We start from the raw sequence: 57,671 nt of genomic DNA on the forward strand, positions 1-57,671 counted from the left end.
TTCCCATTTTCTTTAACCGAAGCTGTGGTAGTTCTTTTGCTACCTGCCTTGATAGCTTTTATCATAGTAGCAGTAATCAGGTTGAAAAAAAACAAACAGAACAGGCGGCAAAGAATAGTAAGTGTAATGGCTAAAATTGCCTGGACTGCAGCTGTTATGCTGTTTGTGTTTATGCTTATGCATGGCTTTAACTATGCTAGAATGCCTGTTGCAGATAGTTTTGATCTGCCGGTAAAAGAGCGGCCGGCAGAAGATCTTACTGAGATGGCAATATGGCTGGCACAAGAAGCCTCTGCTATCAGAGAAAACAGTATGGAAGATGAAAACGGTGTTTTTGTTTTAAGCAAATCACTAGCGGAAACAATGAAAGATGTAAACACTGCTTATGATAATGCTCAGAAGGACTGGCCTGCTCTCAAGGGACATTCCATAAGACCCAAAGGTGTTTTGCTTTCGCATTACTGGTCTTATACAGGCATAACAGGGGTATACAATCCCTGGTTTGTTGAAGCAAATGTTAATATTGATCAATCAGAATATTCTATACCGGATACTGTAGCACATGAAGTCGCTCATACAAGGGGGTTTGCCCGTGAAGATGAAGCAAATTTTATTGCTTTTCTCACAGGTCTTTACTCAGATAATGATGATTACAGATACTCTGTTATGATTAATACCTGGGTAAGAATCAGCAACCGTCTTTATTCACTGGATCAGGAAGCTTATCAGAAAGCTTTGGAGCCTTTAAGTGAAGCTATGCGCAGAGATCTGAATGCTAACAGACTTTACTGGCAGCAGTTTGAAGGTCCTGTCAAAGAAGTTTCCAATCAGGCGAATAATCTTTATCTTCAGGCTAATATGCAAACTGATGGTGTTCGCAGCTATGGACGCATGATTGATCTTGCCCTTGCCTGGTATGAATTGGAACGGAATTGATTAAGGAGAAACAATGCCCACAGTAATTATGATGAATCATCAGGAAAAGGAATCTTTGGCTGAGATTTTACGTCTTTTTTTTGGTGATTGTGAATTGGTTGCAGATAATAAACTTGTCGCAGGTGATGCTTCAACTCCAATTATTATCAGTAAAGTATCACATAATGATAATAGAATTTTAAATCAAGACGATATTTCTACCGCTCAGGATAATTTTGTTTCGGTAATTACGAGTTGTGATGGTCTTTCAGATATCAGCAGCAATCCTGCACCTGATAAAATCAGACGAGAAATAAAAAGACAGCTTTATTGTCAACTGGAAAAACTGACAAGTGTCAGTTTTCCTTGGGGATCTCTGACAGGTGTGCGTCCAACCATGATTATTTCAGAGGTTTGGCAAAATACTGACTATAATAGAAAAGCAACTCTTGAAATATTGACTGATTTCTGGAGATTAAGCCCTGAAAAAGCTAAACTTGGTCTGGAGACAGCTTTAGCAGAAAATTCTTTGCTGACAAAAGCTGATCAAAACGATCTTTTTGTTTATATAGGAATACCTTTTTGCCCTACAAGGTGCTCGTATTGTAGTTTTATTTCGAGAGATGCAAAAAGACAGGAAGCTTTTTTGGCCCCTTATGTTGATGCTGTTATTGAAGAGACTAAACAGGTTTTCGCCAATATAAACCGACCGGTAAAAGCAATATATATTGGTGGAGGTACTCCTACAAGCTTACCTGAATCAGATTTTTACCGTCTTTTGGAAGGCATTGCCAGATATATTCCCCTTAAAGACTGTGAGGAATGGACAGTTGAAGCCGGCAGACCAGATACTGTAACAGATAATAAGCTAAAAATGATACGGCAGGCGGGAGCAGATAGAATCTGTATAAATCCACAGACTATGCATGATTTTACTTTGGAAAAAATTGGACGTTGTCATACAACCAGACAAACCATTGACGCATTCTCTTTAGCCAGAAAAAATGGTTTCAAACATATAAACATGGATTTGATAGCAGGTTTGCCAGGAGAAAAACCTGATGATCTGCTTGATTCTGTAAGACAGATCATTGATCTGTCACCTGAAAGTATAACCTTGCATTCATTGGCAATAAAAAGAAGTGCCTGGCTGCAGCAAAATCCTGAACAGTTAGTTACAGCTTTGAATTTGCCTGATCATAAGCTTATAGATGCCGTGGAAGATACTTTTACTGTTTTTCAATTATATAATTATTTGCCATATTATTTATATAGGCAGAAGGATGTAGTTTCAGGACTTGAAAATACCGGATTTGCCCGTCCAGGCAAGGCATGTCTTTATAATGTCGCAATGATGAGCGATAAATTCGATGTAATTGGTATTGGCAGTGGAGCAATCAGCAAAAAAGTTATTGGTTCCAGAGTAAAAAGATCCCCTAACAGCAAAGATCTTCTGAATTATCAGCAAAGAGTGACCGAACTTGCTGACCGTAAGTTAAAACTTTTTTCTCAGGGATAATTTAACTTTGTAAATAAAGATGATTCAGTTTCTAAACAAAATGTTAGTTGCTGTTAAGACTTATTGTAACTATTTCAGGTGGATTGAAAAATCTGGCATGAATCAGTACCGTGCCTAATCCGCCCGTTACAACTATTTTGCTTTGAGGATTATCTGAAATCAGATATAGACCTCTTGTATAATGCTCTCCCTGATGTACCTTCATCAATGGTATACCAAACAAGGTAATCTGACCATTATGTGAATGCCCTGATAAAATAAGATCAAGATTTTTTACCCGGTCTGAAGTTTCATATTCCGGCAAATAATCGGGTTGGTGCATCAGCATGATTCTAAAAAGATCATCTTCATTGACATTGCTGTAATTGTTCTCGTTTTCTAAAGGCTGATCCATCGTAAAATCGAGATCAGGACTACCAAAATAACTCTCATCAAGTCCGCCTATCCAGACTTCGTCAACAACAACAGCCTGATTGATCAGGACTTTGAATCCTGCAGCTTCAAGCCATTCAATAGATGTCTGTAGTTCGTGATTCAATCTGTTATCATGATTACCAATGACCGCAAATTTACCCAGGGGTGCATCAAGTCTTGAAAGTTGTTCAATAATTTCTCTGGCAAAATCAATATCATCAAGAGGTGTAGAGCTGTCGACAAGATCTCCGCCATAGAAAATGATATCTGGATTTTCTGCCATTAGTTTATCAACAGCCTTTGCCAGTTGCTGACCATTATATCCAGGCCCGGCATGCACATCGGAAAAGAAACCGATAGTTTTCCCCTGCCATTGAGCCGGCAGCTGGTCAGAATTCAAGGAATAATTCCTATGAACAACAAGACGTGTTTCGATCTGGAAAGCCCATAATAGAGCTGCAGCAGCTGCAAAAACTATAATTACAAGTGTTATTGGTATCCATTTATAATTTCTTTTTTTTCTTGATTTTCTATTTAACATAGTAATAATATTCCGTAAAATAATAGAAACTGTCAAGTAAAAAAAACATTTCAAGAGCAGAACGACGCAAAGAAGTGAATACTTGACAAATTGTCTGTAGCAAACATATAATTTACTCTGTTTATATATGCATGTATTTATCTGCAAAGAATTAATATATGTTATCATAAGCGATAAGGCAATGACTGGAACAGTAGACTGCTGTCGTAGTCTCAGCGAATGTGGGATGGTGTAAGCCACATGACTGCAGGCAGATTGAAAATCATCCACGAGCTGTCCGGGCGAAAATTGAGACAGATACAACTGCTTCTGATTAATAAGAGACAGAAGTCATAACGGGATTAACTTAAAGAAACCGTCTGACTGTATCTTCCTTGTATGAGTAGTTCGTACCGGCATAACTGGACAAATAGAGCGTTCAGTTCCCCGTTATAGGAGGCGAGATAATTGGAATGTGACATGTCTGTCCACATGTAAGCCATAAACCGGCAATATATGGATGGTATAAGTATTACATGTCTCTGTTTCAATTGTGTACGGGTGGTACCGCGCTTATTGGCGCCCCGTTACGGGGGCGTCTTTTTTGTATTTTAAGGAGGCTGATTATGTATAAGAAAGTAACTTCGGACATGAGTTTTGTGCAAAGAGAAAAAGAAATACTCTCTTTCTGGAAACAGGAAAATATTTTCCAGAAGTCCATGGATCAGAGAACAGATGGTGAGACTTTTACATTTTACGATGGGCCGCCTACTGCTAATGGCAAGCCTCATATCGGACATATATTGACAAGGGTTATTAAGGATATTATTCCCAGATACAAGACCATGAAAGGTTATCATGTTCTTAGAAAAGCAGGCTGGGATACACATGGTCTGCCTGTTGAACTGGAAGTAGAAAAACTTCTGGGAATAGATGGTAAAAATGAAATTGAAGCTTATGGAGTTGAACCATTTATTCGCCAGTGTAAAGAGAGTGTCTGGAAATATAAGCAGGAATGGGAATTGATGTCCGACCGTGTTGGTTTCTGGGCAGACATGGAAGATCCTTATGTCACGTATGAGAATAATTATATTGAATCTGAATGGTGGGCTTTGAAACAGATTTGGGATAAAGGCCTTTTGTATAAAGGTCATAAAATAGTTCCTTATTGTCCTCGTTGCGGTACTGCTTTGTCCTCGCATGAAGTGGCACAGGGTTATCAGGATGTAAAAGAAAACTCTGTTTACGTTAGATTTAAGGTTTCCGATGAGGCTGATACATATTTTGCTGTTTGGACAACTACTCCCTGGACTCTTCCTTCCAACGTAGCCTTATGCGTAAATGCCGATGAAGATTATGTTCTTGTTTCCGTTCATCAGGATGTTGATGGCACAGAAAGAGAAGTACGTTATTATTTGGCAGAAAGCCTTGTTCCTTCGGTTTTAGGCGAGCATTTCCATATTATTAAACGTATGCCTGGAAGTGAGCTTGTAGGTAAAAGCTATGAGCCTTTACTGCCTTATGCAGACAGGCAGGTTCAAGCCTCTGGTAAAAAAGCCTTCTTTGTAACTGCAGATGATTATGTAACCTTAAGTGATGGTACAGGCATTGTTCATATTGCACCTGCTTTTGGTGAAGATGATGCCAGAGTAGGACGTGCAAATGATTTGCCTTTTGTTCAGCTGGTAAAAGAAGACGGTACAATGCCTGAAGATGTAACTGATTTTGCCGGTGTTTTCTGTAAAGAAGCAGATGCAGGCATAACAAAGAAGCTAAAGCAAATGTTAAGGCTTATCAAAAAAGTCCCTTATGAGCACAGCTATCCATTTTGCTGGCGCTGTGATACTGCTCTTATTTATTATGCGCGGAATTCATGGTTTATCAGCATGACAAAAATGCGTGAAAACCTGATGAAAAATAATGCCACGGTAAACTGGATACCTGAATCAATCGGCACAGGACGTTTTGGCAATTTCCTTGATAATGTTGTGGATTGGGGTATTTCCCGCGAACGTTACTGGGGAACACCTCTGCCTATATGGGAATGCGGATGTGGACACAGACATATGATCGGAAGTATTGCTGAGCTAAAAGAGTTATCGGATGACTGTCCAGAGGAAATTGAACTACATAAACCATATATAGATGAAGTTCATATTCGTTGCAGTGAATGCGGCGGGCAGATGAAGCGAGTAAGTGAAGTTATAGACTGCTGGTTTGATTCCGGTTCTATGCCTTTTGCCCAATGGCATTATCCGTTTGAAAATAAAGAAATATTCGAACAGAATTTCCCTGCAAACTTTATTTCTGAAGCTCTTGATCAGACTCGTGGTTGGTTTTATACTCTTATGGCTATCGGTACTTTGATTTTTGACAAATCACCGTACGAAAATGTTATTGTGCTCGGTCTTGTTCAAGACAAAAATGGTCAGAAAATGTCAAAGCATAAAGGCAATGTTGTAGATCCATGGGAAGTTCTCGAGAAACAAGGTGCAGATGCTGTGCGCTGGTATTTCTATACCAACAGCTCACCCTGGTTGCCTTCAAGATTCTATGAAGATGCAGTTAGTGAAGCTCAGAGAAAGTTTATGGGTACTCTTTGGAATACTTATGCATTCTATATTTTATATGCCAATATAGATAAATTTGATCCGACAGCATACAAACTCAAAACAGATAATCTTTGTGTTATGGATAAATGGGTTCTGAGTCGCCTTAATTCACTTGTGGCATCTGTTGACTCACAGCTTGAACGTTATGATATCACTACTTCGGCAAGAGCCATACAGCAATTCACCGACGATTTATCTAACTGGTATGTTCGTCGAGGCCGCGAAAGATACTGGCAGTCAGATATGAATCAGGACAAGATAGATGCTTATATGACTCTTTATACTGTTCTTGAGACATTAACAAGACTGAGTGCAGTTTACATTCCGTTTATGGCAGAAGAAATCTATCGCAACCTGGTTCTAAGCCACAAGCCAGAAGCTCCGCAAAGTGTGCATCTTTGTGATTTCCCGACTGCAGACGAGAGTCTGGTCGATCCTGAACTGGAAAAAAACATGGCTGAAGTTCTCAAGCTTGTAGTTATGGGAAGAGCAGCCAGAAATATGGCAGCTATTAAAAACCGTCAGCCACTGGCAAAAATGCTGGTAGTCTCGCCTTATCAACTGCCACTTGAATTCCGTAGTCTTGTTACGGAAGAACTTAATATAAGAGAAATTGTTTATACCGATGATCAGAGCTCTCTTCAGGATTACAGATTCAAACCACAGCTTAAAACACTTGGTAAACGTCTCGGGAAGCTTATTCCAAAGGTTAGTGCTGCTTTGGCTGAGATGCCAGGTCAAAAAACAATGTCAATACTTAAAGCTAATGGTAAAATCAATCTCTTTGTTGAAAATCAGGAAATTGAACTTGCGGAAGATGATCTGCTTATAGAGACTATACAGGCAGAGGGTCTGGCAACAGAAAGTGACCGTGATATAACGATTGCCCTTGACACAAAACTTACACCAGACTTAATCGAAGATGGTTATGTCAGAGAGATAATTAGTAAAGTACAGACCATGCGAAAAGAAAGCGGTTTTGAAGTTATGGATCGCATAATGCTTTCACTTGGTCAGCAAGAAACTCTCACTCCTGTAGTAGAAAGAAATTCCGAATTCATTTGCGAGGAAGTTCTTGCAGACTCAATTTCAAAACTTGCCGACGACGAAGGCAAAGAGTGGGATATTAATGGTGAAAAACTTAGAATAGCGGTCAAAAAAGTTTGATAGGCAAAGATAATATCTGATTATTTTACCGCTAAAAGGAGCGTGGAAATGTTCAAAAAATTTAACTGGAGACAGCTGGCATTTATGAGTATGCCGGTAACCAGTATGAGTCTTTTATATGGTATGAGGAATGGCTTTGATATAGTAACTCTTTTGATTACTATATTGGTTCTTGCTATTTCATTGTCTTTTCATGAAATGGCTCATGCCTGGTCTGCCAATCGGCTCGGAGATGATACCGCTGCTTTGCAGGGGCGTTTGACAATGAATCCGATAGCTCATTTAGATCCTATAGGCTCTCTGGTTTTTCTTCTTGCTGGTATTGGCTGGGCAAAACCTGTGCCTATTAATCCATCAAGATTTTCTAAAAGTAAAACCATCAAGCAAGGAATAATGCTTACCAGCCTTGCAGGTCCGATGTCAAATCTTTTTTTAGCAGCCGTAAGTCTTATTATATTAAATATTATTTTGACTTTCTTCTTACTTTTTGGTGCTGTAGATAACGCTATGACAGATGTTTTGATACAGCTAAGATTTTTCATGTTTTCAGCAAATGTAACGCTTGCTGTTTTTAACCTTTTACCTGTGCCGCCTTTAGATGGCTATAAGATATTTGGTTCAATGCTGCCAGATAGGATATACTACAAAATAATGGGATATGAACGTTACATCGGTATGGTTTTTCTGCTTTTGATACTATTCGGCAGAGGAGTATTAGGAACCATATTAAGCATCATTAGATTGCCTTTTGAAATTGTAATCCTGCAGCCTATTATGTGGGTTTTTAATCAGATATGGTCATTGATTATATAAAAGGCGGTTTTAGAACATTTTATAAAATTTTTAACAGAAATAGCGGGGGATATATAAATGAGCAAAAAAACAGTTTTAAGTGGTGCCAGACCGACAGGCGCTATCCATCTTGGTAATTATTTTGGCGCACTTCATAACTGGGTGGGATTACAGGATAAATATGACTGTCACTTTTTTATTGCCGACTGGCATGCTTTAACCACCGGATACGCAGAAACGGATGAGTTAAAGCAAAACTGTATCAGTCTGATGGCTGATTTTATTGCCTGTGGTCTTGATCCGGAAAAAGCCACAATATTCATGCAGTCGCTGGTGCCCGAGCATGCCGAATTATTTTTGCTCTTTTCCATGAATACACCTTTGTCGTGGCTGGAACGCTGCCCCACATACAAAGATCAGCTTAATCAGCTTAAAGAAAAAGATATAACTACATATGGTTTTCTAGGCTATCCATGTCTTCAGGCAGCAGATATTTTGATGTATATGGCTGATTATGTGCCTGTTGGAGAAGATCAGCTGCCACATCTTGAATTAACCAGAGAGATAGCACGTAGATTTAATCATTTATACGGCAAAACATTCCCGGAACCTCAGCCTCTTTTGACTGCTGCCAAAGTTTTGCCAGGAACAGATGGGCGCAAAATGTCAAAAAGCTACGGCAATACAATAGCATTTGCCGATACTCCTGAAGAAGTTAGAAAAAAAGTTATGGGCATGATAACTGATCCATCCAGAATCAGAAAAACTGATCCTGGACATCCTGAAGTGTGTTCAGTATTTTCTTTCCATAAAGTATTTAGTGAAATTGAGTTGGATTCGATTGAATCACAATGCCGGGCTGGTGAAATAGGTTGTGTCCAGTGTAAAAAGAATCTGGCAGAAAAATTAGCTGCTTTCCATACTCCAATTCACGAAAAAAGAACAGAATTGATGAAAAATCCAGAAGTTTTGCAGAATTATATTGAAAAAGGATCTGCAAAAGCAAGAGTAAAAGCTAGTGAAACTATGGCTAAAGTCAGAACTATGGTAAAAATAGGTATTTAGTAAGATATTGTGATTACACATGCAGCAGCAGGAAGAAAGAGGCATTGAGAAGGTTTAAATGAGTAGTATTCAAGAAAACCCAATCAGAAGCAATCAAGGCGCACCTTTGCTTACACTAGAACCGTTTGAAGGTCCGCTGGATTTGTTATGCCATCTTATAGAAAAAAACAAAATTGATATTTATGATATACCGATTGACCGTATTACAGATCAATATCTTGCTTATCTTGAAAAAATGAAATCTATTGACATGGAAATAGCAAGTGAGTTTCTCTTAATGGCGGCAACGTTATTGCACATCAAGTCGAGATTGTTATTACCACAGAAAAAGGCAATGCTTAATGAGGATATTGATGATCCAAGGGAAGAACTTGTTTTGAAACTTCTTGCCTACAGGCGATGCAAGACAATAGCAGTAGATCTTAAAGAAAGACATGATATATATGTTGACTGTCAGTATAAGCCGCCTGAATCGCCTGTGAGTCTGGGCATTGATTCTGTTGTAGGCAAGGATCCTGTTCATCGTGACTTGTTCTGGGAGGCCTGCAAACGTCTGGCGAAACAAAATCAAATCAGGTTTCAGGATATAAGTGGTAAAATCAGTCATATTCTTCGGAGGGAAAAGATATCCTTAAAGCAGAAAATGCTTGATGTATTGGAATGTGTACTGAAACAGACAAGAATTTTCTTTCATGAGATTTTCCCGCAGGCTTCTGCTAGTAAAGCTGAGAGAGTTACAGGGTTTTTAGCTGTTTTAGAACTGCTAAAGCAAAATCGTATAATTGTGAAACAGGAAGTCCCTTTTGACGTTATGCTGCTGGAGCCAGATCCCCGCTGGCAGAATGCAGGTGATTTGCTAACCGATCTGGAAGATCCGGAAGATCCGGAAGATATTGAGGAAGCTGAAAAATCTGAATCTGCTGAAAATAAGAAAATTTCTCCAGATTTAGAAGAGTTTACAAATTATAGTAAAGAAAATGATTAACGTGATCTTGAACTTTATGGAAATCTGTTCTGACATTCTGATCTTGGGAGGACATGTGCTTTAATGATAGATGACGCTGACAAACTTGATATAGAACAGACAAAAATTATTGATGAGGCTGAACTGAAACAGGAATCTGTGGCAGACTTTTATTTTGCTGAGGACAAACCACCGGAAATTGCCAAGGAGGATTTGCAGGCTGCAATTGAAGCTATTTTGTTTGCTGCCGGTGATCCTGTTTCTTTTGATAAAATACGTCAGATAACAGGTATAGATCGATCGAAATTAGAAACTGCCTTATATGAAATGGGTGAAAGATTTACAAGAGATCGCAATAGGGGAGTTATGCTTCGTGTCGCAGATGGTAAATATACCTTGAGTACAAAACCTGGTTTTCATGATGTTATTACAAGGTTATACCAGCCAAGACATAGACCACCTTTGTCTCAGGCTGCATATGAAACTCTGGCGATTATTGCTTATAATCAGCCTGTTACCAGAGCGCAAGTAGAGGCTGTCAGAGGCGTTAATAGTGATAGCATCATAAGCAGGCTTTTAGAGAGAAATCTGATTTGCGAAGCAGGTACTCTTGATGCTCCGGGCAGACCCTCACTATTTAAAACTACAGAGCAGTTTTTATTTGATGTAGGTTTAAGTTCGGTGGCGGATCTTCCACCAATGGAAATGTTAATGTATGGTACATTAAGAGATATGGAATCTTCTTTGGCAGATGCTTCCGGTGCAAATCAGGATAATCAGATTACAATAGACCAGATTGTGGGCAGTATTAATCCTGATATTGAAAACCAGGATGAGGATATTGCTGACCAAGGTATACTAAATATAGAAGATAAGATCGAAAAAAACAGTCATGAAATTAACAATTTCGACGATAAGGAAGCCACTGCGAACAATGGTAACAATCATGACGTTTGAGGAAAAGTAAAAATTATTTATTATGCAAGGTTGATCTATTGTCTTGCATAAATTATAATTGTAATCGGCGGGATATGGATCTGACCATTCTCGCTTATGTATAAGCCAAAGGAGTCACTCCTTTAGATGATGAGGTGAAAAGAATGGGATCTCGAGAGAAAATGACCGAGTACGTGGAAAAAAGAGCCTCTCTGGATACCGTAGAGGCTGCTGACAAAGCTTGCCGCAAACGGATTCAGATGCTTTTAGATGAAGCTAGTTTTGTGGAGCTGGATTCATTGGCAGAATCCCGCGGCCTGGCCTTCGGTTTTGAACGGCCCAAAGTCGCCGGAGACGGTGTAGTTACAGGATATGGTACTATAGATGGCCGTTTGGTATATGTAGCCGCACAAGATCCATCTGTTTACGGTGGCTCCATAGGTCAGATGCATGCGCTAAAGATCAGTAAGGCTATTCAGATGGCTGCAGCCGCAAATGTTCCTTTTATAGGGCTGTATGAAACAGGCGGTTCCAGAATAGAAGAAGGAATTGTCGGACTTGAAGCATTAGGTGCTTTGATTGCCGATATGACAGATGTTTCTGGTGAAATACCAATGATAGCAGCTGTTTTTGGTCCTTGCGCCGGTGGCGCAGCTCTTCTGGCTGGTGCTAGTGATTTTGTGTTTATGACAGAGGACAAAGCCGGTATATCAATGAATGGACCGCTGGTTATCTCCGCTGTTGAGAATAAAGGTGCAGATAATGCTGCAAAAGTAGGTAATGCTTCTGTACATGCTGAATCTACAGGCCTTGCTTCTTTTACAGCTGAAGATGAGCAAGCTTTGATAGCACAGCTTAAAGATTTATTTGCATATCTGCCTGATTGTGCAGACGGTTTCAGTATGCCTCTGGAAACAGTGGATGATCCAAATCGCACAGATGATACACTTGATAATCTGGCAACAGGTCTTGACCAGGGCTACGAAGTAAATGATGTTCTGGCAAGTGTTCTTGATGAAGGCAGCATGCTTGAAACATATAAAGCTTTTGCTCCCGGCATGATTACTGCTTTTGGACGTCTTGACGGCAGTGTAGTTGGTGTTGTTGCCAATTCTGCAGCTCGCCTTGATTCAGACATGGCAGCCAAGGCTATCCGTATGGTTGAGTTCTGTGACGCTTTTGCGATACCTCTTATAACAGTAACAGACTCGGAAGGTTTTGTAATAAGTCAGCAGGCAGAAGAAGATGGTCTTGTAATTGCCGCTTCTAACTTGATGCGCTCATTCCAGCAGGCAACAATGCCTCGTATTGGTTTGATAATAGGTAAAGCATATGGAACTGCTTATCTTACTATGAACAGTAAAAGCAGTGGGGCTGATGTTGTTTATGCTTGGCCGACCGCAGAAATTGCTGCTTTGTCTTCTGATACTGCAGCCCATATTATTTACCGTAAAGAGATTGCCGCATCTTCTGATCCGGCAACAGCACGTCAGACCTTCGTTGATAAGTACGCAACTGAAATTGCCAGCCCTTATGTAGCTGCTTCGCTTGCACATGTTGACGAAGTTATTCAACCTGCCACTACACGCCCGCGATTGATCAGCGCTTTGAACATGCTGACCTCAGCTTATTAATCTGGATGGAGGATTCTAATCATGAAGAAATTTTCGATAAAAGTAAATGGTGTCGCTTACGACGTTGAAGTAGAAGAGAATGGATCAGTAGCTGCTGCTGCTCCGGCTGCTGTGGCTGCAACTACCGCAGCGCCTGCTGCCCCTGCTGCCGCTCCTGCTCCTGCTGCAGCCGCTCCTGCCGGTGCTACTGGCTCAGAAACTGTTAAGGCACCAATGCCTGGTACCGTTTTGAAAGTAAATGTTGCTGTAGGAGATAGTGTTAAGAAGGGCGACGTTCTGATGATTCTAGAGGCAATGAAGATGGAGAATGATATTGTATCTCCGATCGATGGTACTATTGCAAGTATCAATGCAGCCAAAGGCAGTTCTGTGAATGCCGGTGATCTTCTGGTAAGTCTTAACTGAAAACTGCCGGATTAAATGATCTAAAACCGTAGATTCACACCTGCAAGGAGGATTTCCGCTATGGGAAAAGTTAAAATTACTGAAACAATTTTACGTGATGCGCATCAGTCTCTTGCTGCCACACGTATGACTACAGATGATATGATACCTGTCCTTCATCTTCTTGATAAGGCAGGATATCATGCTTTGGAATGCTGGGGCGGTGCAACCTTTGATTCAACAATCCGCTTCCTGAATGAGGATCCTTGGGAAAGATTGCGTAAAATACGTGCTGCCTGTCCAAACAGCAAGCTGCAGATGCTGCTCAGAGGACAGAATCTTCTCGGATATAAGCATTATGCAGATGATGTTGTTGATTATTTTGTGCAAAAATCAGTTGCAAATGGTATAGACATAATTCGTATTTTTGATGCTTTGAATGACTTCCGCAATATAGAAAGAGCCATGAAAGCCACTGTAAAAGAAGGCGGACATGCTCAGGGTTGTATTGCTTATACAACAAGTCCTTTCCACTCAAGTGAGCAGTTTGCTAAAGATGCTAAAAGACTTGAAGAAATGGGAGCTAATTCAGTTTGTATTAAGGATATGGCAGGATTATTGCTGCCTTATCAGGCTTATGAATTGGTAAAAGCACTCAAAGAGACTTTATCTATTCCTGTTGAACTTCATACCCATTATACTAGTGGCGTAGGTTCAATGACTTATCTTAAAGCGATTGAAGCAGGTTGTGATATTGTTGATACTGCTCTCAGTCCGCTCGCCATGGGTACATCTCAGCCACCAACAGAACCTTTAATAGCTACTTTGGCTGGTACAGAGTATGATACCGGTATGGATCTTGATAAGCTAACAGAAATATCTGATCACTTTACAGGCATTAGAGAACGCTGGATTGCAAGTGGACTGATTAACCCCAAAATGCTTGGTGTTGACGTTAACGCTCTCAAATATCAGGTTCCGGGAGGCATGCTTTCCAATCTGGTTTCACAGCTTAAGCAAGCCGGTAAGGAAGATAAATTCCTTGAGGTTCTGCAAGAGGTTCCTCGTGTACGTAAAGACTTTGGATATCCGCCACTCGTTACACCATCTTCACAGATTGTCGGAACACAGGCTGTTATGAATGTTGTTACCGGAGAACGTTATAAGATGGTTCCTAAGGAATCCAGAGACGTAGTAATGGGTAAATATGGTACAACTCCTGCACCTATGGACGAAGATGTAAAAGAAAAAATTCTTAAAGGCGAAGAGCAGATTACCTGTCGTCCGGCAGATCTGCTTGAACCAGAGCTTGAGAAAATTCGTGCTGAAGCAGCCGAGTGGGTTGAACAGGAAGAAGATGTTCTCACATATGGAATGTTCCCGCAAGTTGCAGAGAAGTATTTCCGCTGGCGCCGTGCACAGCGTCATCTTGTAGATGAAGCTGCCGGAAGTGCGGATGATGGTTATCAGCCGGTTTAATCAGGTAGATATTTTAGTAAGCTCTGATTGAATAATTTAACAAAATGTTCTAAAATATGACCAGCCTTAACAAAGAGGCTGGTCATTCAATAAATAGAAATATTGATGGAGAATAATCCTGTTTAATTTGCAAAAGCAAGGAAATGGAGAAGGTAGTATCCATGGAAACAAATAGCACCAGTTTAATGGCTCGTATAAATCAGCAGATTCCGGGTATGAGTAAAGGGCAAAAGGCGATTGCAGCCTTTATTCTTAATCATTATGAACAAGCGGCTTATCTTACTGCAGCACGTATAGGTGAAGAGGCAGGTGTGAGTGAATCAACTGTCGTCAGATTCGCGATGGAACTTGGCTTTGATGGGTACCCTCATTTTCAAAAAGAATTGCAGGAAGAACTTAAAGTCAGACTGACTTCAGCACAGCGTTTAAAAGCATCGTTTAAACTTGCAGGAAGAGAAGATATTTTAGGTGCTGTTTTGCAGTCAGATATGGAGAAATTAAAAAGAACGGCTGAACGTATAGACCGTGATAGTTTTAATGCTGCTGTCGATGGCATATTGAAAGCGAGCAAAATTTATATTTTGGGCGTGCGCAGTGCTGCACCGCTCGCTTCTTTTCTGGGATTCTATTTTAATCTTATTTTTGATAATATCAGACTGGTTCATACAACAAGTGTCAGTGAAATGTTTGAACAGATTTTGCCGGTAGGTGAAAATGATGTGGTAATTGCTATCAGTTTTCCCCGGTATTCCAAGCGTACAATAAAGGCAATGTCATATGCCAGATCTACAGGTGCTTCGGTTATTGCAATAACCGATAAATCAGAGTCGCCTGTAGCAGATAATGCAGATATTAGCTTGCTTGCTCCAAGTGATATGATGTCATTTGTAGATAGTCTTGTTGCACCATTAAGTGTTATTAATGCTCTTATTGCTGCGATAGGTTTTAAAAGACAGGAACATGTGGTCGAAACATTAGAAAAACTAGAGCATCTCTGGGATGAATATGATGTTTACGATAAGGGGGATTTTAAGAATGAGTGATCATTCACCTTCAGGCAGCAAAAAAGCTGCTTCTGCAGCTATTCAGATGGCTCTTACAAATGATCGTGAACAGGAATATAAATTAGGTGCAGCTCTGGCCGAACAAAATGTAAGGGCTGCAGCTGTTGATTTTGGCGGAGAATTTATTTCTTCTGTTTCTCGTATGATAGAACGCGCAGTGGTAGCTGCCAAACGTGAAGGTCTTATTGAATCGACACATGCTGCAGAAGGTGCTGTAGCCGGTGCTGCAAGAGAAGCTTTATCGCAAATAATGAATAAGGCTATAGGACTCAATGTAGGTGGCAAGATAGGTCTGGCACGCTTTGAGGATCATATAGGAGTTTGTTTTTACTTCGGTATAGGGTTGTTACACTTGAATGAAATTGCCATTGGCCTTGGACATCGTGTAATTTAACTGTTTTTTGTTGTCTTGGATCGTCTTTATTTTCTTATAAACCTGTTTGAAAAAGAAAGGATATATTAATGTTTGCAGTAGCTTTAGATGGACCGGCCGGTGCAGGCAAAAGTACAATTGCCCGCAAAGTTGCCCAGCACTATAACATTCTCTACCTCGATACGGGAGCGATGTACAGAGCTGTTGGCTGGAAGGCTGTTAGTCTGGGAATTGCGGTAAAAGATGAACCAGCTGTTTCCCAGATGCTCTCTGAAACAATTATGGACATACGTTTCCAAAAAGGTGAGCAGCATGTTTATATAGACAATCAGGATGTAAGCGGTTTAATCAGAACGCCTGAAATGTCAAAAGCTGCTTCCGATATAAGTACCTTGACATGTGTTAGGAAGTATCTTGTAGATATGCAGCGGCAGCTTGCGGGTAGACAGCCTCTTGTTATAGACGGACGGGATATAGGCACATATGTTTTGCCTGATGCACCGTGGAAATTTTTTCTTACAGCCAGTGTCGATGAAAGAGCTAGAAGGAGAATGCTTCAATTAAAAGAAAAAGGTGACTCAAAAGTTAGTCTGGAAGAGGTACGTGAAGAAATCGCAGCCAGAGACAAACAAGATACTACCAGAGCTGTTGCACCTTTGGCTCAGGCAAAAGACGCTATTTTACTTGATACGACTGATTTAAGTATACAGCAGGTTGTTGATGCCATCATAGGCAGAATAGGTGTTTTTGCTCAGGATAATCAAACATCAGATTCTTATTCTGAAAGTATCAGAGGTAATGTCTGATGGCGCATCAAAAATTAACTCTCGAGGAGCAGGCAAAAAAACACAAATTTATAAGAGGTTTCTTAAAAGGTTTAACAGGCGGCATTTGCAGAATAATATTTCGGATAAAATATGAAGGAATAGAAAATATTCCTCAGACCGGTTCTTTTATACTTGTATCAAACCATACAAGCATGATTGACATTGTTGTGATTCACTGTAAATTAAAACGTTGGCTGCATTGGGTTGCCAAAAAAGAATTATTTCAAGCTCCTGTAATGAGTTTTATTATGCCGCGCATGGGTGCTATACCTGTAGACAGAGATAAGGTCGATCTGACAGCAGCAAGAGGAATTTTTTCAGTACTGCAATCAGGAGAACCGGTAGCCATGTTTCCTCAGGGAACCAGGGTAAAGCCAGAAAAAATAAATAAAACTTTGCCCAAAAGCGGCATTGCCCACTTTGCTATCAAAACTGATGCAGTCTTGATACCGGTAGCCATAGAAGGAAAATTCAGATTATTTAATAAAGTAAGGTGTGTTTTTGGAAAACCTTTCAAACTGGATACACAGGCACGCAAAAAATATACTCATCAAGAACTGCTGGACATTAGTGTAGATGTAATGAGGCATGTTTACAAGCTTATAGACATAGATTATTTGCCAGAGTCAGAAAACAATCCAACAGATGTTACTGAATAATAAAATGAATATATTATAATATCGGTGCAGACATTTTGTCCGTGCCGATTTTTTTATCCAGGAGTGTATTATATGAAAATAATAAAGGCAGGATCTTCAGGTTTTTGTTTTGGTGTAAGACATGCTGTAAATACAGCTTATGAAATGTTAAACAGTCAAAACCAATCTAAAGATGATACGCAAAAGATCTTTATGCTTGGTGAACTTATCCATAATAAGACGGTTATTGATGAGCTTGGCACAGGTGGCATGCAAAAAGCAGATGATGTGCAAGACATACCGGAAAAGAGCAAAGTAATAGTCAGGGCACATGGAGAACCACCACAGACTTTTGAAAAACTTAAAGCAAGATCTTGTGATATCGTTGACTGCACATGTCCTTTTGTCTCTAAAATTCACAAGATTGCCCGCAAGGCTTCGGCAGAAGGCAGCAGAATTATAATAATAGGATCGCCAAAACATCCTGAAGTAATTGGCATTTTTGGTGAAGCTCCTGACAAAACTATAATTATTGAATCTGTTGAACAAGCCCAAAAAATCAATTTTGAAGAGGAGAAATGGGTTATTTTCTCACAAACTACATTTTCTGTGGCTAAATTCAAAGAAATTTGTGCTGTTTTAAAAAATAAAATTGCAAACTTTGAAATTTTTGATACAATATGTATTACGACTGAAAATAGACAAAAAGAAGCTGAAAGAATTGCAGCGGCTTCTGATCTGATGTTTGTCATCGGAAGCAGGGGTAGCTCAAATACGATGAAGTTGCTGGATGTCTGTAAAAGTCAATGTGGTGAGACGTATTTGATCGAGCAGCCGGGTGACGTCCTGAAGATATTGAGTAATCGACAGCTACAGGATTTGACCGTCGGGGTGACGGCAGGTGCATCTACACCAGAACGCATAATCAGGGAGGTTATCCAAGCAATGACTGAAAACGAGGTTTTACAAAACCAGCAGGAACAAGTTGATGTAAGCTTTACAGACTTTATCGACAATATTCCACACCTTAAAAGAGGCGCCACCGTAAAGGGCGTAATAGTCCGTTATGACAGTGACAATGTTTATGTGGATGTTCGCGATAAATCTGAGGGAAGGATTCCTCGCCATGAATTTGACGGTGACCCGGATTTTGATCTGGATCAGGCCATTCAGGATCATACTGAAATAGATGTATATGTTCGTAATATACGTAATTCAGATATGGGTAAAGAGATTTTGCTGTCTAAAGCCAGAGTTGATTTTGGCAAGTATAAGGCACTGATTGAAGAAGCATTCCAGAATAAGGAACCTGTAACCGTCAAGGTAATCAATACTGTAAAAGATGGTGTGATTGCAACTTATGGCGGAGTAGATATTTACATTCACCGTACCCAGCTGGAAATGAGCATGGTTAATGATCTGGAGCCATACAAGGGTCAATCCCTTGAAATTCTGGTCACTCAGTTTGATCCGGACAAGAAGAGACTTCGAGTTTCCGGTTCTCGCAGAGCTTTGCTTGCCGCAGAGCGCCGCCAGAAAGCTGAGACTGTATGGGCAGACATTGAAGTCAATAAGGATTATAACGGTGTTGTCCGCAGCCTTACCGACTTTGGTGCATTTGTTGATATTGGTGGAGTAGACGGTCTTGTACATGTCAGTGAACTGTCATGGAACCGTATCCGTCATCCATCAGAGGTAGTAAATGTAGGCGATGAGATCAAAGTTTATGTAAAAGATTTTGATTCTGAGAAAAAACGCATTTCTCTTGGTTATAAGAGAGTGGAAGATGATCCTTATCATGATGTTGAAAACAGATTCCCTGTTGGTTCAATAGTACGTGGTATAGTTGTGCGTATGTTCCCGTTTGGTGCTTTCATAGAGATAGCTCCAGGTGTGGATGCACTATGTCATATTTCACAGATTTCCGATGTGCGCCTCGTAAAACCAAACGATGTTTTGGCCGAGGGTATGGAAGTTGATGCCAGAGTACTGGAAGTAAGCAATGAGAATCGTCGTATAAGCATCAGTATCAAGGAAGTAGAGCCTATTAATCCTGTAGGTGATATGACCGATGATCAGCAGGCTTCTGCAGAGGAAGAGACAACTGCCTATTCTTCTGAGCAAGATGAATTTAACTCTCCTTCAGGTGAGTTTGATATTTCATCAACTGAAGATCAGACAGAGTCAGTCGATCAGGAAGCTGAGAAAACAGAATAATACTGAACGTATTTATCTGTAAGCCTTTTATTATCTGATATGTATTACAGGGAGGTTGCCGATAGGCAATTCTCCCTTTTGCATGCTTGATATAAAAAAATCAAATATTTTTGATGGTTTTATAAACGATGTTTAATGGAGTTAAAATGAAAGAAAAAAATATTTTATTAGTAAGTGATATGGATGGAACCCTTCTCAATCCAGATCATCTGATAGATAAAAAAAATATTGATTGTATCAATGAATTTATCAGCAGAGGAGGATGCTTTACTTTAGCTACAGGCAGAGAATGGAATGCCCTTGGTATGTATGTAGATCAACTGCCGCTTTATTTACCTTTGATACTTGTCAATGGAGCTCAAATATATGATCCTGTTGCCAGAAGAGTAATTGAGCAAAAGATTTTGCCGGGAAAAAGCAGTCAGTTATTTGATGAGATAGCCAAGAAACATCCTAAGCTGGGAATTATAGCGGTGTCAGATAAGGGTGCAAAAGTATTAAAGCAGCCAGAGAATAGAGCTGTTATGCCTGATTTTTATGCTATCTACAATACATATTCTTTGCAGGAGATGCCTGACAATATTTATAAAATGCTGCTTGTGGGCAGTGCAGATCAGTTACAGATACCGCAAGAATATATCAATAGACATTTTAATGGTCAATTAGCAACTACCTGTTCTTATCCAACCCTGCTTGATATTATGGCGGCAGGTGTTTCCAAAGGTGCTGCTCTGGAGCTTTTAAAAACAAAGCTTCCTTCTGACTGTCTTAAAAACAGAATCATTATTGCAGTTGGAGATCAGGAAAATGATATTGAGCTCTTTAGAGCTGCTGACTACTCTTTTGCCATGGGACAGGCATCTGAACATGTAAAAAGATTTGCCAATGAAATACTTCCTTCAAATGATAGTGCGTATATGCCATATTTGCTGGAAAGAATTGCTGAATTGAAACTATCGTAATCGGAACTTACTCCAGCCAGCGAAAGTCTTTTGCCAGCAGCGCCTTTAAAATCAGGTCGCTGCTGCCGTGCTCCGTAACAATAGCCTGTCTTTGTATTCCTTCCTGCTTGAAGCCCATAATATCAAGCAGTTTTGAGCTTCTTGAATTTCCTGGAACATGACGGGCATGAACCCTGTTAATGTTCAGATGACTGAAAATCCAGCCAAGCACAAGGTTTAGAGATTCAAGCATAAGTCCGTTTCCTGTTAATCTGTGATCAAGAGAAAAACCAAGCTCACAGCAATTGTATGGAGCCTTTAGTATATCTCTTAAATCGAGACAGCCTATAAGCCTTTCTGGCCTGTCCTTGAGAAAAATTCCAAAATTTATTGATTGGCCTGTTTCCCAGGAGAGTCTGGATTTAAGAAGATGATGGCGCCAGTATTTTTCTGAAAGCAGGTTTTCCGGTAATCCCGGATTAAAAGCTTCGATATGATCTTTATTATGTGAAAAGAATTCAATCAGGCAGGTAATATCATCAAAAACAAGTGATCTTAACATAACATTATCGCCTTTAAGAACAGGCATATCTTCATCTGTATGATAGGCACCATCTGAAAGTTTGATAAAATGCAAATGATCTTCCCATTTGCCATTTATTTCCAGATATCGGTTTTCATAGCCAGCTAATTCAAATCCAAGATTCTGAGCCAGTTGTATAGATTTGGAATTATGAGGCAAAATATTTGCCTCGATTCTATGTAGTTTATAATCGCGAAAAGCGGCATTTATTGCTGTTTTTCCTGCTTCAAATGCATAACCTTGATTAGTGTGAGTATGATCAAGATGCCAACTGGCAATTGCTGACTTAAAACAACCATGAATTATGTTTGTTAAAGCAAATCTGCCAATAATATATTTAGGATCTGCAGGTAATGATAGCCAAAAAGGAAGTGCTCTGCCTGCCAGAAAATCCTGTAATTCTGCATGCAGATTTTTTTTCTGCTGCTCTACAGTAAAAATTTCATCATTTCTGGCGGCAAACCAAGGTTGGTGAAAATTTCTGTTACGGCTGTAATAATCAAGAACATGTTCAGCAGAATCAGCTGATAATATATTTAAGCACAGCCTTTCGGTCATAAGTATAGGTAAATCTGTCATTATTTCCTCCAGATCGAGCTCATTATAATCAAATGTCAATACTTAATGATTTAAGCGCTTCTTTATAAATAGCACTTGCAGCCAGCAGTCTGTCTGTTTCTATACTTTCGTCTGCCTGATGGCATACGTCCGGATCCCCTGGAAAACATGGTCCAAAAGCAACTATATTTGGTATTGATCTGGCATAAGTACCTCCGCCTATTGCAACAGGTTCAACCGTAGTATCTGTCATAATCTGATAAACATTATTTAGAGTTTTTACAAGGTGTGAATCTTTATCCACAAATAAAGGCTCCATATGTTTTTCAACTTTAAATTCAAAATTATATTTTTCAGCAAGTTTGTTTAATGTTAGTATTACTGTTTTCAAATCGGAAGTTACCGGATACCTGATATCCAAGGTTAGATTTGCCTCATTATTTTCTATCTTAAGCATACCCGCATTTAATGTCAGAACTCCATATTTATCTTTTAGATTTAATCCCGCACTGCTGCCATCTGTTTCTTCTCCAAATATCTCAGTATACATATTGATAAAAGGATTGCTGGAATTATTTTCTGAAAGTGTATTTTTGGCCTCAAGAATAGCAAGAGAAATTGCATTTGTACCTGATTCCGGCCTACTGGCGTGAGCCTGCCTGCCTTCTGCTACTATTTTGTCAGTTTTATCGAAAGTTATAGTACAGCTTCCCGGTACCATGTTTGCAACGGAACCACCTTCTGCCTTCATGATACGTATAGAATCAGAATTATCCTGCTCACAATTCATCTTTATATTAATCCAAACAATGCCTTTTTCAGCATGGATGACAGGGAAAGAAGCGTCTGCTGTAAAGCCGGCAATTGGAAGCTCCTGAGACTGTTTGTACCAATCCATACATTCACTGCCATTTTCCTCATCAAGGCCGACGATTAGTCTGATTCTTTTTGCCGGCTGATAATCATCATCTTTCAAGGATTTAAGTGCATACAGTACAGCGATTGCAGGTCCCTTATCGTCTACCGTACCGCGTCCCACAATTCGGTTTTCTATTTCCTGCGTATTAAAGGCCTCATTTGTCCATCCGCTGCCGGCAGGAACAACATCAAGGTGACATAAGGCGGCAATCATTTCGTCTGCTTGTCCCCATTCAACATAGCCGGCTCTGTTGTCAAGATTGACTGTTTTAAATCCCATGGCAGCGGCTATGTCCAGATAGCATTTCAGTGCTTCGACTGTTTTTTGTCCGAAGGGTGCCTCATTGTCAGAATCCTGTTTAACACTTTCGATATTGCATATTTTAATAACATCCGAAATCAAATCAGATTTATAAGACTTCATAGTATTTGCCAGTTCTTTTAATTTTTCTTCATCTGGCTGCATAGAAAAATCAACTTTGTCATATTCACCATCTTCTTTGGTAAAATCATAGCCTTCCTTGTTCTGACATTCGGGATGCAAATAACAAAATAAACCGACATACAAGCCTTTCTTTTCAGCCTTTTGCCCACAGATCGCACAAGATTGATCTGGCAAAGAAAGTTCATCAAGTCTGCCGGTTAGTTTGATCAAAAAAGATTCCATCTGACTGACTGATCTGGCAATTAAGCCTTCATGCAATCTGACACAAAGAAAATTATCAGATAATTCAAAATCACGAATATTTATGGTTTGTTTGTTATTTGACAGCCATTCTCTAAGATTATTAAGTGCCTGTAGCGATATTCCGGAAACAGGGGTAAAAAATGCGTTAAACCCTTTACCGGTGATTGCCGTAAAGAGAAATCCGTTAAAATCACCAAATACGGTTATATCTCCGTCTTCCTCTGTATGCTTATGCCAATTATATTTTTCCGCCAGTTTGAGTAATTGTCTTGAAATCATAATTAAATCTCCAATCTTTATTCTGCTGCCGATCGGTTGTCTTGAATGTACCTTAAACTAAATTACACATCACCAGTCAATTATATACAACTAGTGTACAACCTGACAATAAATCAGCCAATCAGAAGTTAAGAATAATTGATTTTTAAATCATCTTGCCAACTTTGCCGTGACATGTTAAAATACCAGACGGTTCAATTACACACATGGGATCTTGTGCCTGTTGCCGGTATGTTAGATCTGCGGCTGCATTGCCCATGGAGGAAAAAACAGGAGGAATAGAAAAATGGCAGTTATTAGCATGAAACAGCTACTGGAAGCAGGTGTTCATTTCGGACATCAGACCCGTCGCTGGAACCCCAAAATGGCAGAATACATTTACACAGAACGCAATGGTATTTATATCATTGATCTGCAAAAGACAGTACGCAAGGCTGATGAAGCATATATGTTTGCTCGTCAGATCGCTATGGAAGGCGGTACAATGCTTTTTGTAGGTACAAAGAAGCAGGCTCAGGATTCAATTCGTGAAGAAGCTGAACGTTGCGGAATGTATTTTATTAACAATCGCTGGTTGGGTGGAACTCTTACAAATTACAGTACAATTAAAAAGAGAATTAAACGTTTGGAAGAGTTAACCGAAATGCAGGAAAATGGTACTTTCGACGTTTTACCAAAGAAAGAAGTTGCAAAGCTTAAACTCGAAATGGAAAAACTGGAGAAAAATCTTGGCGGAATTAAAGATATGCCGGGAATTCCTTCATGTATGTTTGTTGTAGATCCACGTAAAGAGCATATTGCTGTTTTGGAAGCACGCCGTCTTGGTATACCCATTATCGGTATTGTTGATACAAACTGTGATCCCGAAGAAGTTGATTATGTAATCCCTGGAAACGACGATGCTATTCGTGCTGTTAAACTTATTGCAGGTAAAATGGCTGATGCCATGATCGAAGGACGTCAGGGTGAGCAGCTCGACGTTGAAGCAACTGAGGAAGTTCAGGCTGAAGAAGAAGCAAAAGTAGAGGAAACAGAAGAAGCATAAGCATTGTTTTTCCCAAAGACTATTGATTCAGGAGGATTTGTAACATGGCTGTAACAGTTGATATGATTAAAGAACTTAGAGAAAAAACAGGATCAGGTATGATGGACTGTAAGAAAGCTCTTACAGAGGCTAGTGGTGATATGGAGAAGGCAATTAAATGGCTTCGTGAAAAAGGTATTGCATCAGCTGAGAAAAAATCAAGCCGTATTGCTGCTGAAGGTATTGTTGATTCATATATACATGCCGGTGGACGTGTTGGTGTTTTGATTGAAGTAAATATTGAAACTGATTTTGCTGCAAAGAATGAAGATTTCCGTCGTTTTGTCAGAGAATTAGGTATGCAGGTTGCTGCTATGAATCCATTATGGGTTTCAAAAGAAGAAGTTCCTGCTGAAGCTTTGGATAAAGAACGTGATATCGTTCGTAATCAGGCTTTGAATGAAGGTAAACCAGAAAAAATTATCGATAAAATTGTTGAAGGTCGTTTGGCAAAATTCTATGAAGAGAATTGCTTGCTGGAGCAGAGCTATATGAAAGATGATTCCAAGAAAATTGGTGATCTTGTAAAAGAAATGATAGCGACTGTTGGTGAGAATATTACCGTTAGACGTTTTGTTCGTTATGAAATGGGAGCCGGTCTGCAAAAACGTGAAGAGAATTTTGCAGATGAGGTTATGAAGCAGATAAAATAAGTTCCTAACTGATTTTTTCAGGGACATGCCTTGCATGTCCCTTTTTTTGCAGGTAAACTCAGATAGAGTGCAGCGATTTCTGATAGAGAAGATAGTTTAGGCGAAAGAATAATTTACTGTAATTTCGGGAGGTATAAAATGGCAGCAAAGTATCACAGGATATTGTTGAAAATTAGTGGTGAAGCACTGGCGGGAGAAAGTGGAACCGGTCTTGATAATGAAGTTCTGAAAATCCTTGGCAGTACAATTCGCAGATTGATTGAAAAAAATGTTCAGGTTGCTGTCGTGGTAGGCGGCGGGAATTTCTGGCGAGGACGCAGCAGTGAAGGCATGGATCGTGTGACTGCCGATCATATGGGAATGCTTGCAACTACAATCAATGCACTGGCTTTGTCAGATGCTCTTGAGCAGGCCGGAGCAACAACAAGAGTTTTAAGTGCAATTGAAATGCGCCAGATTGCTGAAACCTATATCAGAAAGAGAGCGATAAGGCATCTTGAAAAGGGAAGAGTTGTAATATTTGCCTGCGGTACCGGCAATCCATTTTTCTCAACTGATACTGCGGCTGCACTTAGAGCCTCAGAAATTGAAGCCGATATAATTTTTAAGGCCACTATGGTTGACGGAGTTTATGATAAAGACCCTAAAATCTACTCAGATGCAATAAAATATCAGGAAATTAGTCATGATAGTGTTCTTCAGCTTAGTCTTGGTATTATGGACGCAACCGCTGCCGCACTTTGTCGCGACAATAAAGTCTCCATAGCAGTATTTGATATGTCTGATCCTGAAAATATTATCAGAATGGCAGATGGAGAAACTCTGGGAACAATTGTTAACTGATTGAACTGGAGGCAACGATTGGGTATAATGTAACGAGATCATAAATCGGAGGTACATATATGGCCATCATCGAAATTACCAAGGATTCTTTTTTACCTTATGAAAAGAAAATGAAAAAGACAATAGGTGTATTAAAGGAAGAATTTAATGCGATCCGTGCAGGCAGGGCAAACCCCAAAGTTCTAGATCATATTGAAATAGAGTATTATGGAGTTGCTACGCCTATTAATCAGGTTGCAAATATTCAGGTTCCTGAGCCAAGAGTAATAACTATATCACCATGGGATCCCAGTTCGCTCAAACTTATAGAAAAGTCAATACAGATGTCAGATCTTGGCATCAATCCATCGAATGACGGAAAGATAATTCGTTTGATTTTTCCTGCATTAACTGAAGAACGTCGTAAAGATCTGGCAAAGCAAGTTGGCAAATACGGTGAAGAAGCAAAAGTTGCGATCAGAAATGTTCGCAGAGAAGGTCTTGATCATTTCCGGGCTTTGCTTAAGAAAAAAGAAATGACTGAAGATCAGATGGCAGACGTTGAAATAAGACTGCAAAAGTTAACTGATGTAAATGTAGCCGAAATTGATAAGCTTGTTGCAGAGAAAGAAAATGATCTGATGGAGCTTTGATATAGTCTGATGGATAAAACATCAGCAGGTATTATAATTACAAAGGCCTGATAAAATGACCGGGTGGAAACGCCCGGTTTCTTATTAAAATCATGGAGGACAGGTATGCCTGTTTCTAAAAATAATGAAAATAATCGATAAAATCAGTTATCTGTTAAATTTTCTGCCTGGTAAATCAAAGAAATATAAAATTCCTGCATCGGCAGATTATGAAGATACAATAACTGATGATCTTGATATACCAACTCATCTGGCTGTGATTATGGATGGTAATGGCAGATGGGCTCAGCAGCGGAGTCTGCCAAGACAGGCTGGCCATAGAGCTGGTGCGGAAAATCTAAAAAATTTGTGCCGTATGTGTGGTCGCAGAGGCATAAAATACCTCACTGTTTACGCTTTTTCTACAGAAAACTGGCGTAGACCGGATGATGAAGTACATGCTTTGATGGAGCTTTTTGTTGAATTTTTCAAAAGATATGATCGTGAATTAGCCGCAGAAGGCATAAGACTAAGATTTTCTGGGGATATAAAGGCTTTGCCTGATAATATACAAGCCATTATAGAGAAATCGGAGCAAGAATCAGCTGCTAGAGATAAAATGCAGCTTATTATTGCTATAAATTATGGAGGCCGGCGCGAAATTGTACAGGCTATACACAGACTTGGCCAAAAAATTTCGCAAGGTGTTTTGGAACCAGAGCAAATCGATGAGAAAATGTTGCAGCAAAGCTTATATTTGCCGGATGTTCCTGATCCTGATTTAATTATAAGGCCTAGTGGAGAACAAAGACTTTCCAATTTTTTGCTTTGGCAGTCTGCTTATGCAGAATTCTGGTTTTCTGACGTTTTATGGCCTGATTTTGCAGAGAATGATCTTGTAGAAGCATTAAAGGCATATACTCTTAGAGATAGGCGCTTTGGAGGTATTCGCAAAATATGAAACAAAGAATAATCACTGGTATTATCTTTACATTAGGTATCGCCGTATTTATAGCTCCCGGATTAAAATGGCCGTGGATATCTCTTTTGTTATTTGTTTTTGTCGCTGTTACAGTTACAAACGAGCTTTTGAATGCTGTAAAAGCAAAAGATCTGCTTCCAAATAAATTTTTTACTTTTATAGGGAGTATGACTTTTCTGCTGCCTTTATTGATCAGTGGACCTGTTTCCTCGATTGATATCACTAATATATCGTTTTATTCAATTGCAACCGGTATGGCTTTAACCGGATTTTGCTTGATTTCCATAATGACACTCAATATGATAGTTCCCTTACTTAATAAAGGTCCTCAGGATTTGCCGTCAATGGCTTCTGGATCCCTGATAATGTCTTATGTAGCCTTCCCGCTTAGCTGTTCTGTACTACTGTTATATTATGTTCCTCGTGGTTGGTATTGGTTGATTTTAGCGCTTCTTACTCCGTGGGCTTCAGATGTTTTTGCATATTTTACCGGATCAGCTATAGGTAAAAGACATATACTTCCCCGTATTAGTCCTAAAAAAACTTTAGAAGGCTGTCTGGGTGGTGTTGCAGGAAGCATGCTTATTATGGTTTTGTATTTCCAGCTGGTATTGAGTAATTTACCTGGTCACAAGCCTGATACCTGGCTTCATATTATTTTTGCACTGGTTTCAGGAATTTTTCTTAGTCTGGCTTCTCAACTGGGGGACTGGTTGGCTTCCACCATTAAAAGATGGTGTCAGATCAAGGATTATGGCAAAATATTACCAGGACATGGTGGTATTTTAGATAGATTTGATAGTGCCTTTTTCACCATGCCGGTTACTCTTTTTCTGGCGATGTTATATTGGCAGATTTTTTAAGGAGATTTAGCAGATAATGACTAAAGCTGTATCAATACTTGGATCAACAGGGTCAATAGGGACTCAGACACTTGAAGTCTGCAGACATCTGGATATAAAGGTAAAGGCATTGTCGGCCGGAAGTAATATATCTTTACTTGCAGAGCAGGTAAAAGAATTTAAACCGGAGCTTGTGAGTATAAATCAACCCGACCTGGTTGCTCAACTTGAGCAAAAACTTTCAGGTAGTACTTTTATGCCTGAGATAATGTCTGGAATGTCAGGCAATAATGCTGTTGCTCAAATATCAGAGGCCGATACTGTTGTTGCTGCAATGGTAGGCGTTGCTGGTTTGGAACCTGTTCTGGCAGCAATAAAGTCAGGTAAGGACATAGCATTGGCGAATAAAGAAACTCTTGTTGCCGGTGGAGATCTTGTTATGCCGCTTGCAAAAGAGAAAAACATAAGGCTTTTACCTGTAGATAGTGAACATTCGGCAATCTGGCAATGTCTTGCAGGCTCGCCGCAAAGAAGTATGAAAAGCATACTTCTGACAGCTTCAGGTGGACCTTTCCGAGGATGGAGTACAGGGCAATTATCTAGAATAACAGTTGAACAGGCACTTGATCATCCAACATGGAAGATGGGTGGTAAAATTACAATTGATTCAGCGACTTTAATGAATAAAGGTCTTGAAGTTATAGAGGCAAGCTGGTTGTTTGATTGTCCTTGTGATCAAATCAAAGTTGTTGTTCATCCACAGAGTATAATTCATTCAATGGTTGAATTTGTTGATGGTTCTGTTTTAGCACAGATGGGTTTTCCCGACATGAAGCTACCTATTCAGCTGGCTCTTACCTGGCCGGAAAGATCTGCGGCCGAAAATGAATCATTTAATCCTTTTGATGCCAGAGCCAGAGAATTGACTTTTGAAGAACCGGATATTGAAACATTCCGCTTGTTGCCGTTGGCTTATATGGCTGCTAAAACAGGTGGGACAATGCCGGCCGTGTTAAATGCAGCAAATGAAGCTGCTGTATATCTTTTTCTGTCTGGCAGAATATCTTTTCCTGATATAGCTTCAAACGTTGAGCAGGTAATGAATAGTCACCTTAAAAGAAATTGGCAGCAAAAATTTAGTTTTGATGAACTAATGAATATAGATATGTGGGCAAGACAGGAATTAACTGCACTGGCAGAACTGTCTTAAACTGTAATATTTGCAAATACAGTATCAAAAGGAGTCTTATATATGGGTTTTATAGGCATAGTAATAGGTATATTATTTCTCAGTATCATGATGGTTGTTCATGAATTGGGACATTATCTGACCGGCAGAAAATTAGGTTTTAAAATTGAAGAGTTTTCAATTTTTATGGGACCGGTTCTTTTTGAATGGGAGAGAAAAGGTATTAAGTACAATATCAAGTTATTACCTATTGGCGCTTCGGTTCGTTTTGCCGGCGAATATGAGGACGATGAGGATGATAATTCCGAACCGGTTAAACCTGATGATGACCCCGGATTTTTTTACAATCGTCCTAAATGGGCAAGAGCAATAGTGCTGGCGACCGGACCGGCTCTTAATCTTCTTTCAGGTGTTCTTGCATTTTTAATTATGTTCTCTGCTTTTGGTTTTACCGTGCCGGTAATTGCAGGAACAATGGAGAATACACTCGCATATGAGGCTGGACTGCAGCCGGGAGATCGCATTATCCGTGCTAATGGAGATAGAATCAGAACGACTCTTGATTATACCGGCACAGAAATGTTTCTGACATCGGATGATATCTTGCGTCTGGAAATTGAAAAGGCAGATGGATCAAAAAGTATTGTTGAACTTGTTCCGCAGCAAGTAGCACAGTATAGGCTTGGTATAAATGTTCTTAGTGAGTTGCAAGATGGTGGTGCTGTAATTAATTCGGTTGATGCTAAATCAAATAACGGTAATCCTGTTTTACAGGAAGGCGATATTCTGCTGGCGGTAAATGGCATTGCCTACAGTGATTATGAGGGTTTCCGAAGAGAAGTAAATTCGTCGGCAGGACAGCCGCTTGAGATGACTATTATACGTGATGGTACAGAACAGAAAATAACAATGTCCGCTACAGAATTTGTTGAAAGCCTGCCTCGTGGCATTTATTTTAGCAGTAGTAATAATTTTGGGCAGGCTATTGGACAATCAGTTCAATGGAGTTGGTCGATTGTTAAGGTTACAGTTCGTAGTATAGGCATGATGTTTACCGGAGAAATCAGACCACAGGACACATTATCTGGACCTGTCGGAGTGGTTAGCATGATTGGTAATGTTGTAGAACAAAGGCAGCCTGTTAAAGAGACAGTTTATCAGCTGCTTTGGATGTTTGCTCTGATATCGGTCAGTCTTGGTTTTATGAATCTTTTACCCATACCTCCGCTTGATGGCAATCATCTTATATTAACCGGTTTAGAAGCTATAAGGGGTAAACGATTATCCTTAAAGACACAAAATATAATTGGTTTTGTCGGTTTTGCTCTTATTATAGGGCTGGCAATTATGGGGCTTACTTTTGATATTATGCGTCTTACCGGTGGTGGCTGATATGAACGATAATCACGAGTTTAATGCTATATATGAGCAGCATGAGCTAAGATATATTCGCAAAAAAACAAAGGCTGTTAATGTTGGCGGAGTTATCGTCGGTGGCGATGCACCTATTGTTGTTCAGTCAATGAATAATACCGATACCAGAGATATAAAAACCAGTCTGCAGCAGATTAATGATCTGGCACAGGCTGGTTGTGAGATTACCAGACTGGCTATTCCCGATATGGAAGCTGCACAGGCATTTGCTAAAATAAAAGCAAAATCACCAATTCCACTTGTTGCAGACATTCATTTTGACTATAGACTTGCTCTTGCTGCTATTGAGTCAGGTGCTGATAAGATAAGAATAAACCCTGGCAATATAGGAGGCAAGGATCGAATCATACAAGTTGTAAAAGCTGCTTCTGAGCGTAATATACCGATCAGAGTTGGTGTTAATTCAGGGTCTCTTGCCCGCGGCCAGATTGATCGATATGGTGGAGTTAACGCTTTATCAATGACCGCTTCCGCATTGGAGGCAACCTCATTGCTTGAGCAACAAGGATTCAGCGATATCGTTATTTCAATTAAGGCTTCTGATCCTGCACTCACGATTTCTACTTACAGGTTATTATCGGCAAAAACTGATTATCCTTTGCATCTGGGAGTTACTGAAGCAGGGACTATACGCGATGGTGTAATCAGATCTGCTGTTGGAATTGGAACTTTACTTGCCGAGGGCATAGGGGATACTTTGAGAGTATCACTAACTGCAGATCCGATTGAGGAAATCAGAGCTGCTTATGCAATATTAAAATCATTAGGTCTTAGAGATAAAGGTCCGCTTCTTATTAGCTGTCCTACTTGTGGCAGAACCGAGGTAGATCTTGTTGAAATTGCAGCCAAGGTTGAAACTGCTCTTGAAAACGTAAATGTGCCGATTAAAGTTGCGGTAATGGGTTGTGCCGTTAATGGACCAGGTGAAGCAAGGGAGGCTGATGTCGGTATAGCCGGTGGGAAAGGCGAGTTTATAATTTTCCGACAAGGTAAAATTATAAAAAAAGTACCTGAAAGTGAAGCCGTTGCAGCTTTGCTGGCGGTAATACAGGATATATGTACAGAAAAGGAAAAAGATAACAATGCAGGCTGACTGGAATAGTTTTTTTGCCTGGCTTTTGCCGGGTAATGGATTGATCAGAGATATGGAAAATATAAAAGGCAATGTAACTGAGATGACCGTTAAACAGTCAGGAACATTGCTGATTAAGTGTTCTCTTGAGAGTCCTTGCCCGCCTGCTCTTTTATGCAGGCTTGAACAAACAATTGAACAACAGCTTGGAATCAAAGAAGTCGTAATAAGTCAGCATTTACTGTGCCAGATTGATACGGAAAAAGCTAGTGAATATATTGCCGAGTTAGCACCTTGGATGCTAAGGCATCTAAGACATAAAAATGCATTTATGGCATCAATGCTGCAAAATGCCAGTTTTAAATCAAATATTGATCAAGTTCATATTCATCTGCAGTCATCTTGCTGCTCGCTTTTTGAAAATCAGAAAATACCTGAATTACAGGAACTTTGCGAACTTTATCATAATTTGCAGGTGCAATTTTGCCTTGTTCCTGTCAAAAAAGATCTTACCGAGTATGCAAGAAAGCTTGATCAATCATCCAGTCAGTTGGCAAATGCTGCCAGATCGGCAGCTGTATGTGCTTTATCAGACGGTGATCCCGGTCCCATGGATGCTCCTCCTGATATATCCGGTGCTCAAGCTGCTGCAGATATTAAACAGCCAAATGCACAGCAGCCAAATCCTCCTAAAAAATCTGCACAGCCTGCCAAGCCATACAGACGCATGCCTAAAGCTCCTGATCTTGTTTGGGGCAGAGTCAATACAGAACTGAAAAAATCTAGAATAGCGGATATTAATAGTGAATCAGGTACGGTTATCCTTGAAGGGGAGACTTTCGGTTTTGAAACAAGACCTATCAGCCAAAACACCAGAATTCTGGTTAAATTTGCTATTACCGACTTGACCAGCTCGGTACAGTGTATTGTTTTTGCCAAACCAGAAGATGAAGAGGTTTTGACTGAATATCTTAAAAATGGTTATGTGCGTGTTCAGGCAGAGATAAATTTTGATTCTCAGTATGCTAAAGATTTACAAGCAAAAGTTATGGGAATACAAAAAGCTAAAGCTAAGCAATCAAGAGAAGATCTGAGTGTTCAAAAAAGAGCTGAACTTCACGCACATACAAAGATGAGTACAAAAGATGCTGTCTGTGACGCCTCCTCACTGGTAAAGCTGGCGGCATCGTTCGGACATACTGCCGTTGCTATTACCGATCATGGCGTTGTTCAATCTTTTCCCGATGCTTGTAATACACAGCAGGCTCTTAAAAGAAAAGGCAAAGATATCAAGATTATCTATGGACTGGAAGGATATCTTGTCGATGACGGAGCCTCTGTTTGCTGGGGTTATGAGCAAGATACTGATCTAAATGATGGTTTTGTAGCTATAGATGTTGAAACAACAGGACTTAATAGTGCTTCAGACAGAATAATCGAAGTGGCTGCTGTTCGCTTTAAGCCTGATGATCAGGGCAGTTGGCAAATCACTGATCGTTTCGTTAAATTTGCTAATCCTGGTATTGAAGTTCCTGCCAAGATAACAGAGCTAACCGGGATTACTACAGAAATGATCAAAGATGCTCAGCCACCATTTGAAGTCATGGAAGAACTTGCTGAGTTTGTAGGTGACAGTATACTTACTGCGCATAATGCTTTTTTTGACCTAGGCTTTTTACGTTATGAAGGGTTTTGCACTAAATGCGAAGCAGATCCTCGTGTCAAATTTAATATGCCGGTTGTAGATACTCTGGCACTGGCAAGAGCTTTTATGCCTGAACTTCCTAATCATAAATTAAATACGGTTTCTGCTGCTTTGAAGATTGGTCTTGACCGCCATCACAGAGCTGAAGACGATGCTATAGCCAGCGGAGAAATTCTTATTTCGATGATGAAAAAAGAACAATGCAGTCTATTGGCGGATTTTGACAGTAAGGTTGGACATCAATCAAATGAGGAGATTCTGGCACATCGGCGTGAAGTTTTTCATGTGATACTGCTGGCACAGGATTATCTTGGTCTTTATAATCTGTATAGACTTGTTTCAGCATCACATACAAAATATTTTCATAGTAGACCTAGAATTCCAAGATCCTTGCTACAGTATTTCCGACACGGTTTGATAGTAGGTGGGGCTTGCGAAGCGGGAGAAATATACCAGAAGATTCTTGCTATTTACAAAGAGAATGACTCAAGCTATGAGAAAACACTACAGCAGCTTGGACATTCTGATCTGGTCAGACTTGCCAGATTTTATGATTATCTGGAGATACAACCAATCAGCAATAATCAATTTTATTTGCGTGATCCCCAGAGCGGATTGCAAAGTGAAGATGATTTAAAAGACATAAATCGTCTGATTGTTGAGCTTGGTAAAAAACAGCGTCGCCCCGTATGTGCAACCTGTGATGTTCATTTTCTGGAAAAACGTGACAGCGAATATAGAAAAATATTAATGTCAGATATGGGCTTTGAAGACGCTCATCTTCAGCCTGATTTGTATTACAGAACTACAGACGAGATGATTGCGGAATTTGCTTATCTTGGTGAAGCAGTTGCACATAAAGTTGTTCTGGAAAATCCCCAGCAGATCGCGGAGAGAATTAAACCTGATATGAAGCCTTTTCCTGACGGTTCTTTCCCGCCGATCATCGCTTCGGCGGCTGATGATGTGCGCAAACTTACATGGGATACAGCTTTTTCACTTTATGGCTATAACGGTGAAGTGCCGGATGTGGTGAAGGCCAGAGTAGAAAGAGAACTGGATTCAATCATTGATAACGGTTTTGCGATTATGTATTATATTGCGCATAAACTGGTAAAAAAATCAAACGACGACGGTTATATAGTTGGTTCTCGAGGTTCTGTCGGGTCTTCTCTGGTAGCTACTTTTTGCGGTATAACCGAGGTAAATCCCCTGCCTCCTCATCATGTTTGTCCGCAATGCCATTTTTCTGAATTTGATTGCAGTGGTGATTATGGTTCAGGCTATGATCTGCCTGCTCGTAGCTGTCCCCACTGTGAATGTGAAATGACACGTGAAGGCCAGGATATTCCTTTTGAAACTTTCCTTGGTTTTGATGGCGATAAACAGCCTGATATAGATCTTAATTTCTCTGGTGAATATCAGCCCAGAGCACATAAATTCATCGAGGAAATGTTTGGCTCCAGTCATACCTTCAGAGCAGGAACAATTGGCGCTTTTGCCGAAAAAAATGCTATGGGAATGGTTAACGGATATTTTGAAAAGAAAGAACAATTTGCTACCAAGGCCGAAGTTATGCGTTTGTCAAAAGGATTAATAGGCGTAAAAAGAACAACAGGTCAGCATCCGGGTGGAATCGTTGTTGTTCCAAAAGAACGTGATATTTATGATTTTACACCCGTTCAGCATCCTGCTGACAAACGTGAGGCAGGTACCATAACGACTCATTTTGACTTTAATGCTATGCATGATACGATTCTGAAATTAGATATTCTTGGACACGATGATCCTACCATGCTAAAAATGCTGGGTGATCTTACAGGTGTTGATGTAAATACAATACCTATACCTGATGAGAAGGTTATGTCTCTGTTTACTTCTACCAAGGCACTTGGCATAGAAGATGAAAAGTCGCCTACCGGGGCAGCTACGCTCGGTTTGCCTGAAATGGGTACTTTTATGGCACGTGATATGATTAGGGAAACTCAGCCATCCAGATTTTATGATCTGGTCCAGCTGATGGGGCTGTCTCATGGCACAGATGTCTGGAAAGGCAATGCCCAGGATTTGATAAGATCAGGCACCTGTACGATCAATGAGGTTATAGGTTGCCGGGACACAATAATGACAGGACTGATATACAGCGGTCTGCCGCCTAAAGCAGCTTTTGATATTATGGAAAAGGTTAGAAAAGGCAAAGGATTGTCCGAAGAGCATGAACAGTTGATGCGCGATAATAATGTACCTGAGTGGTATATTGATTCATGTAAAAAAATTAAATATATGTTTCCTAAGGCACATGCTGCTGCTTATACTATTTCGGCATTGCGTATAGCCTGGTTTAAGGTTTATTATCCTGAAGCCTACTACTGTGCTTTCTTTACTGTTAGAGCAGATGAATTTGATAGCAATATCATGTGCCGTCCGCCTGCTGAAGTACGTATTGACAGAGAAAGACGAAAACAGATTTTTAGAGAATCACCTGACCGCGAGCAGAAGATTTTTTATATACTTGAACTGGTCGAGGAAATGCAGCTGAGAGGTATAGACTTTCTGCCTCTTGATATATATGAATCCAGCGCATCAAAATTTGTTGAAGAGGAAAAAGGATGGATCAGACCACCTTTGGATTCTATTCCCGGAATAAGTTCGACTTTAGCGGAATCAATTGTCAGAGCAAGAGCAGATGGGATTTTTAAATCAAAAGATGAATTGATGCGCCGTGCAGGAATCGGTCAAAGTGCGATAGAAACATTAACAAATACCGGTTGTCTTAATGATATGCCGGATACGGCACAGATGAATCTTTTTGAGATGATGGGCTAGGTGAGAATACAGACTTGAAGATGCAAAATCAAATACAGTATTGTCAGGTTATCTTAAAAGAATCAACCAGACAATTTGATCGTGAATATACGTATTCAGTGCCTTCCGAACTCCGTGGCAAACTTTTTGCCGGCAGTCACGTAGAGGTTCCTTTTGGGCGAGCAAACCGAACCGTAGAGGCATATGTAATTGCTTTGGCGAATGAGGATATTTCTGATTTTTATATAAAACCTGTAATTCGTCTGATTTCAGAACGTCCTGTTCTGACCAAAGACCAGATTCAGCTTGCGGCCATGATGCGTCAAAGATATTTATGTACATATGGTGCTGCTGTGCGTTGTATGACGCCATCTACTGTCCTTGCTGTGGGAGACAAAAAAGTTCGTTTTGCAGAGCTTTGCGACCCTTCTGAGGCCGCAGAGAGGCTGGCGTCAGGAGAAATAGACAGACTTGGACATATACGTGTAATTCAAATGTTGCTTGATTACGGCAGTGCGCCGGCCTATGAGATTCAATCTGCTTGTCAGGTAAGCCCGGCAATCTTGAAAACACTGGAAAAAAAAGGCCTTATTTTTTTCTCTCGTCAGGAAGTCAGAAGATTATCTGATGATGATAATCTTCAGACGACTGTGGTTGCAGATTTTGAACCTAATGAATCTCAAAAAAATGCGATTAACCGTATAGATCAGGCGATGAGGGAGACATTTGAATCTGGAACAGGACAGGAATTTCTGCTTTATGGCATTACAGGAAGCGGCAAAACAGAGGTATATCTTCAAACTGCCAGAATTGCTATAAATTCAGGCAAAGATGTAATAATACTTGTTCCCGAAATATCATTAACCCCGCAAATGATAAGCCGCATAAGATCAAGATTCGGAGATAATGTAGCAGTTTTGCACAGCCGACTTACACCGGCGGAACGATATGAGCAATGGCAGCGTATTTTGCGCAGGGAAGTAAACCTTGTAGTTGGTGCAAGATCGGCAATTTTTGCACCTTTACAGAATCCGGGATTAATAATTATCGATGAGGAACAAGAGAGCAGTTATAAATCAGAAACACATCCAAGATATCATGCCAGAGATATAGCACGTATGCGTTCTCACATGCATGGTGCAGCATTGATTCTTGGATCGGCAACTCCTTCTGTGGAGAGTTTTTACCGCAGTTGCTCAGGTAAATCTATACTTCTAACTATGTCTGAAAGAATAGGCAGTGCAGGTTTGCCTGAAGTTGAAATTGTTGATATGAGAGAAGAATTACGAGCCGGTAACCGAGGTATTTTCAGCAATGCTTTGCAGAATGCCCTGGCAAAAATCCGTTCTGAAAATCATCAGGCAATGATCTTTATAAATCGACGTGGTTATGCCGGTTTTGTATTATGCCGAAATTGTGGACATGTAGTCAAATGTAATTCCTGCAGCGTTTCTCTAACCAGTCATGCTTCATTATCCAGGCAAGCAGAATATACTGACTCTGCCCAAATACAAAATCAGAAAAACAAAGATCTTCTTATATGCCATTATTGCGGTAAAATAAGCAAAACTCCAGAAGTTTGCCCAATTTGCTCCAGCAAAATGATTGGGCGATTTGGTGCAGGAACGCAGCAGGTCGAAGAACTTTTTGCCAGACAATTTCCAGATCTTAGAACTTTGCGTATGGATCAGGATACTACAGGTGGAAGAACTGCTCATGCAGATATTTTGCATAAATTTGCAAATCATGAGGCAGATGTTTTGATCGGAACCCAGATGATTGCCAAAGGTCATGATTTTCCGGATGTAACAGTAGTCGGTATTCTGGCTGCTGATCAATTGCTGGGGATTTCTGATTTTCGTGCTTCTGAAAGAGCATTTCAGCTTATTTTGCAGGCCTCAGGGCGGGCAGGACGTGCGTCAAGAGCAGGAAAAGTGATAATACAAGCCTATAATACCGATGATTATGCAATTCAGGCGGCAGCTTCCCAGAATTATATGGAGTTCTATGAGCAGGAAATAGCTTTTCGCCGTATAATGAAATATCCGCCTTTTGGTTCAATAGGATTGATTGTATTATCTGGAACCGATGATAATCTTGTTAAAACCAAAATAGAACATCTGTACAAAATCATGACAAAATGGCAAAGTGATCATGCTGATTATCCTGAAATATCATTAATGGAACCTGCCAGAGCCCCTTTACAACGCATACGGAAGCGGTATCGTTGGCGTCTTGTTATGCAGGCTGATAATTATTCGATAATTTCGTCATTCATAGGTATAACCACGGAACGTTTTGATTTTGGAGAGTTGGCTGTAACCATAGATGTCGATCCATGGCAGATGCTATGATATAATGATCGTTGGAATAAAATTAAGCCGAAGGGAATGATAGTATTATGGCTTTGCGTAAAATTTTAACAGATGGTGAAGAAATTCTGCGAAAGAAAAGCAGGGAGGTTACTGTTTTTGATGATCGTCTGCAGGTTTTGATAGATGATATGCTTGAAACAATGTATGCCAACAATGGTATAGGTCTTGCCGCACCGCAAATTGGTGTGCTTAGAAGAATTTTTGTGATGGATCTGCATGACGGCAAGGATCCTTTGATTGCAATCAACCCTGTAATAAAGGAAACCGAGGGAATACAGACATACCAAGAAGGTTGTCTTTCTGTACCGGGCAAATATGGTGATGTGGATCGCCCTGCGAATCTTACCTTAAGCGCTCTTGATCGCGAAGGTAAACCTTTTGAAATCAAGGCAGATGAACTTGCTGCTGTCTGTATATCTCATGAAACAGATCATCTCGATGGAATTCTCTTTAAGGATAAGGTAAAGGGGGAATTACTTTCTCAATGAAGATAAAAATCCTTTTTATGGGTACACCTGAATTTGCCGTGCCTGTATTGCAGGCATTGATAGATAAAAATTATCCGATAGCAGGTGTTGTCTGCCAACCGGATAAGCCACAGGGAAGAAAGCAGATCCTGAAATCACCGCCGGTTAAAGAACTGGCGTTAAAATATGATATTCCTGTTTTACAGCCGGTTTCTCTAAAAAATAAAGATATTGAAGATGAGATCAAAGCTTTGTCTCCAGATATGATTGTAACTGCTGCATATGGCAAAATTTTGCCGGCTGCATTGTTGGATATACCTCCTCTAGGCTGTATTAATGTACATGCTTCACTTTTGCCGCGATACAGAGGGGCTGCTCCTGTTCAATGGTCACTTATTAATGGAGATGATGAGACCGGGATTACAATTATGATGATGGACGAAGGTATGGATACTGGTGATATACTGACACAACAGGCAATTCATATCCCTGAAAATATTGACTCAGCAAGATTGCTTGAAAAATTGTCTTTGCTTGGTGCCAGAATGCTGCCGCAGGCAATTAAGGATTTTGTCTCCGGTGATATAGTTCCTTACCCGCAGGACAATGAAAAAGCGGTTACAATCAGTATGTTAAACCGGGAAATGGGTGAGATAGATTGGAACAAGTCTGCTCGTGAAATTCATAATCAGGTTCGAGGGCTATATCCCTGGCCGGGATGCTGGACAAATTGTGGCGGTAAAAAGCTTAAAATTCACCGTACGCAGGTATGTTATGATCGTGATTTAAATGAGTTTGCTAAAACTTTGGAACCTGGAACAATCTGTTCTTGTGGCGGTCTGGTTAGAATCGCTACCGGAGAAGGCGTTCTGGAACTTCTGGAAGTACAGAATCAGTCCGGTAAACGTATGCACTGCCGTGACTGTGCCCATAATTATAAACTGGGCGATTTGATGGGAGGCGAAGATATTTATGTTTGATTTTACGATATTTTCTTCTGCAGCCTGGATTGCTGCAACTGTTTCCGGACAGAATGATTTTTTTGGCTCAGGACTGGGTATGTTGTATGGACTTGATATATGGTATTTTATTCTGGTGATACCAACTTTAGTATTAAGCCTGATTGCTCAGAGTAAAGTTAAGTCTACTTTTGCAAAATTCAGTGGTGTCAGAGCACAATCCGGCTATACCGGGTTAAGTGCTGCCAGAAGGATACTTGATCAAAACGGTTTAAGAAACGTAAACATAGAAGGGGTGAGAGGTCAGTTAACCGATCATTTTGACCCCAGATCTAATGTGTTGAGACTTTCTGAATCCACTTATGCTGATAATTCAATTGCGGCAATTGGTGTTGCTGCACATGAAGCAGGACATGCAATTCAGCATGCCACGGGTTATTTTCCCAATAAGATAAGAGGTTCTCTTGTCCCGGTGGCACAGATAGGTTCTTCACTTGGTCCGTATATGGCGATTTTTGGTATTATTATGAGCCTGCCTTTGCTGACACAGATAGGTATATTTCTTTTTGCCGGAGCTTTTCTTTTTTATCTTATCACATTGCCTGTTGAGTTTAATGCCAGCAGCAGAGCAATGCGTTTGCTTGAGGATCAAGGAATACTTGGCGATCAGGAATTAAAAGGTGCCAGAAAAGTTCTTACTGCTGCCGCGATGACATATTTAGCTTCGGCACTTACTGCTTTTGCATCACTTCTTCGTTTGATTCTTTTGTCAAGAGGACGCAATGGCAGACGTTAAAAAAAGAGTGGTTAATAAACCAGATGCTGCGAGATTGGCCGCTGTAAGACTTTTATATAGTGTTCTGGAAGAAGGCGCATATACTAATTTAAGTGCGATCAGTTTGCTTGAGCAGGAAGATCTAAATAATTTAGACAGAGCTTTTGCTACTGCTGCTGTTTATGGGACGATAAGCTGGCTGCCTGCTTTGGACTGGTATTTGAGCAAATTAGCTGATCGTCCGGTTGACCGTCTTGATCCTATGATCAGAACAATACTTAGGTTAGGTTTGTGGCAGATAATAAAAAGTAAAAGTATACCTGTTTCTGCGGCTGTAAATGAAAGTGTTAAAATTGCTGATAATCTGCTTCATAGCGGTGCAGCCGCCTATGTAAATGCCGTTTTACGGTCATACGAGCGTAAAACACCTGTTATTCCCAACAAATTAACGGCTTTAAAATATGGATTGCCTACCTTTATGTTTGGTTTGCTGAAAAAATGGTATGGACAGGAAGATGCAATAAAAATTGCAGAAGCCTTTCTGGAGAATAAACCTTGGACAAGCCTTAGAGTTAATACAATGAAAATACCACCGGAAGATCTGATAAAGTCATGGTGTGCAGATGAACTGGAAGCAGAAAAAGGTAATTATCTGCCGGAAGCTGTCAAGCTTAAACTGTCAGGACATACTCTCAGAGATCTTATTGCCTGGCAGAATGGTCTTGTTACTTCTCAAGATGAAGCTGCTATGCTGACTTCTACTATTGCTGATCCACAAATGAACTGGTTGATATATGATCTTTGTGCCGCACCAGGTGGCAAAACTACTCATATGGCAGAAATAATCAAGGATAGTGGCAGCATAATTGCAATTGACAGTCAGCCGCACCGTCTTAAGCTGATTAATGAGCAGACAGAGCGGCTGGGAATAAGTAGTATTAGTACTGCTTGTGCAGATGCCACTGATGTTAATTTTATTTATAATGAAATATTTGAAAATAAAACGGCAAATCTTGTTCTGGCAGATGTTCCTTGTAGCGGCCTGGGGTTGCTGGCAAGAAAACCTGAAATAAGAATAAATATGACATATGAGAAAATTCAGAATTTGCAGCAGGTTCAAAAAGATATTTTGAAAAATGCTGCCAGACTTGTCAGTGAGAATGGTTTTTTAGTATATAGTACGTGTACAATCAATCCTGATGAAAATGAAAACCAGATGACTGATTTTCTAGAAAACTCAGAAGCTGGTAAAAATTTTCAAAGAGTCGATATTAGAAGTCTTTTGCCAATAAAACTACTTGAAAAAGATCCGGGATTGGCAGAGCAGGCAAAAAACGGATTTATTCAGTTGCTGCCTCATAAACATGATATTGATGGTTTTTTTATCAGTAAACTACAAAAAACAAAAAAAGAGTAAAGCTTGAGAGGGCTGATAATGAAAAATTTTTATGATATGACTCTGGAAAATTGGCAGGAATGGGTTAGAGGAAAACAAATGCCTTCCTATAGGGCGGCACAAATTTATCAGTGGACTGCCAGAGGTATAAGTTCTACCGAAGAAATGAGTAATCTTTCAAAGGAACTTCGTAATGTTCTGGCTTCCGAATTTTATGTAGGTGGTCTTGAATTAATAGAAAAATTAGTTTCCCAAATAGATGGAACCGCAAAATATATTTTTAGACTGCATGATGGAAACATCATTGAAAGTGTACTTATGCAGTATAAGCATGGCTATTCCGTGTGTCTTTCTTCGCAAGCCGGCTGTCGTATGGGCTGCGCTTTTTGTGCATCTACAGGCGCTGGTTTTGGGCGTAATTTGTCTCATGGTGAAATGCTTGCCCAGGTTGCAGTTATCGCTAGAGATTGTGGACAGAGAATAGGTCATATTGTAATCATGGGTATAGGGGAGCCGTTTGACAACTATGACAATTTAATATTGTTCTTACGTATGGTCAATGATCCTTCTGGTTTGCATATTGGAATGAGACATATTTCAATCTCAACTTGCGGACTGGTGCCTGACATGCTAAAATTCACTGATGAAGGTCTGCCTGTGACATTGTCAGTGTCGCTGCATGCACCTGATCAGCAGATCAGAAGTCAGCTGATGCCGATAGCAAAGCAATATTCTTATGATGACCTGATGAAGGCCTGTCGCAATCACATTGATAAGACCGGCCGCCGTATATCATTTGAGTATACAATGTTCAGCGGCGTTAATGATCAGCCTGAGCATGCAAAGAAACTGGCAAGACAGCTTAACGGCATGTTATGCCACGTTAATCTGATTGCAGCAAATGAACTAGAGAATGGCAGCTATCATGCCAGTGACCGCAAAGTTATGCAGCGTTTTATGCAGATTCTTACGCAGTCAGGCATTAATGCTACGATCAGAAGAGAGCTTGGCTCTGATATCATGGCTGCCTGCGGACAATTAAGGAGAAGACTGGAAGCATGCGAGAATCCATAAAATACTCCGGCGCGACTCATGTCGGCCATGTAAGAGAAAATAATGAAGATTCTTTTGTTTTACCGGATCATAATGACAGCGGGATATTTTATTTTGTTTTAGCAGATGGAATGGGCGGGCACAGCCGTGGTGAGCTTGCCAGCCAGATTGCAGTGTCATATGTTCATCAGAGGATGAACGCTGTTTTGTCGGAGGAAAATTCTGAAAACATAGATCAAATGAATGAGTTTCTTGAGGACGTTGTACAGAAGGCAAATGTAAAGGTTTATCTTGGGTCGCTGGAAGATGAAGATTATAAAGGAATGGGAACGACACTGACCATCATGATGCTTGATAACCATAATATATGGCTGGCTCATGTGGGTGATTGTCGTGCCTATTTGTATCGTGATCAGTTATTAACTCAACTTACGACTGATCAGACTGTTGTACAGGAGATGCTTGAGGCAGGAAGCCTGACACAAGAAGAGGTAAGCGACCATCCCAGACGCAATGTCCTGACCCAGGCTTTGGGAATTCCGGAATTTTTACAACCGGAGATAATTAATATACCAAGACAAAAACATGATCGTTATATATTATGCAGTGACGGACTCTATGGTCAGGTTTCAGATGATGAAATCAAAACAATCGCCAAAAAATTCAAAGAACCGGCTGAAGCTGACGAGCAGCTTGTGAAAATGGCTCTTGAAAAAGGTGGCGAAGACAATATTACAGTTATTGTAATTTCATCCTGATTGAAAAAGGAGACCCCATTATGGAGGAACTGACATGAATACAAATAAACCACAGCTGCCAGAAGGTGTGCTGATTGATGGACGTTATATTATACTTCGTCCGCTCGGACAAGGCGGCATGGCACATGTGTATCTTGCCGAAGACCGTGAAACAGGCGAGCAGGTAGCTATCAAGGTTATGAAGGATGATCTTACTGATGATCCTGAATTTGTAAAAAGGTTTGATACGGAAGCAAGAGCTGCTTCCAGTCTAGATCATCCTAATATTGTTAAAGTAATAGGTTATGGACAAGATCAGGATTTACGTTATATCGTTCAGGAATATGTTGAAGGTAAAACGCTCAAAGATCTGATTCAGGAAAAGGGTTTTCTTGACTGGAATTTAGCCGTTCCACTGGCAATACAGATCGGGCTTGCTCTTGAGCATGCACATAAGCGCGGTGTTGTTCACCGTGATATTAAGCCTCAGAATATTCTGATAACTCCTGAATTTATTGCTAAAGTAACGGATTTTGGAATTGCCAGAGCAACCAATGCCAATACAATAACACTTACAAGTGGTGTTGCTTTTGGTTCTGTTCATTATTTTTCGCCGGAACAGGCCAGAGGTGGAATTGTTGGTGAGAAATCAGATCTATATTCTCTTGGTATTATTTTATATGAAATGCTGGCAGGTCAGCTTCCTTTTGATGGTGAAACTTCGGTTGCTGTGGCGATTAAGCATTTGCAGGAAATGCCGCCACCGCCTTCCGCTTTCCAGCCTTCCTTGCCACCTTCTCTTGATCAGATAGTAATGAAGTGCATACAGAAAAGTTCAGAAAACAGGTATCTGGATGCAAGAGAACTGGTTGATGAGTTGGATTCGTTTATGATAGAGCCCAATGGCGTCTATGGAATAATTTCCGGTGAAAATGACTGGGAAGGAAATACTACTGCTATCGGTCTTAAAAGACCAGAATCAAATTTTGGTAAAATCCGTGAAATAGAAAAAACTATTCAGGAAAGACGGCGTTCACGTTACCGTGATACGGCGATTGTAATTTCGATTATTGTGGTAGCACTTATTTTCCTGACAACACTTTTTGTCTGGGGCTGGAATAAAATTCAGGATAATATGTCAAATCAAACTGAAGCCGAAGTTATTCTGGAAAATTATATTGGACGCGACATCAGTGATGTAAGCGAACAACTGAATGATCAAGGAGTCAAATTCTCAACCCGCTACCGTGAAGATGATAGTGTGGCTGAAGGTATTATTCTGGATCAGAATCCTGGTGCAGGAACAAGAATCAGAACTAATGGTACAACTCTGGTTTTGACGGTAAGTGGCGGACAGAATTTAATTACTATTCCTGATTATCGTGGTCAGACCTTGTTGAAAGCAAGGAATGAACTTGAACATACCTATGGTTTTGTTGTTACAGTGACATATGAATACTCTGATTTTGAAAAGGATATTGTTATAACAACAGTTCCTGCTGCAGGACAGAGCTTGACCAGAGGCGATCCGATAACCATTGTTGTCAGTGAAGGATCACCAAAAATAGAAGTTCCTGATATTGTGGGAATGCCTTTGTCCGAGGCCAGAGAACAATTACAGCAGTTAAATCTTGTAGTTGGTCCCGTTTCTGGAATAACTGTTGACCCTGAAACAGGTGAACCAATTGAGGTTCCTGAAGAAGAAAGAATAGTTATCAAACAGGTTCCGGAAGCAGGTACGGAGGTTTTGATCAGATCAGTAGTAAGCATTATCTATGGCAATGATCTTGATTATCAGCAATTTTTGAATCCTACACCAACACCGGTACCAACTGAAGAAATGATTGATGTTACAGGAACGCGTCTGACTGCCGCTTATGAAATATTGACTGATCTTGGTTTTAGTATCGGCTCAACTGTAAATATAAGCAATACAGGCAGTATTCCGGAGCAGGATCGCATAGTAATAAGACAAAGTGTTGAACCAGGAGAAGAGATTGATCTTGATAAGCCGATAACTCTATATTACGGAACTATGCAGGATTATCAGCAATTCCTAAATCCGACACCGACTCCAAAACCGACACCAACTCCAAAGCCGACGCCAACGCCAAGACCGACTACAACAGCGCCAACAACGACAGCAACAACTACAACAGCGCCAACTACAACTGCAGAGACAACACCGGATCCAGATCCAAGTGATGATGATTAAAAAACTTGATCAGATAGGTGATGAATGATTAAAGAATCACAGATGACCGAAAAAGCTTTGCCTGTTGCAAGGATAATTAAGGCGGTTGGAGGCCAGTATCAGCTTGATGATAATGCGGGATTTACTGGTATAGCTACTGCCAGGGGTATTTTCCGGCGTGACGGCATAAGTCCGACGCCGGGAGATCTGGTTTATTATGAAAACAGCGGTGATCCTGATATACCTTGGCATATTGTAGATATACTGCCAAGAAGAAATATTTTAATCAGACCTCCGCTTGCTAATCTTGACAGATTGTTGATAACAATTTCAGCAACTGAACCTGCTGCAGATTTTTATCTGATTGATAAATTAATTACGATTTGTCTGGTGAACAATATTGATCCGATATTGATTGTGACCAAGACAGATCAGCAGAAAGATGATTGTGATAATATTGTTTCATGCTATATCAAGGCGGGTTGTCAGATTATTTTTACCAGTATGTTTGATCAGGCTTCACATCAGTCTGTACGCTGTTTGATTCCTGATCATCTTGTCTCCTTTGCAGGTCAATCAGGGGTAGGCAAATCAACACTTCTTAATCAGCTTTTTGGTGACGAAAAAATGGAAACCGGCGGTATTAGCAGCAAAATAGGCAGAGGTCGTCATACAACCAGGCATGTGGAACTTTTCCCTTACGATAATGGTTATATTGCAGATACACCGGGATTTAGTACTTTAGATCTTGCAGAATTAGGACTGACTGCTGAAACACTGGAAAAAGGGTATCCTGAAATCGCTGCTGTTGCGTCCAACTGTCGCTTTAGTGGCTGCAGGCATATGGGAGATCTTGGTTGTGCAGTTGATGATTCCGCCATTGATCCTAAAAGATTAGAGCGTTACCGTCTTTTCAGACATCAGCTGGAGCAGGTAAAAACATATGAAAGACCAAAGCGTGAGATGCCTTTAAGAACTCCCATTCGTAAAGGAAAACGTAAGAAATAATAATACAGAATTCAGGAGGACTACAATAAATGTTAAAGACTTATCAGGAAACAAAAGGGAAGCTGATGCTATGTCCGTCAATTTTGTCGGCAGATTTTGCCAGACTAGGTAATGATGTGGCATTAGTAGGCGATACGGCAGATGTTATCCATGTTGATGTCATGGATGGTCATTTTGTTCCTAACCTTACACTAGGTCCACCTATTGTATCTGCAATCAGATCATATACAAAACTTCCGCTTGATGTTCATTTGATGGTTTCCGAACCTATGCAGTGGATTGATGGCTTTGCAAAAGCAGGTGCGGATACTTTGGTGGTGCATGCCGAAGCCTGTACACATTTACTAAGAGCGATTGACCAGATTAAAGAGGCCGGCTGCAGTGCAGGAGTTGCAATCAATCCTGGTACTTCTCTTAACATGCTTGAAGAATGCTTACCATATCTCGATATGGTACTTTTGATGACTGTAAATCCTGGCTTTGGAGGACAGTCATATATACCTACAATGACGGCAAAAATCAGCAAGATGCGTGCTATGATAAATAAACTTGAAAAACCAATACATCTGCAGATTGATGGAGGAGTTAATCAGGATAATATTAAAGACCTCTATGAAGCCGGAGCTGATATGATAGTAGTAGGTAGTGCTGTTTATGCTCAGGAAGACCCGGTGAAGGCTTTAAAAGCTTTAAGAGCTGCTGTTGATGCCGTTTGAGTGCAGGAGAGCTAAAATATGTCAGATAGTATTCTTGAAAATCAAGGTGAAGAAATATCTTCATATTCGGGCAGGCAGACTTTCCGTATAGGTATAGTTCTTAGTGGAGATTTAACTGATGAAACAGGTTTTCTGCGCATAATATCTGGATGTGATATTATTGTTTGCGCAGATGGAGGTGCTCGCCACTTAAAACGTTACGGTATTATGCCGGATCTTTTAGTAGGTGATTTTGATTCAATAAATACATCAGAAAGAGACTGGCTGGAAAAAGCACAAATTCCTGTAAAACAGTTTTCTGCTGAAAAAGATTTTACCGATTCAGAGTTGGCAGTAGAGAGTTCTTTGGAATTTCTAAAAGAAATTTTATATGAACAGCATCTTGAGATGCCTTCAAACAGTAATATATCTCTATGTCTGTTAGCAGTTACGGGAGATCGCCCGGATCATGTGCTGGCAAATCAGACGATGGCAGCATATCTGGCCAAGCGTGGTTATAATGTTATGATGACAGATGGCGGAAACTGGTTTTATTTGTTACAAGGACCTGTTAAGCAAAGCTTTGATACCTCTCTTTATGAAGCCGATTGTACTATATCGGCTATTGCTTTAAGTGAGCAGGTGAAGGGGATTACTTATTCAGGATTAAAATACCCTCTGAATAATTATGATCTTAGCTTTGGCAGCCAAAGAGGGGTCAGTAACTGTCTTGCGGATCTGATAAATGAAAATTTTGAAGTTGAAATAGACGAAGGAACATTGATGCTTATTATAACAAAAAGCTAAATCTATTGCGGCAAATATACATGTCATATAATAAAATCCCTGAATATGATAGTGAATAATTCATATTCAGGGATTTAAATTGTTTTTTTATTTCTTGATAATAGTATATTCTGCCGCTATTTTCATAAAAGCTTTTTCTGAGTTGATTATAGTTTGCTCTGGTACTGCAAAGCATAAACGAACATAACCACCAAATCCAAAACCGCGCCCAGGAACGAGTAAAACATTATATTTTGCGCAAATTTTGGCAAAATTACTGTCATCTTCCTCGGGAGTTTTCATAAAAAAGTAAAGACCACCTTGAGGATTTTCAACATTAAATCCTGCCTTGCACAAAATACTATGCAGCATATTGCGTCTGTTTTCATAGCGGCTGACATCCACTTTTGCCTGAAGTGATCTGGCTATAACTTTTTGAAAAAGTGCCGGGGCATTTACAAAACCTAAAGTACGATTGCAATAGGCAATTGCAACACAAAGATTTTTATAATCTTCACAACGTGAACTTACTGCAACAAATCCGATTCTTTCCCCAGGCAAAGAAAGAGATTTGCTCCAGCTAAAACAAACAAGCACATTTGTAAGACAAGAAAGAGATTCAGGAGCTTTTATGCCATCATATACAAGATCAATATATGGTTCATCTGAAAGAACATAAATTGTTTGTTTTTGCTTTAATAGAATATCATCTATTGACTTAAGCAATAATTCTGAATAAATTTTACCAGATGGATTATTAGGAGAATTGATAATAAGCGCCTTAGTCTTGTCGGTGATTGCTTCGGCAATTTGCTCAGGAACAGGCAAAAGAGTATCTTTATCGCAATTAACAATAACCGGTTTTCCACCGTGGTTTTCAATATAAGATAAATATTCTACAAAAAAAGGTGCAAGAACAATAACCTCATCTCCTTGATCGAGAATCGATTTTAGTGCTACATTCAAACCACCGGCGGCGCCTACAGTCATACATATACCGGCAGTTTCAATCTCAACTTTACTACGATTACTTAAATCCTTGGCAATAATCTCTCTTGTTTCAGGGAAACCGGCATTATTCATATAACCGTGACTGCCCGGAGCAGGATTAGCTGCAAGCTCAGCCAAAGCCTGATTGACTTCTGCCGGAGGTTCAAGGTCAGGGTTGCCTAGACTAAAATCATAAACATTTTCCTTGCCATGTATTTCTTTAAGTCTGCTGCCTTCTTCAAACATTTTGCGAATCCATGAGCCTTGAGACATTTTTTCACTAATTCTTTTTGATATCATTTATTACTTCCTGTCCTTCCTTTTTTGATGCTTAACTTTTATCTATTATATTATTATATTTTATTGTAATAATACATTAGATATTAATTCTGTGCAAAACCTGACAATTAACCGGCATAGAACTTTTGCAGGAATAGTTGACAACAGCAAGGCATCCCTGTACAATACCTTTGTTAGCAAGCAGAGGCGTGCAGCTTCTCACCTCAAGCAGTGGCGAAGAGGTAGATACAGGTAAATTCAGAAGTTTTTCTGTTTTTTATGTGTGATTGTACGGTGTTTGCTGCAGCAGATAGCCGTTTTTTTATTTATTTTTTTGGAGGTGTATTAATATAGGCAAGCAAAACAAGGGTATGACAATGAATGATCAAATCAGGTTCCCTAAGGTTCGTTTGATTGATAGTGATGGTGAGATGTTAGGTGTAGTACCTATAGAGAAGGCTCGTCAGATAGCAAATGACCGTATGATGGATCTCGTTCTGATATCACCAAGCCCGGATAATCCTGTTTGTAAAGTTATGGATTATGGCAAGTATATGTTTGAGCAGGCAAAGAAGGAACGTGAAGCAAAGAAGAATCAGAAGGTAACCGAGGTTAAGGAAGTTGGCATGAAGCTGACAACCGAGGAACATGATCTGTCTTATAAGACCAAAAATGCTTGTCGTTTTCTAGATAATGGCGATAGAGTGAAGGTTGTTGTTAAATTCAGAGGCAGAGAAATGGCCTATACCAGCAGAGGCTATGATGTAATGAAATCCTTTGCCCAGGCTTGTTCAGAACATGGACAGGTAGATCGTCATCCTAAGATGGAAGGCCGTAATATGGTGATGTATTTAGCACCTTTGAAGAAGTAAAACATTTTTAGATTATAGATCAAGGAGGACTGGCAAATGCCAAAACAGAAAACACACAGTTCATCAAAGAAAAGATACAAGGTGACCGGTACCGGTAAGGTTATGCGTGCTCAGGCTTTTAAGAAACATATTCTTACTAAAAAGTCTTCTAAGCGTAAAAGAAACCTGAGAAAAACAGTTGTGGTTGCAGATTGTAATCAACACAACATCAAGCAGCTGATTCCTTATAAATAAGCTGCAAATTAATGATTATGATTTCACTGGGAGGAAACCGAAATGTCTAGAATAAAAAGATCAGTTAGGGCAAGAGCCCGTCATAAGAAAGTATTAAAACAGGCCAAGGGTTATTTTGGTCATAAGAGCAAGCTGTTTAAGGTTGCTAATCAGCAGGTTATGAAATCACTGAGCTATGCATACCGCGATAGAAAAGCTAAAAAACGTGAATTTCGTAGATTGTGGATTAGCAGAATTAATGCTGCTGCCAGACTTAATGGTCTTTCTTACAGCCGTTTTATGAATGGGCTCAGTCGTGCACAGATCACTCTTGATCGCAAGGTTCTGGCTGATATAGCTGTTAAAGATCCTGCTGGCTTCACATCTCTTTGTGAGCAGGCCAAAGCTGCATTAAGCGCTTAATGATTTTATAAACAAACTAATTAGTTGGCAGATTAACTTTTTAGTTACTGCTCTAAGTGTATAATAGCTTATTCAAAAGGACGGGTTTTTGACCCGTCCTTAGATTATTGTAAGAGATAAAAAAGACAAGATGAGGGATAAGGTGTTAAGAGAAATAACTTCAAAAGACAATAGTCTGATCAAATTTGTTCGGCAGTTTAATAAGCCTGCTTTTGGTAAAAAACAGGAGCTTATTTTGGTCGAAGGATTCAGACAGGTTGAAGAAGCATTGAATTCAGGTGTTGAGATAGTTCATGCATTTATTACTTCCTCTAGCAGCCAAAATGAGAATTGGTCAAAAATTCAGCCTTTCTGGGATGATTTGAAAAAAAATAAGGACTGTGTAATTCTGCCTGATTATATTATGAAGTCAATTTGTTTAACTGAAAATCCTCAGGGAATCGTTCTTGTCTGTAAATCTCCGGTTATCACTGTTTCTAAAATGGAAAATATGCAGTATAAACCTGCAGCAAAAGGATTATATATGATCCTTGAAGGACTGCAGGATCCAGGCAATATGGGATCAATAATCAGATCGGCGGATGCATTTGACTATAATGGCATTATTTTGACCAATAACTGTGTATGGCCTTTTAATGAAAAGGCTTTGAGAGCATCAATGGGTTCATGTTTTCATTTGCCTTTTTATGAGTTCGAAAACATAAGACAGGCTGTCAAATGGCTTAAAACAACAGAAACTATTGTATGGGCAGCTGATCCCAAGGGTCTTGATTTAACTTTGATAAGAGAAGATTACTGTGATCAGACTAATAAAAATATGGCTTTAATAATTGGTAATGAGGGCAAAGGCTTGTCTGCCGATGCTATCGCTGTTGCTGATAGGACAGTTCGCATACCGATGAAAGGTAAAGCTGAATCTCTTAATGCAGCAGCTGCTGCGGCTATTTTAGCTTATGAAATATCATTGCTTATATAAATATTTATCAGCTTTTAGATTTTGCCTAAAAACAAAGTAAATTTGATATAATTATTATGTGTATCTGAGATTTTATAGTTAATAGGCTTGAAAATTAAGTTATAAGGTACTATGCTGGTTTAATCAAGGAGGTGTAGTAGAGTTATGCAGATAATAATAATTGGTTGTGGGAAGGTTGGATCGTCTCTTGCTTCTGCCTTGGTATCTCTTGAGCATGATGTAGTTATTATTGAAAATGACAGTGAACTTATTCAGTTGGCTGATGATATAGACTGTATAAAAATAACAGGTGTTCCTATTGATCAGGATGTTCTTAAACAGGCCGGGATAAAAACTGCAGATGTAGTGTGTGCGGTTACTCAGAACGACAATATAAATATAATGGCTGCTCAGGTAGCCAGAGAAGTTTTTAATGTGCCTAAAATAATAACCAGGGTGTTTAATCCTGTAAGTAAGGAAGTTTTTGACGAATTTGGTTTAAATACAATTTGTTCAACCGACCTCACTGTTCAGGCCTTCCTTAGGGAGATTTCTGATGAGGGTAAGGAACAGACACAGAAAGTATATGGTGCAAAAATATTATATACAACTGTTCCGATTGAACCTGAACTAATTGGTGAAGATATAAACGATTTAAGTACAGATACAGGAAAACTTGTATTTGGTCTTTTAAGGCGGGGGCGTCTTATTCTTGCAAGATCAGGACTTACAGTTAAACTTGGAGATGAACTGGTATTGGCAGACAGAGTATAAAAAAGTGTTATTTCAACAGAGGATAAAGTGATATGCGTATTATTATCGTGGGCGGGGGTAAACTTGCCTACTACCTTATTAAAACTTTAAGACCATATAAACATCAGATAGCTTTAATAGAAACATTGAAAGATGTCAGTGAAAGAATAGCAACAGATTTTGATGAAGTAAGAGTTTTTAATGGAGACGGTACAAATCTTCGAATATTAGAAGATTGTGGTTGCAGGAATGCTGATTTTTATATTGCTGTTACAGGTAAGGATGAGAACAATTTAGTAGGTTGTGAGGTGGCAAAAAAGAAATTTCACGTCAGGAATACTGTTGCCAGAGTAAATAATCCTAAAAATGCTGAAATGTTCACTCGTCTAGGTGTGGATAAAGTATATTCAAGCACTCAGATTCTTGCTGATATTATAGAGCAAGATATAGATTATGAAGGTATGCATGTAGTTTTTTCAATTGAAAAAACTACTAAGTTTATTATTGAACTTGCACTTTCTCCAGATTCCAATGCTTGTAATAAAAGCCTGATTGAATATGATTTCCCTGGTGATAGCAAGGTTGTTATGATCACAAGGCAGGATGGTACTGTAGAGATGCCCAGAGGTGATCTTGTAATGCGTCCTGATGATACAATTTTGCTGGTATGTGATAAAAAAGATTATGATAGTATCTGGAAAACAATGGTTAGAAGGTAGGATAATGCCATCATGGCTGTAATAAGAAAGACAAAACCCATAAACCCTATTTTAAAATGGATAAACGCTAAGCCTGCAAGGTTGATAGCTTCATCATTTGTTCTGGTAATTACGATTGGTACATTGATGTTGCTTTTGCCTTTCGCATCTCAGAACAGGCAAAGCATTGGTTTTATAAATGCTCTTTTTACGGCTACTTCAGCTACCTGTGTTACAGGTCTTGTAGTTGTTGATACGGCAACTCATTGGAGTGCTTTTGGTAAAGGTGTAATTCTATCTCTTATTCAGATAGGTGGATTAGGCCTTGTTACAATTACCAGCTTCTTTTATAGCTTTATCAGACGCAAAGCTAAGCTCAGAACCCTTGTGGTTGCGCAGCAATCTACCGCTAATTTCAGCTTTAACGATGTTTTGAGGCTGATCAGGCGAATTGTTATTATTACTTTTTCAGTGGAATTTATAGGTGGACTTATCTTAAGCTGGCGTCTTTCGAGAGTTCTGCCCTGGCCGCAGGCTTTAACAAAAGGTTTTTTTCAATCTGTTTCAGCTTTTTGTAATGCTGGTTTTGATCTGTTTGGTGATACATTAACCGGTCCTTACAGCAGTCTGACAGGCTGGAATAATGACCCGGTAATTCTTATTGTTACAGCTTTTTTGTTTATTATAGGTGGCTTAGGATTTGTAGTCTGGTCTGATGTAATTCGATATAAAAAAGAAAGAAGATTACATTTTCATACCAAACTGGTTTTAATCATGTCTTCAATACTTATTGTTTTTGCCTTCTTATTCTATTTAATTGCTGAATTCAATAATACAATGAGTCCTGACGCGATGGGATCTCTGCCACAATGGCAAAGACCTTTTGCAGCTTTTTTCCAGGCTGTTACACCAAGAACCGCCGGATTTAACTCCATCGGACAGGGTTCAATGCATGATAGTTCTAAATTTATGACGATTATTCTGATGTTTATCGGCGCTGCTCCAGGCTCCACAGGAGGTGGCGTAAAAATTACCACTTTTGCTGTTATCATCGCCACAATTCTTTCTGATGTCCGTGGTTTTAATGACATAATTGTATTGAAACACAAAATAGCCAGAGAAACCTTTACCAGAGCTCTTGCTATAATGGGACTTGGTCTTACCATTATTCTTTCAGTCACACTTGCACTTAGCGTAATTGAGAGAAATTCTCTTGATCTTGGTATTTTTAGTTTTCTGGATGTACTGTTTGAAAGTACCTCTGCATTTGGCACCGTTGGGCTTTCTGCTATAGGTACACCTAATTTGCAACCTCTAAGCCAAGCTATTCTTATCCCGGTTATGTATCTGGGAAGAGTTGGTCCAGCCTCTTTTGCCATTTCTTTGGCTATGCAGAAAATTTCTCGCAAGGAGCTGGTCAGACCAGAGGGAAAAACTCTGGTTGGTTAAATGAAAATGCAAGAAAAGATGTGACATATTGCATAAAATATTCAAGTTGACTGTTCTAAAGCTGTAATAATATCAAAAAAAGCGAATGAAAACCTGCAATTTCGATTTTTAGATTATAAAAATGGGTTGACATAACCCCCTTTCTTGCATGATAATTAATCAAAATTATTGTATACAATATTTGGAGGGTTGATTACATGGGTTATACGACAGCACAAAAAATTATCAAAAATCATCTGGTTAGCGGCGATATGGTTGCCGGTCAGGAAATCGCTATAAAAATAGATCAGACTTTGACACAGGACTCTACAGGAACCATGGCATATCTTCAGTTTGAGGCTATGGGCATACCTCGTGTAAAAACAGAATTATCTGTTGCATATATAGATCATAATACTTTACAGACCGGTTTTGAAAATGCCGATGATCATCAGTATATTCAGACTGTTGCTTATAAGCATGGTGTTCGTTTTTCACGTCCGGGAAATGGTGTGTGCCATCAGGTTCATATTGAAAGATTTGGTGCACCTGGTAAAACACTTCTAGGTTCTGACAGCCATACTCCTACCTGTGGTGGCATCGGTATGCTTGCGATAGGAGCCGGCGGACTTGATGTTGCGGTAGCAATGGGCGGTGGCTCCTATTACCTTACCATGCCCAAGATGGTAAAAGTTGAGCTTAAAGGTAAATTGCAGCCTTGGTCTACAGCCAAAGATATCATAATGGAAGTTCTTAGAATTATGTCTGTTAAGGGTGGCGTAGGCAAAATTGTTGAATATGGCGGCGAAGGTGTGGCAACCTTGTCTGTTCCTGAAAGAGCAACTATAACCAATATGGGAGCTGAACTTGGAGCCACTACTTCTATCTTCCCAAGTGATGAGATTACCAAAGAATTTTTAAAAGCGCAGAACAGAGAAGATGTCTTTGTTGAACTTGGTCCTGATGCAGATGCCGTTTATGATGAAGTTCACACTATTGACCTGGATACTCTGGAACCAATGATTGCAAAACCGCATAGTCCTGATGCAGTTGTAAAAGTATCTGAATTAGGGAAAATGAAAGTTGATCAGGTTTGTATAGGTAGCTGTACAAATTCATCTCTTCATGACATGCTTAAAGTTGCTGCCATGTTAAAAGGAAAATCTATTCCGGCTTCGGTATCCCTTGTTATAGCTCCTGGTTCCAAACAAGTATTGACTATGCTTTCGCAATCAGGTGCTCTGACCGATATGATAGATGCCGGCGCCAGAATATTGGAATCAGCTTGTGGTCCATGTATAGGAATGGGACAATCACCAAAAACAGATGCTGTTTCATTAAGAACAATCAATAGAAATTTCTATGGCCGTTCAGGAACATCTTCTGCTCAGGTTTATCTTGTTAGTCCTGAGGTGGCTGCCGCCAGTGCTCTTACAGGCTTTATAACTGATCCGCGTGATCTTGGTAAAGCTCCTGAAATAAATATGCCTGAGCAGTTTTTTGTCAATGATAATATGGTAGTTATGCCCGCAGCAGAAGATGAGGATGTTGAAGTTGTGCGTGGCCCTAATATCAAGCCTTTCCCACTTAACAGCAAGGTTGTAGATACTATTAGTGGTAAATCTTTGATAAAAGTAGAGGATAATATAACTACAGATCATATTATGCCCTCTAATTCCAAACTTTTGCCTTACAGATCCAATGTTCCGTATCTGGCAGATTTTTGCCTGACACCATGTGATTCTGAGTTCCCGGCTCGTGCTAAGGAAAATAATGGTGGATTTATCATAGCCGGTTCTAATTATGGACAGGGATCTAGTCGTGAACATGCTGCTTTGGCACCTTTGCAACTGGGTATTAAAGCTGTTCTGGCTGTGTCTTTTGCCAGAATACATATGGCTAATCTTA

At 39.8% G+C, this 57,671-nt stretch carries 49 protein-coding genes (2 of these 49 cut by a window edge); 45 read left to right on the forward strand and 4 right to left on the reverse strand.

The window, feature by feature from the left end; all coding sequences use genetic code 11:
• Both AC0KSB_RS10170 and hemZ read left to right on the forward strand, forming a co-directional pair.
• Nucleotides 1-936: the 3' portion of a DUF3810 domain-containing protein gene (locus AC0KSB_RS10170; protein ID WP_472308896.1), read on the forward strand. 201 nt of this gene lie to the left of the window's left edge; 936 of the gene's 1,137 nt are visible here — the last part of the coding sequence; the start codon falls outside the window, past its left edge; the stop codon is at nt 934-936.
• A 13-nt stretch (nt 937-949) separates the two neighbouring features.
• Nucleotides 950-2,434 carry a coproporphyrinogen dehydrogenase HemZ gene (gene hemZ, locus AC0KSB_RS10175; protein WP_472308898.1) on the forward strand — a complete coding sequence of 495 codons (1,485 nt, stop codon included), beginning with the start codon at nt 950-952 and terminating at the stop codon, nt 2,432-2,434.
• Nucleotides 2,435-2,477: 43 nt separating this feature from the next.
• Here the strand turns inward: hemZ and AC0KSB_RS10180 are convergent, their stop codons facing one another.
• Nucleotides 2,478-3,389: a metallophosphoesterase gene (locus AC0KSB_RS10180; protein WP_472308900.1), complete on the reverse strand. Its 912-nt coding sequence runs from the start codon at nt 3,387-3,389 to the stop codon at nt 2,478-2,480.
• Between the two features lie 605 nt (nt 3,390-3,994).
• On the opposite strand from AC0KSB_RS10180, the gene ileS reads away from it, so the two are divergent.
• The 14 genes from ileS to AC0KSB_RS10250 all read left to right on the forward strand — a co-directional run bounded on the left by ileS (nt 3,995) and on the right by AC0KSB_RS10250 (nt 20,482).
• Nucleotides 3,995-7,147 (forward strand): isoleucine--tRNA ligase, encoded by a 3,153-nt coding sequence (ileS, locus tag AC0KSB_RS10185; RefSeq protein WP_472308902.1) that lies wholly within the window; start codon nt 3,995-3,997, stop codon nt 7,145-7,147.
• A gap of 48 nt (nt 7,148-7,195) precedes the next feature.
• On the forward strand, nt 7,196-7,960 hold the full coding sequence (locus AC0KSB_RS10190; protein WP_472308904.1) for a site-2 protease family protein: 765 nt from the start codon (nt 7,196-7,198) through the stop codon (nt 7,958-7,960).
• A gap of 57 nt (nt 7,961-8,017) precedes the next feature.
• Nucleotides 8,018-9,004, forward strand: a complete 987-nt coding sequence (trpS, locus tag AC0KSB_RS10195; protein WP_472308906.1) for a tryptophan--tRNA ligase — start codon at nt 8,018-8,020, stop codon at nt 9,002-9,004.
• Nucleotides 9,005-9,062: 58 nt separating this feature from the next.
• On the forward strand, nt 9,063-9,989 hold the full coding sequence (locus AC0KSB_RS10200; protein WP_472308908.1) for a segregation and condensation protein A: 927 nt from the start codon (nt 9,063-9,065) through the stop codon (nt 9,987-9,989).
• Nucleotides 9,990-10,052: 63 nt separating this feature from the next.
• Nucleotides 10,053-10,925 (forward strand): SMC-Scp complex subunit ScpB, encoded by an 873-nt coding sequence (scpB, locus tag AC0KSB_RS10205; protein ID WP_472308910.1) that lies wholly within the window; start codon nt 10,053-10,055, stop codon nt 10,923-10,925.
• A 143-nt stretch (nt 10,926-11,068) separates the two neighbouring features.
• Entirely contained in the window at nt 11,069-12,538 is a 1,470-nt protein-coding gene (locus AC0KSB_RS10210) for an acyl-CoA carboxylase subunit beta (protein ID WP_472308912.1), read from the forward strand.
• 21 nt (nt 12,539-12,559) lie between these two features.
• Nucleotides 12,560-12,943 (forward strand): biotin/lipoyl-containing protein, encoded by a 384-nt coding sequence (locus tag AC0KSB_RS10215; protein WP_472308914.1) that lies wholly within the window; start codon nt 12,560-12,562, stop codon nt 12,941-12,943.
• A gap of 60 nt (nt 12,944-13,003) precedes the next feature.
• The gene (locus tag AC0KSB_RS10220) at nt 13,004-14,401 is read left to right on the forward strand and encodes an oxaloacetate decarboxylase subunit alpha (protein ID WP_472308916.1); all 1,398 of its coding nucleotides are present in this window, start codon (nt 13,004-13,006) and stop codon (nt 14,399-14,401) included.
• A 161-nt stretch (nt 14,402-14,562) separates the two neighbouring features.
• A complete protein-coding gene (locus AC0KSB_RS10225) occupies nt 14,563-15,444 on the forward strand; it encodes a MurR/RpiR family transcriptional regulator (RefSeq protein ID WP_472308918.1) in 882 nt (293 codons plus the stop codon).
• Nucleotides 15,437-15,859 (forward strand): HutP family protein, encoded by a 423-nt coding sequence (locus AC0KSB_RS10230; protein ID WP_472308920.1) that lies wholly within the window; start codon nt 15,437-15,439, stop codon nt 15,857-15,859. Before AC0KSB_RS10225 ends, AC0KSB_RS10230 begins: the two co-directional genes overlap by 8 nt.
• 68 nt (nt 15,860-15,927) lie before the next feature.
• A complete protein-coding gene (gene cmk, locus AC0KSB_RS10235; protein WP_472308922.1) occupies nt 15,928-16,644 on the forward strand; it encodes a (d)CMP kinase in 717 nt (238 codons plus the stop codon).
• Nucleotides 16,644-17,324 carry a lysophospholipid acyltransferase family protein gene (locus AC0KSB_RS10240; protein WP_472308924.1) on the forward strand — a complete coding sequence of 227 codons (681 nt, stop codon included), beginning with the start codon at nt 16,644-16,646 and terminating at the stop codon, nt 17,322-17,324. Before cmk ends, AC0KSB_RS10240 begins: the two co-directional genes overlap by 1 nt.
• Before the next feature lie 72 nt (nt 17,325-17,396).
• Complete coding sequence (locus AC0KSB_RS10245; protein ID WP_472308926.1) at nt 17,397-19,520, forward strand: bifunctional 4-hydroxy-3-methylbut-2-enyl diphosphate reductase/30S ribosomal protein S1; 2,124 nt, start codon at nt 17,397-17,399, stop codon at nt 19,518-19,520.
• Between the two features lie 146 nt (nt 19,521-19,666).
• On the forward strand, nt 19,667-20,482 hold the full coding sequence (locus AC0KSB_RS10250) for a Cof-type HAD-IIB family hydrolase (protein WP_472308928.1): 816 nt from the start codon (nt 19,667-19,669) through the stop codon (nt 20,480-20,482).
• Between the two features lie 7 nt (nt 20,483-20,489).
• On the opposite strand, the gene AC0KSB_RS10255 is transcribed toward AC0KSB_RS10250, so the two are convergent.
• Nucleotides 20,490-21,623, reverse strand: coding sequence for a GNAT family N-acetyltransferase (locus AC0KSB_RS10255; protein ID WP_472308930.1), 1,134 nt, complete (start codon nt 21,621-21,623; stop codon nt 20,490-20,492).
• A gap of 28 nt (nt 21,624-21,651) precedes the next feature.
• On the reverse strand, nt 21,652-23,487 hold the full coding sequence (locus tag AC0KSB_RS10260) for a Sapep family Mn(2+)-dependent dipeptidase (RefSeq protein WP_472308932.1): 1,836 nt from the start codon (nt 23,485-23,487) through the stop codon (nt 21,652-21,654).
• Nucleotides 23,488-23,773: 286 nt separating this feature from the next.
• Here AC0KSB_RS10260 and rpsB point away from each other — a divergent pair, with 286 nt between their 5' ends.
• From rpsB to AC0KSB_RS10365, 21 genes are all read left to right on the forward strand, one after another.
• Nucleotides 23,774-24,532 carry a 30S ribosomal protein S2 gene (gene rpsB, locus AC0KSB_RS10265; RefSeq protein WP_472308934.1) on the forward strand — a complete coding sequence of 253 codons (759 nt, stop codon included), beginning with the start codon at nt 23,774-23,776 and terminating at the stop codon, nt 24,530-24,532.
• Between the two features lie 44 nt (nt 24,533-24,576).
• Nucleotides 24,577-25,224 carry a translation elongation factor Ts gene (gene tsf / locus AC0KSB_RS10270; protein WP_472308936.1) on the forward strand — a complete coding sequence of 216 codons (648 nt, stop codon included), beginning with the start codon at nt 24,577-24,579 and terminating at the stop codon, nt 25,222-25,224.
• 138 nt (nt 25,225-25,362) lie between these two features.
• The gene (pyrH, locus tag AC0KSB_RS10275) at nt 25,363-26,067 is read left to right on the forward strand and encodes a UMP kinase (protein WP_472308938.1); all 705 of its coding nucleotides are present in this window, start codon (nt 25,363-25,365) and stop codon (nt 26,065-26,067) included.
• Between the two features lie 59 nt (nt 26,068-26,126).
• On the forward strand, nt 26,127-26,699 hold the full coding sequence (frr, locus tag AC0KSB_RS10280) for a ribosome recycling factor (RefSeq protein ID WP_472308940.1): 573 nt from the start codon (nt 26,127-26,129) through the stop codon (nt 26,697-26,699).
• 124 nt (nt 26,700-26,823) lie between these two features.
• Nucleotides 26,824-27,639 (forward strand): isoprenyl transferase, encoded by an 816-nt coding sequence (locus tag AC0KSB_RS10285; protein WP_472308942.1) that lies wholly within the window; start codon nt 26,824-26,826, stop codon nt 27,637-27,639.
• Nucleotides 27,636-28,523: a phosphatidate cytidylyltransferase gene (locus tag AC0KSB_RS10290; RefSeq protein ID WP_472308944.1), complete on the forward strand. Its 888-nt coding sequence runs from the start codon at nt 27,636-27,638 to the stop codon at nt 28,521-28,523. Before AC0KSB_RS10285 ends, AC0KSB_RS10290 begins: the two co-directional genes overlap by 4 nt.
• A gap of 16 nt (nt 28,524-28,539) precedes the next feature.
• A complete protein-coding gene (locus tag AC0KSB_RS10295; protein ID WP_472308946.1) occupies nt 28,540-29,712 on the forward strand; it encodes a 1-deoxy-D-xylulose-5-phosphate reductoisomerase in 1,173 nt (390 codons plus the stop codon).
• A 42-nt stretch (nt 29,713-29,754) separates the two neighbouring features.
• Nucleotides 29,755-31,083, forward strand: coding sequence for an RIP metalloprotease RseP (gene rseP, locus AC0KSB_RS10300; RefSeq protein WP_472308948.1), 1,329 nt, complete (start codon nt 29,755-29,757; stop codon nt 31,081-31,083).
• Nucleotide 31,084: 1 nt separating this feature from the next.
• Complete coding sequence (gene ispG, locus AC0KSB_RS10305; protein ID WP_472308950.1) at nt 31,085-32,218, forward strand: flavodoxin-dependent (E)-4-hydroxy-3-methylbut-2-enyl-diphosphate synthase; 1,134 nt, start codon at nt 31,085-31,087, stop codon at nt 32,216-32,218.
• Nucleotides 32,208-36,728 carry a PolC-type DNA polymerase III gene (locus tag AC0KSB_RS10310; protein WP_472308952.1) on the forward strand — a complete coding sequence of 1,507 codons (4,521 nt, stop codon included), beginning with the start codon at nt 32,208-32,210 and terminating at the stop codon, nt 36,726-36,728. The genes ispG and AC0KSB_RS10310 overlap by 11 nt, the downstream gene beginning before the upstream one ends.
• A 20-nt stretch (nt 36,729-36,748) precedes the next feature.
• Nucleotides 36,749-39,061, forward strand: coding sequence for a replication restart helicase PriA (priA, locus tag AC0KSB_RS10315; protein WP_472309014.1), 2,313 nt, complete (start codon nt 36,749-36,751; stop codon nt 39,059-39,061).
• A 47-nt stretch (nt 39,062-39,108) separates the two neighbouring features.
• Complete coding sequence (gene def / locus AC0KSB_RS10320; protein ID WP_472308954.1) at nt 39,109-39,570, forward strand: peptide deformylase; 462 nt, start codon at nt 39,109-39,111, stop codon at nt 39,568-39,570.
• Complete coding sequence (gene fmt / locus AC0KSB_RS10325) at nt 39,567-40,529, forward strand: methionyl-tRNA formyltransferase (protein WP_472308956.1); 963 nt, start codon at nt 39,567-39,569, stop codon at nt 40,527-40,529. The genes def and fmt overlap by 4 nt, the downstream gene beginning before the upstream one ends.
• A 79-nt stretch (nt 40,530-40,608) precedes the next feature.
• Entirely contained in the window at nt 40,609-41,304 is a 696-nt protein-coding gene (locus tag AC0KSB_RS10330; RefSeq protein ID WP_472309016.1) for a zinc metallopeptidase, read from the forward strand.
• Nucleotides 41,291-42,700 (forward strand): 16S rRNA (cytosine(967)-C(5))-methyltransferase RsmB, encoded by a 1,410-nt coding sequence (gene rsmB / locus AC0KSB_RS10335; RefSeq protein WP_472308958.1) that lies wholly within the window; start codon nt 41,291-41,293, stop codon nt 42,698-42,700. Before AC0KSB_RS10330 ends, rsmB begins: the two co-directional genes overlap by 14 nt.
• Before the next feature lie 18 nt (nt 42,701-42,718).
• The gene (rlmN, locus tag AC0KSB_RS10340; RefSeq protein WP_472308960.1) at nt 42,719-43,753 is read left to right on the forward strand and encodes a dual-specificity RNA methyltransferase RlmN; all 1,035 of its coding nucleotides are present in this window, start codon (nt 42,719-42,721) and stop codon (nt 43,751-43,753) included.
• Nucleotides 43,738-44,490: a Stp1/IreP family PP2C-type Ser/Thr phosphatase gene (locus AC0KSB_RS10345; protein ID WP_472308962.1), complete on the forward strand. Its 753-nt coding sequence runs from the start codon at nt 43,738-43,740 to the stop codon at nt 44,488-44,490. Before rlmN ends, AC0KSB_RS10345 begins: the two co-directional genes overlap by 16 nt.
• Before the next feature lie 34 nt (nt 44,491-44,524).
• Nucleotides 44,525-46,684, forward strand: a complete 2,160-nt coding sequence (gene pknB, locus AC0KSB_RS10350) for a Stk1 family PASTA domain-containing Ser/Thr kinase (protein ID WP_472308964.1) — start codon at nt 44,525-44,527, stop codon at nt 46,682-46,684.
• Nucleotides 46,685-46,708: 24 nt separating this feature from the next.
• The gene (gene rsgA, locus AC0KSB_RS10355) at nt 46,709-47,671 is read left to right on the forward strand and encodes a ribosome small subunit-dependent GTPase A (protein WP_472308966.1); all 963 of its coding nucleotides are present in this window, start codon (nt 46,709-46,711) and stop codon (nt 47,669-47,671) included.
• A gap of 29 nt (nt 47,672-47,700) precedes the next feature.
• Nucleotides 47,701-48,387: a ribulose-phosphate 3-epimerase gene (gene rpe, locus AC0KSB_RS10360; protein WP_472308968.1), complete on the forward strand. Its 687-nt coding sequence runs from the start codon at nt 47,701-47,703 to the stop codon at nt 48,385-48,387.
• Between the two features lie 18 nt (nt 48,388-48,405).
• Nucleotides 48,406-49,173, forward strand: coding sequence for a thiamine diphosphokinase (locus AC0KSB_RS10365; protein WP_472308970.1), 768 nt, complete (start codon nt 48,406-48,408; stop codon nt 49,171-49,173).
• Nucleotides 49,174-49,260: 87 nt separating this feature from the next.
• Here the strand turns inward: AC0KSB_RS10365 and AC0KSB_RS10370 are convergent, their stop codons facing one another.
• Nucleotides 49,261-50,442 carry a pyridoxal phosphate-dependent aminotransferase gene (locus tag AC0KSB_RS10370; RefSeq protein WP_472308972.1) on the reverse strand — a complete coding sequence of 394 codons (1,182 nt, stop codon included), beginning with the start codon at nt 50,440-50,442 and terminating at the stop codon, nt 49,261-49,263.
• A gap of 350 nt (nt 50,443-50,792) precedes the next feature.
• On the opposite strand from AC0KSB_RS10370, the gene infC reads away from it, so the two are divergent.
• The 8 genes from infC to AC0KSB_RS10410 all read left to right on the forward strand — a co-directional run.
• Nucleotides 50,793-51,293 (forward strand): translation initiation factor IF-3, encoded by a 501-nt coding sequence (infC, locus tag AC0KSB_RS10375; RefSeq protein ID WP_472308974.1) that lies wholly within the window; start codon nt 50,793-50,795, stop codon nt 51,291-51,293.
• Between the two features lie 36 nt (nt 51,294-51,329).
• Nucleotides 51,330-51,527, forward strand: a complete 198-nt coding sequence (rpmI, locus tag AC0KSB_RS10380; protein ID WP_472308976.1) for a 50S ribosomal protein L35 — start codon at nt 51,330-51,332, stop codon at nt 51,525-51,527.
• 42 nt (nt 51,528-51,569) lie between these two features.
• Complete coding sequence (gene rplT, locus AC0KSB_RS10385; RefSeq protein WP_472308978.1) at nt 51,570-51,929, forward strand: 50S ribosomal protein L20; 360 nt, start codon at nt 51,570-51,572, stop codon at nt 51,927-51,929.
• 142 nt (nt 51,930-52,071) lie between these two features.
• Entirely contained in the window at nt 52,072-52,905 is an 834-nt protein-coding gene (locus AC0KSB_RS10390; protein WP_472308980.1) for a TrmH family RNA methyltransferase, read from the forward strand.
• 144 nt (nt 52,906-53,049) lie between these two features.
• Complete coding sequence (locus AC0KSB_RS10395) at nt 53,050-53,658, forward strand: potassium channel family protein (protein ID WP_472308982.1); 609 nt, start codon at nt 53,050-53,052, stop codon at nt 53,656-53,658.
• A gap of 32 nt (nt 53,659-53,690) precedes the next feature.
• Nucleotides 53,691-54,356 (forward strand): potassium channel family protein, encoded by a 666-nt coding sequence (locus tag AC0KSB_RS10400; RefSeq protein ID WP_472308984.1) that lies wholly within the window; start codon nt 53,691-53,693, stop codon nt 54,354-54,356.
• Between the two features lie 12 nt (nt 54,357-54,368).
• Nucleotides 54,369-55,784 carry a TrkH family potassium uptake protein gene (locus tag AC0KSB_RS10405; RefSeq protein ID WP_472308986.1) on the forward strand — a complete coding sequence of 472 codons (1,416 nt, stop codon included), beginning with the start codon at nt 54,369-54,371 and terminating at the stop codon, nt 55,782-55,784.
• 197 nt (nt 55,785-55,981) lie between these two features.
• Nucleotides 55,982-57,671 carry the 5' portion of an aconitate hydratase gene (locus tag AC0KSB_RS10410; protein ID WP_472308988.1) on the forward strand. Its footprint extends 245 nt past the window's final position, so only the first 1,690 of its 1,935 coding nucleotides appear in the window; it begins with the start codon at nt 55,982-55,984; the stop codon falls past the right edge of the window.

This window comes from Ercella succinigenes, from assembly GCF_900002895.1.

What these genes read in the sequence shown, in the direction of transcription:
- AC0KSB_RS10190 (WP_472308904.1), top strand. Translation starts at nt 7,196, where the DNA reads ATGTTCAAAAAATTTAACTGGAGACAGCTGGCATTTATGAGTATGCCG.
- AC0KSB_RS10290 (WP_472308944.1), top strand. Translation starts at nt 27,636, where the DNA reads ATGAAACAAAGAATAATCACTGGTATTATCTTTACATTAGGTATCGCC.
- AC0KSB_RS10215 (WP_472308914.1), top strand. Translation starts at nt 12,560, where the DNA reads ATGAAGAAATTTTCGATAAAAGTAAATGGTGTCGCTTACGACGTTGAA.
- rplT (WP_472308978.1), top strand. Translation starts at nt 51,570, where the DNA reads ATGTCTAGAATAAAAAGATCAGTTAGGGCAAGAGCCCGTCATAAGAAA.
- rsgA (WP_472308966.1), top strand. Translation starts at nt 46,709, where the DNA reads ATGATTAAAGAATCACAGATGACCGAAAAAGCTTTGCCTGTTGCAAGG.
- AC0KSB_RS10210 (WP_472308912.1), top strand. Translation starts at nt 11,069, where the DNA reads ATGGGATCTCGAGAGAAAATGACCGAGTACGTGGAAAAAAGAGCCTCT.
- AC0KSB_RS10330 (WP_472309016.1), top strand. Translation starts at nt 40,609, where the DNA reads ATGTTGTATGGACTTGATATATGGTATTTTATTCTGGTGATACCAACT.
- rpmI (WP_472308976.1), top strand. Translation starts at nt 51,330, where the DNA reads ATGCCAAAACAGAAAACACACAGTTCATCAAAGAAAAGATACAAGGTG.
- AC0KSB_RS10245 (WP_472308926.1), top strand. Translation starts at nt 17,397, where the DNA reads ATGAAAATAATAAAGGCAGGATCTTCAGGTTTTTGTTTTGGTGTAAGA.
- rlmN (WP_472308960.1), top strand. Translation starts at nt 42,719, where the DNA reads ATGAAAAATTTTTATGATATGACTCTGGAAAATTGGCAGGAATGGGTT.
- hemZ (WP_472308898.1), top strand. Translation starts at nt 950, where the DNA reads ATGCCCACAGTAATTATGATGAATCATCAGGAAAAGGAATCTTTGGCT.
- rseP (WP_472308948.1), top strand. Translation starts at nt 29,755, where the DNA reads ATGGGTTTTATAGGCATAGTAATAGGTATATTATTTCTCAGTATCATG.
- ileS (WP_472308902.1), top strand. Translation starts at nt 3,995, where the DNA reads ATGTATAAGAAAGTAACTTCGGACATGAGTTTTGTGCAAAGAGAAAAA.
- pknB (WP_472308964.1), top strand. Translation starts at nt 44,525, where the DNA reads ATGAATACAAATAAACCACAGCTGCCAGAAGGTGTGCTGATTGATGGA.
- pyrH (WP_472308938.1), top strand. Translation starts at nt 25,363, where the DNA reads ATGGCAGCAAAGTATCACAGGATATTGTTGAAAATTAGTGGTGAAGCA.
- AC0KSB_RS10220 (WP_472308916.1), top strand. Translation starts at nt 13,004, where the DNA reads ATGGGAAAAGTTAAAATTACTGAAACAATTTTACGTGATGCGCATCAG.
- AC0KSB_RS10295 (WP_472308946.1), top strand. Translation starts at nt 28,540, where the DNA reads ATGACTAAAGCTGTATCAATACTTGGATCAACAGGGTCAATAGGGACT.
- AC0KSB_RS10285 (WP_472308942.1), top strand. Translation starts at nt 26,824, where the DNA reads ATGAAAATAATCGATAAAATCAGTTATCTGTTAAATTTTCTGCCTGGT.
- rpe (WP_472308968.1), top strand. Translation starts at nt 47,701, where the DNA reads ATGTTAAAGACTTATCAGGAAACAAAAGGGAAGCTGATGCTATGTCCG.
- trpS (WP_472308906.1), top strand. Translation starts at nt 8,018, where the DNA reads ATGAGCAAAAAAACAGTTTTAAGTGGTGCCAGACCGACAGGCGCTATC.
- rsmB (WP_472308958.1), top strand. Translation starts at nt 41,291, where the DNA reads ATGGCAGACGTTAAAAAAAGAGTGGTTAATAAACCAGATGCTGCGAGA.
- AC0KSB_RS10230 (WP_472308920.1), top strand. Translation starts at nt 15,437, where the DNA reads ATGAGTGATCATTCACCTTCAGGCAGCAAAAAAGCTGCTTCTGCAGCT.
- AC0KSB_RS10240 (WP_472308924.1), top strand. Translation starts at nt 16,644, where the DNA reads ATGGCGCATCAAAAATTAACTCTCGAGGAGCAGGCAAAAAAACACAAA.
- cmk (WP_472308922.1), top strand. Translation starts at nt 15,928, where the DNA reads ATGTTTGCAGTAGCTTTAGATGGACCGGCCGGTGCAGGCAAAAGTACA.
- ispG (WP_472308950.1), top strand. Translation starts at nt 31,085, where the DNA reads ATGAACGATAATCACGAGTTTAATGCTATATATGAGCAGCATGAGCTA.
- frr (WP_472308940.1), top strand. Translation starts at nt 26,127, where the DNA reads ATGGCCATCATCGAAATTACCAAGGATTCTTTTTTACCTTATGAAAAG.
- AC0KSB_RS10370 (WP_472308972.1), bottom strand. Translation starts at nt 50,442, where the DNA reads ATGATATCAAAAAGAATTAGTGAAAAAATGTCTCAAGGCTCATGGATT.
- AC0KSB_RS10310 (WP_472308952.1), top strand. Translation starts at nt 32,208, where the DNA reads ATGCAGGCTGACTGGAATAGTTTTTTTGCCTGGCTTTTGCCGGGTAAT.
- AC0KSB_RS10365 (WP_472308970.1), top strand. Translation starts at nt 48,406, where the DNA reads ATGTCAGATAGTATTCTTGAAAATCAAGGTGAAGAAATATCTTCATAT.
- rpsB (WP_472308934.1), top strand. Translation starts at nt 23,774, where the DNA reads ATGGCAGTTATTAGCATGAAACAGCTACTGGAAGCAGGTGTTCATTTC.
- infC (WP_472308974.1), top strand. Translation starts at nt 50,793, where the DNA reads ATGACAATGAATGATCAAATCAGGTTCCCTAAGGTTCGTTTGATTGAT.
- scpB (WP_472308910.1), top strand. Translation starts at nt 10,053, where the DNA reads ATGATAGATGACGCTGACAAACTTGATATAGAACAGACAAAAATTATT.
- AC0KSB_RS10395 (WP_472308982.1), top strand. Translation starts at nt 53,050, where the DNA reads ATGCAGATAATAATAATTGGTTGTGGGAAGGTTGGATCGTCTCTTGCT.
- AC0KSB_RS10250 (WP_472308928.1), top strand. Translation starts at nt 19,667, where the DNA reads ATGAAAGAAAAAAATATTTTATTAGTAAGTGATATGGATGGAACCCTT.
- AC0KSB_RS10225 (WP_472308918.1), top strand. Translation starts at nt 14,563, where the DNA reads ATGGAAACAAATAGCACCAGTTTAATGGCTCGTATAAATCAGCAGATT.
- priA (WP_472309014.1), top strand. Translation starts at nt 36,749, where the DNA reads ATGCAAAATCAAATACAGTATTGTCAGGTTATCTTAAAAGAATCAACC.
- AC0KSB_RS10345 (WP_472308962.1), top strand. Translation starts at nt 43,738, where the DNA reads ATGCGAGAATCCATAAAATACTCCGGCGCGACTCATGTCGGCCATGTA.
- AC0KSB_RS10200 (WP_472308908.1), top strand. Translation starts at nt 9,063, where the DNA reads ATGAGTAGTATTCAAGAAAACCCAATCAGAAGCAATCAAGGCGCACCT.
- def (WP_472308954.1), top strand. Translation starts at nt 39,109, where the DNA reads ATGGCTTTGCGTAAAATTTTAACAGATGGTGAAGAAATTCTGCGAAAG.
- AC0KSB_RS10260 (WP_472308932.1), bottom strand. Translation starts at nt 23,487, where the DNA reads ATGATTTCAAGACAATTACTCAAACTGGCGGAAAAATATAATTGGCAT.
- AC0KSB_RS10400 (WP_472308984.1), top strand. Translation starts at nt 53,691, where the DNA reads ATGCGTATTATTATCGTGGGCGGGGGTAAACTTGCCTACTACCTTATT.
- AC0KSB_RS10405 (WP_472308986.1), top strand. Translation starts at nt 54,369, where the DNA reads ATGGCTGTAATAAGAAAGACAAAACCCATAAACCCTATTTTAAAATGG.
- tsf (WP_472308936.1), top strand. Translation starts at nt 24,577, where the DNA reads ATGGCTGTAACAGTTGATATGATTAAAGAACTTAGAGAAAAAACAGGA.
- AC0KSB_RS10180 (WP_472308900.1), bottom strand. Translation starts at nt 3,389, where the DNA reads ATGTTAAATAGAAAATCAAGAAAAAAAAGAAATTATAAATGGATACCA.
- AC0KSB_RS10255 (WP_472308930.1), bottom strand. Translation starts at nt 21,623, where the DNA reads ATGACAGATTTACCTATACTTATGACCGAAAGGCTGTGCTTAAATATA.
- fmt (WP_472308956.1), top strand. Translation starts at nt 39,567, where the DNA reads ATGAAGATAAAAATCCTTTTTATGGGTACACCTGAATTTGCCGTGCCT.